The organism is Paracoccus sp. FO-3, from assembly GCF_006386455.1.
GTDB lineage: Bacteria > Pseudomonadota > Alphaproteobacteria > Rhodobacterales > Rhodobacteraceae > Paracoccus > Paracoccus versutus.
The window spans coordinates 1-51,632 of the sequence record NZ_VCBQ01000029.1 but is presented as its reverse complement, the minus strand read 5'-3'; the positions used below and the strand labels follow the sequence as shown (position 1 = coordinate 51,632).

Sequence of the window (51,632 nt, the reverse complement as noted above, 5' to 3'; positions counted from 1 at the left end):
CTTCACCATCCGCACCGCGAGCTTCGACGCGGCCCCCGAGGGCGGTTCGGCCAGCGTGGCCGAGACCGCCGCCGCCGCCGATCCCGGCCTGTCGGCCTGGGTTGCCGACGAGGTGGCCGAGAGCGACCGCCCCGAACTGACCTCGGCCAAGCGGGTGGTCTCGGGCGGCCGGGGCCTGGGCTCGAAGGAGAGCTTTGCCATCATCGAGGCGCTTGCCGACAAGCTCGGCGCCGCGGTGGGCGCCTCGCGCGCGGCGGTGGACAGTGGCTACGCCCCGAACGACTGGCAGGTCGGCCAGACCGGCAAGGTGGTGGCGCCCGAGCTTTACGTGGCGGTGGGCATCTCCGGCGCGATCCAGCACCTGGCGGGGATGAAGGACAGCAAGGTGATCGTTGCGATCAACAAGGACGAGGAGGCGCCGATCTTCCAGATCGCCGACTACGGCCTGGTCGGAGACCTGTTCACCACCGTCCCGGAACTCACAGGGAAGTTCTGAGCCGGACGAATTCCGTCCTGCGCAGCCCTCGCCCGAGGATCGCAGGACAAGATGCCTGTTCATGATGTGCATGTGAACGATAGTCGTGACAAGCAAGCGCAACCGCAGCCTTGCGTAACTGGAGGAAGAGACCATGGCAAACATACCCGCTTTCGAGGACATCATCTACGAGGTCCGCGGTCGCGCGGCCTGGATCATCATCAACCGTCCGAAAGTCTATAACGCCTTCCGCGGCCAGACGCTGGAGGAAATGATCCAGGCGCTGCAGCTTGCGGGAAACAACAAGGACGTGGCGTCGATCGTCATTACCGGCGCCGGCGACAAGGCGTTCTGCACCGGCGGCGACCAGTCGGCGCATGAGGGCAATTATGACGGCCGCGGCGTCGTCGGCCTGCCCATCGACGAGCTGCAAAGCCTGATCCGCGACGTGCCGAAGCCGGTGATCGCCCGGGTGAACGGCTTTGCCATCGGCGGCGGCAACGTCCTGGCGACGCTGTGCGACCTGACCATCGCCTCGGAAAACGCCATGTTCGGCCAGGTGGGTCCGAAGGTCGGCTCGTTCGACGCCGGCTGGGGCACCTGCATGCTGGCCCGCATCGTCGGCGACAAGAAGGCGCGCGAGATCTGGTATCTCAACGACCGCATCTCGGCCCGCGACGCCATGGGCTACGGCCTGGTGAACAAGGTCGTGCCGCTCGAGGAGCTGGATGCCGCCGTCACGCAATGGACCGATACGCTGGCGGAACGCTCGCCTACCGCGCTGGCCTTCCTGAAGCGGTCGTTCAACGCCGACAGCGACTCGATCCGGGGCATCTCGAACCTCGCCCTGCATGCGGTCAAGCTGTATTACGCGACGCCGGAATCGCAGGAAGGCGTCAATGCCTTCAACGAAAAGCGCAAGCCCGATTTCTACAAGTTCGTGGAATAAGGCGGGAACGGTCATGGCACCCTTGCTGATCGGTTCGCGCGACCTGGCCGGCCATCTCCCTGCCGGCGCCCGGATCTGGCTTCATGCCTGTTCGGGGGAAAGCGCCCTGATCCGCGACGGGTTGGAGGCCGCGGACCTGCGCGGCCTGACCTTCACCGGCATCTTCGTGCCCGGCCTGAACCGGCTGGCCGGGCTGCTGGCGGCGGGCGCGCGGGTTGAAAGCTATTTCATGATGCCCGAGTTCTCGGGCCATGAGGCGCAGGTGGATTTCCTGCCGTTCTGCTATCGCGAGATCCGGCTGCATCTGGCGGCGAACCCGCCCGATGCGGCCCTGGTCATGGTCTCGCCCCCGGACGAACAGGGCATGTGCAGCCTTGGCCCGGTCAATGACTTCATTGCCGACATATGGCCGCGGATTCCGCGGATCATCGCCCATATCAACCCGCTGGTGCCGCGGACCAACGGCTGGTCCATCCCCTTCGACCGCTTCCATGCCGTGATCGAGGGCGAAGCGCCGCTGCCGGTCTCGGACCCCGGCATGGACGAGGTGTCGGCCCGCATCGCCACGCTTGCCGGCGAAATGGTGCCCGAGGGCGCGACAATCCAGGCGGGCCTGGGCCGCACGCCCGAGGCCGTCCTGCGCGGCCTGACCGACCACCGGAACCTGTCTGTCCATTCCGGACTGATCGGCAACTCGACGCTGGATCTGCTGGAAGCCGGCGCCCTGCGCCAGGATGCGCCGATCCGCGCCGGGGTCGCTATCGGCAACAGCCGGCTTTACGAGGCCGTGGGGCGGCCGGAGTTCCGCTTTGCCCCGCCCTCGATCACGCATGACGTCGCGCAGCTGGCGGCCATCGGACGCCTCGTGACCATCAATTCGGCCATCGAGGTGGATCTGGCCGGCAACAGCTATGCCGAAGCCACCCCCAGGGGCCTGGTTTCCGGCCCCGGCGGGGCTTCGGATTTCGCGGCCGGTGCCCGCGGATTGCAGGGGCTGCGCCTTGTCGTGCTGCCGGCGACCGCCGCCGGCGGCAGGGTCAGCCGCATCGTATCGGCCGGGCGGGCGACCGGACCGATCTCCCTGGGCCGGTTCGACACCGATATGGTCGTCACCGAATACGGCATTGCGGACCTGCGTGCGGCAAGCCAGGCGCAGCGCCGCGAAAGACTGACTGCCATTGCCGCCCCGCAACACCGGGCCAAGCTGGCGCAAAACTGATCCCGCCGTCCGGCACGACCTTGCGGCACTCGCCACCAGAGAGGAACCAACATGATCGAACGCAGCCTGTTCAACGAGGAACACGAGCTTTTCCGCGCCACCGTCAGGCGTTTCGTCGAGAAAGAGATCACGCCCCATCATGCGCAATGGGAAAGGGACGGCATCGTCCCGCGCGAACTTTGGCTGAAGGCCGGCGAACAGGGTCTGCTGTGCTGCACCGTGCCGGAAGAATACGGAGGGCTGGGCCTCGACTACCTGTTCGACGTTGTGGTGTTCGAGGAACTGTGGCGTGCCGGCGCCTCGGGGCCTGGCTTCCTGATCCACACCGACCTGGTGGCGACCTATATCCTGTCCTTCGGCACCGAAGAGCAGAAGCGCAGGTTCCTGCCTAAGATGGTCACGGGGGAATGGATCGGCGCGCTTGGCATGACCGAACCCCATGCGGGTTCTGACCTCAAGGCCATTCGCACCCGCGCCACCCGCGACGGCGACGATTTCGTCATCAACGGCCAGAAGGTCTTCATCTCGAATGGGCAGCATGCCGACGTGCTGGTCTGCGCCACCAAGACCGACCGCGACGCCGGGGCCAAGGGCGTCACCCTGTTCCTGATCGAAGGCGACCGCGAAGGCTTCCGCCGCGGCCGCAACCTGGAAAAGCTGGGGATGCACGCGCAGGACACGTCCGAGCTGTTCTTCGACAACGTGCGCGTTCCCGCCTCGAACATGCTGGGCGGCGAGGGCGACGGTTTTTCCCTGATGATGACCAAGCTGAGCCAGGAGCGGCTGGCGCAGGCCATCCGCTCGGCCACCGTGGCCGAGACGATCATCGAATGGACGCTGGACTATACCACGCAGCGCGAAGCCTTCGGCAAGACGATCTTCGACTTCCAGAACACCCAGTTCAAGCTGGCGGAGTTGAAGACCCAGGCCACGCTGGCCCGGGTGTTTACCGACAAGTGCATCGAGCTGTTCATGCAGGGCAAGCTGGACCCGGTCGATGCGGCGATGGCCAAGATGTATACGACCGAACTGCACTGCAAGGCGGCCGACGAATGCCTGCAACTGTTCGGCGGTTGGGGTTACATGTGGGAATATCCGATCTGTCGCGCCTATGCCGATGCACGGATCACCAAGATCGCCGGCGGCTCGATCGAGATCATGAAGACCATCATCGCCAAGGCCATGAAAGCCGAACACGACCGGCGCTGAAAGCATGGCTTCCGGCCCATGGCCTTGCGGATCGGCGCCTTGCCGCGCCGATCCCCGCGTCACGGTCACGGCCTTCTTGACCGAAATCACTGTGAACCGCGCTGCAAGAGACTGCGTCGCAAAGCACGGCCTCAGCCGTTAAGCCAAGCGGCGGCCCAGGCATCGCCTGAAGATGCGCCGGATCGCGCCTTTTGCCCTATTGTGCCGCTTTTCCCGCCACATATTCGGTTTCGAAAAAGCGGACCATCGCCTCGGGGTCTTCCAGCCCGGATTTCCGTGCCACGTCGAACCAGTCGGTGCGGATCGGCTCCAGCCGCTCTTTCAATGCCGCGACAAAGCTTTCTGGCAGAGTTTGCACCCGCACACCCTCGCCCGGCATCGCCGCCAGCGCATCGGAAAGCGATCGTGCATAGACCTCGCCCATCTTCGTGACCAGCGCCAATCCCGAGACCTCGCGGATCGCCGCCTGGTCCTGCGGCGAGATACGGTCCCAGGCCTCGTGGCTGAAGGCCAGCATGTTGACGGTATTCACCACCCCGCCCGGCACCAGCACATATTCCTTCATCGTGCCCGCCAGCTTGAAGCTCAGCAGGGTGTCAGGAGGAATGATACCACCGTCGATCGCGCCGCTGGAGGCAAGCTCATAGACTTCGGACATCGGCTTCGACACCGGCACCGCTTCCAAGAGGTCGATCGAGGCCGAGGCCGCCTGCTGCGGGCTGCGCAGCTTTTTCCCTGCTAGATCGGACAAGGCCGCCACCTCGCCCGAGCGCAGCGCGATATGGGCCGGATTGCCGGTGAACACGGCCAGCGGCACGATCTCCTTGAACAGCCCCGTTGGCTCCAGATAGGCTTCATAGGTGCGGTAGCTGACCGGCATCGAAACGCGCGGATCGTCGCCCAGGAATGGAAGTTCCAGCCCCTCGGACAGCGGAAAGCGCCCCGGCGTATAGCCGGGCACCACCAGCGCCACATCGGCAAGCCCGTCCGCCAGCACGTCATATTGCCCGGCCACGGCACCGACGACTTTCGGCGTCGGGACGATGATCACCCTGCCCTCGGTCACGCGCGAGATCTCCTCGAACCAGGGCGCGATGATCTCGGCATGCAGCGGATAGGACGCCGGCAGCCATTGCGAATAGCGCAAGGTTATCGATTCCGCTTGGGCCGGTCCGACCGCCGAGACCGTGGCCGCCAGCAGAATGCCCGGCAGCAGGTGTCTGGATATGAATGTCATGTGTCCCCTCCCATGGGTCACGAAGGCAAACGGCACTCTCCCACCGATTTGCAAGCATATGGTATATATTGCTTCAATAAGCGCCACTCTTAACTGCCCTCCGGAACACAAGGGCCCCGACAATTAGCGGGGCCCTGTTCCTGATGCTGCGGCCGGACTCAACCCCGGTTCTTGAGGATCTGCGGCTGCACGGCGCGGTGGAAGCCGTTGTATTCGGGGATATTGGTCGCCGGATAATCCTGAGTCCAGGTCTGCCGGCGGTTCGGCGCGCCGCCGTCGACGCGCAGGCAACTGCCGGTCACATAGGCCGCCGCGGGCGACAGCAGATAAGTGATCGCGGCCGAGATTTCCGATTCGGTGCCATAGCGCGGCAGCGGCACCTGCGCCGGATAGGCCAGGATCCGCTCGGTGATCTCGGGGGCGTATTGGTCGAAACCCGAGGACGCGATCCCGCCCGGCGCCACTGCATTCACCCGCACGCCGGAATGCGCCCATTCGCAGGCCGCGGTTTCGGTCAGGGTCCACATGCCCCCGCGCGAAGCGCCGGAATGCCCCATCTCGGGCCAGCCGTTCCAGATATCCGCGATGACATTGACGATGGCGCCGCCGTTTGCCTCCATCCAGCGGTTGTAGATTTCCCGCATGAAAATGAAGCCCCCGGTCAGGTTGTTGCGGACCACCGCCTCGAACCCCTTGGTCGAGATGGTCTTGAGTTCGGCCCGGTATTGCCCGCCGGCGTTGTTGACCAGCGCGTTGATGGCGCCAAAACGCTCCAGCGTCTGGTCGATCAGGCCGATCACCTGGGTTTCGTCGCGGATGTCGCAGGTCGCGGCATGGACCTTGCCGCCGTCCTCGATGATCTCTTGCCGGACGGTTTCCAGCTTTTCGGGATTGCGGCCAACGATCACCACCTGCGCACCCAGATGCGCCAGTTCATGCGCGGTGCAGCGGCCGATGCCGCTGCCGCCGCCGGTGACGATGATTGTCTGGTCCTTGAACAGGCCGGGTGCATATACGGAGTTGTAGGGCATTCGGATCTCTCTGGTGCTGCGGCGGGCCCAAGGCCGGCCTGGTGACATTTCCCCAAGAGGGACTGACGCATATAATGCGCATCTATACTAGATTCCCCGTCATGTGGCGCAACGATTATTTGCCGCGGTGGCGGGATCACAGTCCCGCACGGCGATAAAGCCGCTCGCTCTGGATCGAGACGACTACCGCCAGCCCCGCTATCGTGCCTCCGGCCAGACCCAGCCAGTCATAGCCCAGTCCCGCCACGACAAGTCCGCCCAGACCCGAACCCAACGCAAAGCCCAAATAATTCATCGTGGCGTTGAGACCAAGCACCAGTGCACCACGCTCGGCATTGCGCTGCATCAGCAGGATCTGCTGTGGGATCATCATGCCGCCGGCCAGCAGATGCCACAGCAACGCCTGCACGATCAACAGCCATCCCGGCAGCGGCGCGATGCCGATCAAGGGCAGCGAAAGCACCGGCAGGATCGCCACCTGCGAGGCCAGGGCGATCATCCGCGCCCGCCTTGCGCCAAGCGCCTGAGTGACACGGCCCATCGTCACCCCGGCGATTACCCCGCCGATACCGAAGGCGCCGATCGCCAGCCCGACATTGCCGCCATGCCGCATGACCAGCGGCGCGATCAGCCCGTAGCACAGGATCAATGCGCAGGCGTGCAGCGCCATGATCGACACGGCCAGCAGCGTCCTGAGGTCGCGCCCGGCGTCCAGCAGCGTGCGCAGCGACGTCACCGGCACCGCTACACCCCGTGGCAGCGCCCACCAGAGCCCTGCCGCCGACAGCGCGCCCAGACCGGCCACGGTCAGGAAGGCGGCGGGCCAGTCCAGTTGCTGCGCGATCATCACACCCAGAGGCAATCCGGCCGCCTGTGAAAGCTGGAGCCCGGCAAAGACGAAACCCAGCGCCCGGCCCCGCCGCGCCTCGGGCACCGTGGCGAAGACTACGGAAGCGGCGACCGGCGTATAAAGGCCGCCACCGAAAGCCGCCGCCGCCCGGGCCGCCAGCATCGCCCCGAACGAGCGCGTGAGCGCGCACACCAGCGCCGAAACTACCACCGTCGCAATGGCAATCAGCAGCAAGCGCCGCCGCCCGATCCGCCCCGTCGCCGAGATGAGCAGCGGCGAGCCGATGGCATAGGCTCCCGCATAGATGGTGAACAGCAGCGCCCCTTGGGCCAGGCTGATGCCCAGCCCGGCGGTGATTTCGGGCAGGATGCTGACGACCACAAAGCCGCTGGTGCCGACGACGAAATTCCCGGCCGCCAGATAGATGATGGCGGCAGGTGAGGCTGAGGTGGGCAGGACGCGGCCCCGGTCCGCCGCCATGGTCACGACGGCCTCTCGTTCGCCATCGGGCTACCCCGGCGCACGTTCAGCTTGCCGGTTTTGGTCAGCGGCCCCGCCTGGAACCATTGCCGGTTGATCGCCTGGTCTATTTTCTAGTGCCCTTCCGTCGCCGATTGTTGATCCAATGCCATTCTTAAGTTATGCATGATAAGCAAGCAAACCATATCGAGACAAGAAAAATGACGCCAGTCCTGGACCATATCGGAATCGCGGTGGCCGCGCTGGAGCCCGCTGTGGAATTCTACGGCAATATGCTGGGGCTGGGCGAACCGGTCATTCGCCTGATTCCCGAACTGGGGCTGCGGTTGGCATTCTTCGACAATCCGCATGGGCCGGTCATCGAACTGGTCGAAGCCTCGGGCAAGACCGAATTGCGGCACGGCGACGTCGTGGTGGCGCTGGAGGTCGAGGACCTCGACGCCGCCATCGCCGAATATCGCGCCCGCGGACTCAAGGTCTACGACCAGCCGCAGACCCCGAACCTGCCGCTACGCCGGGGCTGGATCACCAAGGGTGGGGGGCACGGCACCGTCATCGAGCTTTGCCAGCGGGGCGAGGTCGCGGCCTTTGTCCGGGGCGTACGCCCCTAGCTGGGCGTCAGCACCGCCCCGCCGCAGACCGAGATGACCTGTCCGGTCACATAGCCGGACAGGCCGCCGACCAGGAATTCCAGCACGTTCGCCATATCCTCGGGCGTGGCGAAACGGCGCAGCGCGATGGCCTCTAGCTGTTCGGGCGTGCCGACGCCGGTTTCGGAGTCCAGCTTCATCAGCCGCGCGGTCAGCGTGATGCCCGGCGCGATGGCGTTCACCCGGATGCCCTTGGGTCCCAGCTCGGCGGCCAGATTGCGCGTATAGGTATTCACCGCCGACTTGGCCGCGCCATAGATCGCCATCGCCCCGCCCTTCAGCGGCTCCAGCGCGGTCTGGGACGAGATGTTGACGATCACCCCCGCCCCCTTGGCCGCCATGATCGGCACGGCGGCCTGGCAGCACATCACGCAGGATCGCAGGTTCACATCCACCAGGAAGTCAAAGCCCTCCTGTGTGGTCTGGCTGGGCAGTGGGCCCTCGTGGCGATAGACGCCCGCCCCGGCATTGTTGACCAGAATGTCCACGCCGCCGAAAGCGTCGACGGTTTCCCGGAACAGCCGCTCGACGGTCTCGGGCTTCCTCAGGTCGCCCTCGACCCCCAGCGCACGGGAACCGCGCGCCTCGACTTCGGCCATCACGGTTTCGGCGGTCAGTTCCTCGCCGATCCTGGCCGCGCCCTGCATGTTCAGGTCGGCCACCACCACATTGGCGCCCAGCCGCGCCAGCCGCAGGGCATAGGCCCGGCCGATGCCGCGCGCCGCGCCGGTCACGATGGCCGTCTTGCCCAGCAAGGGTTTCGTCATTCGCTTCTCCATTCACTCGCGCAACGTCGCATGGCCGTTGCTCAGGACAACCGCCTGACGTTCCGCCACCAAGGCGCGGAAATGAACCGCCCGCCCCGCGCGCCACAACTCGACCCGCAGCGTCTCGCCCGGATAGACCGGGGCGCTGAACCGACAGCCGATCTCGGCGATGCGGTCGGGATCGTAGCCGCAGACCAGCCGCAGAATGGCATGGCAGGCGATGCCGAGGCTGCACAGCCCATGCAGGATCGGCCGCTCGAACCCGGCCGCGCGCGCCACGGCCGGATCGGCATGAAGCGGGATGCGGTCGCCGCTCAACCGATAGATCAGCGCCGATTGCTGCAGGGTGGGCAGATCGCAGAACAGGTCCGGCGCCCGGTCGGGGACGGCGGGCAAGGGCGCGGGACTTTCGCCATGCAGGCCGCCGAAGCCGCCGTCGGCGCGGGCAAAGGCGGTGCGCAGCGTGGTTGCGATCAACGCGCCGGTCCCGGCATCGCGCAGTTCCTTGCGGCTGTGGACCAGCGCGCCGCGGCCCGGGCCCTTGTCGGCCAGGCCGATCACCCGCGTTTGCCCGACGACTCGCCCCTGCGGCGCAAGCGGGCGGTGCAAGATCACCCGCTCCTCGCCGTGAAGAGACTGGTTCACGTCCATCCCCAGGCCGGGATCATGGACCCAATCCATGGTTTCGCCCAAGACCACCGCCATGGTGGGAACCGCCTTCAATCCCTGTTCGTAGACAAAGCCCAGTTGTCCCGGATCGGTGCTGTCATGTCCGATCCCGATGCCAAGCGCATAAAGGATGGCATCGCGCTCGGTATAGTTCTGCGCCAGTTCGGGAATCCGAAGCGCCAGCGCCCGGTCGGGGACGATCGCCATGCCGTCAGCCGGCCCCGACTGCGGACCGGAGCGTCCCCGCCTCGCGCTCCAGCCGCTCGCACAACGCCTGCGGCAGGCCCCAATCGGCGCAGATCTCGCGGCTGTTTTCCCCCGGCGCCGGCGTGGCGCGGCGCAGGCTGCCCGGCGTCCGCGACAACCGCGGCGCGGGTGCCGGATGCACCAGCCCGTCGAATTTGGCATGCACTCCGCGCGCCTGCATCTGCGGATGCGCCCAGGCCTCGGCGATGCTCAGCACCGGCGAGAAACAGGCGTCGCGGCCAGCCATCGCCGTCTCCCATTCGGCACGGGTCCGCTGCCGGAAGCGTTCGGCGAAAAGCTGCTTCAGCGCCGGCCAGTTGGCCCGGTCCGTGCGGTCCGGAATGGCCGCCGGGTCAAAGCCCAGCACGTCCAGGAGCGCGGCATAGAACTGCGGCTCGATCGCACCGACGGCGACATGCTTGCCATCCGCCGTCTCATAGCAGCCATAGTCGGGCGAGCCGCCGTCCACGATATTGTCGGCCCGGCGCTCGGTCCAGGTACCCTGCTGAGTGAAGGCCATGAAGGCGGACATCAGATGCGACACCCCGTCGATCATCGCCGCATCCACCCTTTGCCCCTGTCCCGAGCGCCGGGCTTCGTGCACCGCGGCAAGGATGCCGAAGGCAAGATACATCCCGCCGCCGCCCAGGTCCGCCACCAGGTTCAGCGGCGGTGCCGGCGGCCGGTCGGGATAGCCGATGGCATCAAGCGCCCCGGTCAGCGCCAGATAGTTGATGTCGTGCCCCGCCTCCCTTGCCATCGGGCCGTCCTGGCCCCAGCCGGTCATCGAGCCGTAGACGATGCGCGGGTTGGCCGCGGCGCAGGCGTCGTAGCCAAGGCCCAGCTTGTCCATCACGCCGGGGCGGTAACCTTCGATCAACACGTCGGCGGCCGCGATCAGCGCCAGCGCGGCCTGGTGCCCAGCGGGGGATTTCAGGTCCAGCGCGATGGACCGCTTGTTGCGGTTGTAGAAGTCGTATTTCGGCGGCAGCAGCGGCTCGGCCGGGCGGTCGATGCGAATCACATCGGCGCCGAAATCGGCCAGCAGCCCGCCGGCGAACGGCCCCGGTCCCTGGCCCGAAAACTCGACGATCCGCAGATCGGACAGCGGTCCTGTCATGGCAGTCTCCCTCCTCTTGCGAAGCAAACGCCACGGGCGCAGCGACCGGACGCTGGAATTGTCCCGCGGGCGCGCGTCCCAAAACGATGCTTGCGTTTTATATTCTCTATCATACAGTAATATTGCGAAACAAATTTGGCAAGCCGGCGCAATGATCGGTCCGCCGCTGGGGAACCGCGCCTTCTTGAGGAGGAAGACAGGTGCAGGCCCGGCCGGGATGCCGGCGCCGGAATGTCGATGAGTATGTCGTGAACGAGAGAGGGAGGAGGACGAGATGCAGGGAACGCTGCTGCTGAAACAGGCGGTGCATCGCAACCCGCAAGGCGTCGCCACGGTCTGCGGGACCCGCAAGCGCCACTGGCACGAGCTGGGTGACCGCATACCGCGCATGGCGGCGGCGTTGCGCAGGCTGGGTCTGGAAAACGGTGGCTTCGTCGCCACGCTGGCAATGAACTCGGACAACTACCTGGAGCTGTTCTACGCGGTGCCCTGGGCGGGCGGCTGCTTCGCACCGATGAATGTCCGCTGGTCGGCGCAGGAAAACCTCTATGCGCTGCAGGATTGCGGTGCGGCGATCCTCTGCGTGGACGACACCTTCGCCGAGCAGGGCCAGCAATTGCGCCGCGAGTTCCCCGGGCTCAAGGCCGTGATCCATATCGGCGACGCCCCCACGCCCGAGGGGATGCTGTCCTATGAGGACCTGATCGCCAGCCACGAGCCGGTGGCGGATGCCGACCGCAAGGGGGACGACCTCTATGCCGTGTTCTACACCGGCGGCACCACCGGCCAGCCCAAGGGCGTCGCACTCAGCCATGCCGCGCTTGGCCATGCCGCAACCGCCTGGCTGGCGATGATCCCGGATGTCGAGGATCTGAGCTTTGCCTATGTCGGCGGCTTCTTCCATTTCTCGGGCGCGAGCCCGGTGCATTACATCACCATGGCCGGCGGCACCCATGTCGTGTTGCCCAAGTTCGAGCCGCTGACGATGATGCAGGCCATCCACGCGCACAAGGTCTCGAACGCAGTGATGGTGCCCACCATCGTCAACATGCTCATCAGCCATCCCGATTTCGACAAGTATGACCTGTCGAGCCTGCGCACCTGCGTCTATGGCGGCTCGCCCATGCCCGAGGCGCTGATGGCCGCGGCGGCGGCGAAACTGCCGCACCTGCGCTTCTACCAGATCTACGGCATGACCGAAACCGGCGGCTTCGCCACCATGCTGCGCTGGCGCGACCACGTCTTCAGCGGCCCCAAGGCCGAGCGGATCCGCTCTTGCGGCCAGCCGGGGCCCGGGGTCGAGGTCAAGATCGTCTCGCCCGACGGCGAGACCCTGCCACCCCGCCAGCTGGGCGAGATCGCCATGCGTTCGGACTATCTGATGATGGGCTACCTGGGCAAGCCCGAGCAGACGGCCGAGGTGCTGCGCGACGGCTGGATGTATTCCGGCGATGCCGGCTATCTGGACGAGGACGGCTATCTCTATGTCGCCGACCGCGTGAAGGACATGATCGTCACCGGCGGCGAGAACGTCTATTCGATCGAAGTCGAGCGGGCGCTGTTCCAGCATCCCGCCATCCACGAGGCGGCGGTGATCGGCATCCCGTCCGAGGAATGGGGCGAGCAGGTTCATGCCGTCGTCGTCCTGAAACCCGGCGCGACCACCACCGAGGCGGAGCTGATCGCGCATTGCCGCAGCCTGATCGGCGGCTACAAATGCCCCAAATCGGTCGAGTTCCGCGCGGAGCCGCTGCCGCTGGCGCCCAAGAATACCGTGATGAAGAACCTGCTGCGCGATCCCTACTGGGTTGGGCACAAGCGCAAGATCTGACTCGACGGGTGGTCTGCCCGGACGAGGCAGACCTTATCATCCGCCCCCCGGGCGGCAATAAACAGGGAGTATCGAATGTCGTTTTTCAACCGCGCCGGCATTTTCGCCGGTCTCGTGCTGGCGGCCGGCGTCGCGGCGGCCCAGGCGCAGGAGGTCACCTTGCGCTATTCCAACTGGCTGCCCGCCGGCTATGCGCTGGACGTCGAGTTGATGGAGCCGTGGATCGCCGCCATCGAGCAGGCGACCGAGGGCCGGGTGAAGATCCAGAAAAGCCCCAAGGTCGTGGGCAGCGTCGCCTCGCAATACGACGTGGTGGCCGACGGGATGGCGGACATGTCGCTGATGGTGCTGAGCTATGCCCCGGGTCGCTTCCCGCTGGTCGAGGGGATGGAACTGCCCTTTGCCAGCGACGACGAAACGCGCACCTCGCCCGCCGTCTGGGCGACCTACGAGAAGTTCCTGGCCGACAGGGACGTGTTCCCCGATGTCGTCCCGCTGGCCATGTTCCAGACCGGCGTGTTCCACGTCTTCACCACCGGGCGCGACCTGTCGCTGGTGGACAACTGGGCCGGTGCCAAGATCCGCACCTCCAGCCCCTCGCTGACCCGCATCGTTGAACTGATGGACGGCACGCCGGTCAACAAGCCGGTGTCCGAGGTCTATGAGCTGGCGTCCGGCCGGGTGATTGACGGCGCGACCACGCCCCCCGACGCGCTGCTGGGCTTCAAGCTGGACGACGTGCTGAACACGATGACCTTCGTGCCGGGCAGCCTCGGCTCGACCACGGTGCTGGTCTCGGTCAACCCCGACGCCTGGGGCAGGATTTCCGAGGCAGACCAGCAGGCGATCCGCAAGGTCTCGGGCGCAGTGGTCGCCAGGATATCGGGCGACCTGCACCGCAAGGAAACCGAGGCCGCCATCGCCAAGATGCAGGCCAAGGGCATGACCGTGAATCGCATGGCCGACGCAGAGCTGGCCAGGATGCAGGAGCGGGTGGCGCCGCTGACCGCCGAATGGTTGGAAAAGGCCAAGACCGCCGGGCTGGAGAATCCGCAGGAGATGCTGGATTTCTTCCGTTCCGAACTGAACCGGGCCGCGCAGTAAGTTCCCTCTTGTCTCGCGCGGATCGGGGGCGAGCCTTTCGAGGCTCGCCCTACTTGCCGGAACGCGAACCGGGGGCATTTCGCGATGTGCCGCCCATCCTTGCGGCACCGCCCGGCCTGCGCCGCGCGATTTCGTTGTTGCAAGAGCGCGGCGCCCCGCGGATCAGATATGATCGGTGGGCCGGACCACCACCTCGGCCAGCGCGACGCGGCGGGGACGGGTGATGATATGGGCAATGGTTTCGGCCACGTCCTCGGGGTGCAGGTATTCCACGTCCGCCAGGATGCGCGACAGCCGGGCTTGCGCAACCGGCGCCTGATGGCCGAACAGCTCGGTCCGCACGGCGCCGGGCTCGACGACCGAAACGCGGACATTGCGCCGGGCGAACTCTTGCCGCAACGCCTCGCTGAAGCCGTTGACGCCGAACTTCGTGGCGTTGTAAACGCCCGCCGTCGCCGCCGCGACCCGGCCCGCGACAGAGCTGACGTTCACCACATCGGCCACGCCGCGGGGCCCCTTGGCCGCCTCGACCAGATGCGGCAGCGCCGCCTTGGTGATCGCCAGAAGCGCCATCAGGTTCACATCGACCATCTGCTCCCATTCGGACAGCGGGCGATCGATCGAATTGCCATTCAGCATCACGCCGGCGGCGTTGATGAGGATGTCCAGCCGCCCCTCGGCCGCGACGGCATCCGCCACCAGCTGTGCGGGGACGCCCCGCCGGGCAATGTCGGCCTCCAGCACGCGCACCCCGCCCCCCGCCGCGGCGATCCGGTCGGCGACTTCGGCCAACCGCCCGGCCCGCCGCGCGGCCAGAACCACCCTGCTGCCCTGCGCGGCAAGCTCGGCCGCCGCCGCCGCGCCAATCCCGCTCGAGGCGCCGGTCACCAGCGCCACACATCCTTCCAGCCGTGCCGTCATGCGCTTCTCCTCAGGCCATCGTCGCATCCGGTCGCCGGTCAGGCCGTATATCCGTCGCGGTGGAAAACAACCGCTTCATCCAGTCCGGCGCGACCGACGCGCGCCCGGTTGGCATACACCGCCGCATCCTCGTAGCCGAACGAGATGCCGAAGATCAGTCGATGCGTGTCGGGCAGGCCGAGGTGGTCGCGGACGATGGTGGGATACAGCCCCAGCGCCCCCTGCGCACAGGAGGAGATCCCTCGCGACGTCAGCAGAAGCATCAGCGTCTGCGCATAGATGCCCAGATCTACCGCCTCGCGCTCTTCGAACGTATGGTGCAGAAAGATCAGCGCCGCATGCGGCGCGCCGAAGAAATCGAGATTGCGGCGATAGGCCCAGTCCCGGCGCGGCCGGTCGTGCCGCTCGATCCCCATCGCTCCGTAAAGCTGCATGGCGGCATCGATCTGGCGCGCACGATAGACGCCCTCGAACTTGCGGTCTGCGGCGAAATCCGGGTCCGGCGGGATCTCGGCCTGGGCTGCCGCCACCATCTTCTGGCCAAGGCCGCGCAGGCTTGGTCCCGACAGGACATGGGTGATCCAAGGCTGGATATTGCAGTTCGAAGGCGCCTGCTGGGCCAGTCCCAGCACCTCGCGCAGGATATCCTGCGGCACCTCGTCCGGCAGGTAGCCGCGCACGGAGCGGCGCTTTGCCACGGCATCGTCAATGGTCATCATCATGGCGTTCCCTTCTACAGGCCGCTGCGGGCCGCGATCTCTAGCCCCCGGCGCGCATAGGCGGCGGCAAGCCTGCGGCCAACGCTTGCGGAATCGGGTAGCGTGCTGTTGCCCTGCTCGCCGCGCCAGGCGACCCCGGCGCTGCCGACCGCGGCGCGGAACATGGCGAAGACGCGATGGAAATCGGTCATCCGCTCGGTGGTCCCGGCTTCGGAATAATAGCCCTCCAGGTAATCCGCCTCGGTCGGGATGCCCTCAGCCGCCAGGTCGAGGCCCAGAAGGCCGCCATTTTCGTCGGGGGCCATGTGCCAGGCCTGCGTATTGAAGGCGACATCGACCAGCGGATGGCCCAGCGTCGAAAGCTCCCAGTCCAGCACGCCGATGACGCGCGGCTCGGTCGGGTGGAACATCAGGTTGCCGATCCGGCAATCGCCGTGGCACAGCGCCAGAAGCGCGCTGTCCGGGATGCGGCTGCCCAGCCAGCCCAGCATCCGGTCTAGGTCGGGATTGTCGTCATCACCCTTGCGGTATTGCTGCCAGAGCTGCGACCAGCGGCTGATCTGACGCTGGAAGTAATTGCCGGGGCGGCCGAAATCGCCAAGGCCCGCGGCCCGGAAGTCCAGGCTGTGGATCGCCGCCATCGTCCGGGCCATCGCGCCGTAGATCGCGCCGCGCTGTTCCGGCGCCATGCCAGGGAGCGAATATTCGGTGAAGATCCGGCCGTCGAGCCACTCCATCAGGTAGAAGGGCGTGCCCAGCAGGCCAGCGTCCTTCTCGTAGTGATAGAGCTGCGGCACCGGGACGGCGCTGTCGCCAAGCGCCCCCATCACCCGGAACTCGCGGTCGATGGCATGGGCGGACTTGGCAAGCTTCATGCCCGGCTGCTTGCGCAGCACCGCCCGCCAGCCGTCGGCGGTGACGAAATAGGTCGGGTTCGACATGCCCCCTGTGGTCGGCATGACGGTGAGATCGCGCACCGCCTGCCCCAGGAAACCGTTCAGGAACGCGCGCAGAGCCTCGATGTCGAAATCGGTGCCAGGGGTATGGGCTGCGGCTTGCGCGCTCATTCCGCCCCCCTGCCGCCAAAGCCGAACAGCTTCTGCGCGATGCGGCGCTTCTGCACCTCTTCCGAGCCCTCGGTGATCTTGTAGCGCCGATGGTGGCGGTAGATGTGCTCGAACGGCATGTGGCGGGAATAGCCCAGGCCGCCATGCACCTGCATGGCGAAGTCCGCCGCCCGGCAGACCAGGTTGTTGGCCATGTAGTTGCAGATCGAGACCTCGTCCGACATGGTCGCGGGATCCTGCCGGTCCATCTTCCAGGCGGTGCGGAAGACGTAGTTGCGCACCACCTCGCATTCGGCGTGCAGCTCGGCCAGCGGGAACTGGATCGCCTGGCGCGAGGCGAGGGCTTCGCCGAACAGCACCCGCTCTTTGGCGTATGTCACCGCCTGCTGGATGCAATAGCGCGCGGCGCCCACGCTGCCCGCCGCCTGGCGGATGCGGTTTTCGTGGATGAACATCATGGCGATCTTCAGCCCCTCTCCCTCGACATGCAGGATGGCGCTGTCGGGCACGCGGACATCCTTCAGCTCGACCTCGGAATGGTCGGTGGGCATGTTGAAAGTCCAATGGTTCATCACGATCCGGTGGCCGGGCGTATCGGTCGGCACGATGAAGGCGGTGATGCCGCGGGCCTCGCCGTCCTTGCCGCTGGTGCGGGCAAAGACCAGGTTCGCCTCGGCGCGGCCGACCTGGCTGTTCCAGCGCTTGCGGCCGTTGATGATCCAGTGGTCGCCGTCCCGCACCGCGCGGGTTTCCAGCCAGGTCGCGTCCGAGCCGTGGCGCGGCTCGGTCAGCGCGAAGCTCAGGTGGCGCTCACCGGTGATGATGCCCTCGATATAGACCTTCTGCGCCTCGGTGCCATATTTGGCGATGGCGGGCACGATGGGAAAATTGCCGACGATCGAGTTCTCGTCCTGGAGGTCGTTGTGCAGCCCCAGCCCCTTGGCCGCCAGATGTTCGCGGATCGCGGCGTTCATCAGGTTCCCCGCCGCCTTGCCGCCGCAGCTTTCCGGCAGGCACAGCCGCAGGTGCCCGGCCTTGTCGGCGCGGCGCTCCATTTCCGACAGCAGCGCGCGCCATTCCTTGCTGGGCGCACCGTCGTTTTCCCAATCGGTGCGGTAATATTCGCGCCGGTGGTCGAAGAACTGGATGTTCTCGCGCTCCAGCGGCTTGATCTCGGCCTCGATGAAGGCGTCCAGTTCGGCCAGCTTGTCGGTGACGGCCTGCGGCAGTGTGAAATCCATGTCACTTTCCCGGGTGATTGCAAGGGTGCGGGGTGGATCAGGGCGCCCCCGCCGCGCGCGTTTCAAATGGCGGCATATTTGGCCGCTTGTTCCTTCAGCAGGAATTTCTGGATCTTGCCGGCGGCATTGCGGGGCATCGTCTCGATGATCTCCACCGCTTCGGGCCAGTATTGCCTCGCCGCCCCGCTGCCTTCCATCCAGGCGCGCAAGTCTTCCATGGTAAAGGGCGCACGGTCGGCCAGCACAAGGAAGGCGCAGGCCCGCTCGCCCATGCGCCGGTCGGGATAGCCGACGATCGCGGCATCGGTGACGCGGGGGTGGCGATAGAGGATCGCCTCGATCTCGACCACCGGGATATTCTCGCCGCCGCGAATCACGATGTCCTTGGACCGGCCGTTGATGCGGATATAGCCCTCGGGGTCCATATAGGCGAGGTCGCCGGTATCGAACCAGCCTTCCGGCCCGCGGCCGTCCAGTCCCGGCCGCTTGTAATAGCCCAGGAACTGCTGCGCGCCGCGGAACCAGAGCCGCCCGGTCTCGCCCTGCGGCAGGGGGTTCAAGTCCGCGTCGGCGATCAGCAGTTCGACCCCCTCGACCGCGCGGCCGTCGGTGGTGGCGGATTTTTCCTGCGCGCGTTCCGGTTCGGTCAGGCTGCCCGCCAGGCTTTCGGACATGCCCCACAGCGAGGACACGCCCAGATTCATCATCTGCCGCGCGCGCTCGATGACCACGGGCGGGATCTGCGCGCCGCCGCACAGGAAGGTGCGCAGCCCCGGCACCGGCCCGCCCTTGGCGATCACGTTGCAGATGTCGGACAGGAAGGGCGTCGCGGCCGCCATATGGGTTGCGCCCTCTCGGGCCATGATCGCGACGCCGGCCTCGGGCTCCCAGACGTCCTGAAGCACCAGCGTGCCGCCGCAATGGATGCCCTGCAGCATCATCGCGGTATAGCCGGTCATGTGCCCGAAGGGCGCGACGGCGAAATGCACGTCCTCTGGCGTCAGACCGAGGCGGTTGCCCAGCGCGGTGACGCAGGCGACCTGGGTGTTGAAGCAATGCATCACGCCCTTGGGCTCGCCGGTGGTGCCCGAGGTATACATCAGCAACGCCATCTCGCCCGGGTCGGCGGGCGTGCCCGCGGCCGCCGGAACCGGCGCGGCGCCGGAGTTCATGACGATCCGGTCGAAGGACTGCGGACCGTCGCCATCAACGACGATCACATGCTGCAACGCGGAAAGCTCGGGCCTCAGCCGCTCGATCATCTGCGGAAAGTCGTGGCCGCGAAAGCTTTTCGGGATCAGGATCGCCCTCGTCTCGGCAAAGCCCAGCATGAAGCGCAATTCGCGTTCGCGAAAGATGGGCATCAGCGGATTGGGCACCGCGCCGATCCGGCAGGCGGCAAAGGCGGCGACCACGAATTCCCACCAGTTCGGCAGCATGAGCCCGATCACGTCGCCCCGGCCGATGCCCAGCGCCCGCAGCGATCCCGCCGCCTGCGCCACCGCATCGCCCAGTTCGGCATAGGTCATCACCTTGGCGGGAATGTCGAAGCCCCGGTCCTTGCGATAGGCGACCACGGCCTTTTTCAGCGGCGCTGCGGCGATCGCCGATTCCAGCAGATCGTCGAAGGTCCTGTCCTGCCACCAGCCAGCCGTCCGCATGGCCCGGGCATGCGCCGCGAGATCGAATCCGTCGGACATGGTTTCCTCCTCTTGCCGGGGAATCGGCGCGGATGTCGGTTTGGCGATTCCCGCAAATGATACGCTCGACTACTATATCCAAGCATAGCAAATTCGGCCGCGTCAAGCGTTCTGTGCCGCGCTGAAGACCGGGTTGCGCCCGGCTTGCGTGGGGCGCAGCGCCGGGGCGGTTTCAGTAAACGAACTTTCCGGCCGGATGGGTGGCGGAAATTCCCCCGTCCACCGGCAGCAGCTGGCCGTCCATATAGGACGAATCGTCCGAGGCCAGGAAAGCTGCGACGGCGGCCATGTCATCGACATGACCCGGCCGCTGCAGCGGGGTAAGCTTGCCCAGCCGGTCCTCCTTGCCCGCATTGCGCGCCCAGTCGAACATGGGCTTGGTCAGGCCCGTCTCGGTCAGGCCGGGCAGGATCGCGTTCACCCGCACCTTCTGGCCGGCAAAGGCGCAGGCTGCCGTCATCGTCAGGTGGTTCACCGCAGCCTTGGCCGCGCCATAGGCCTCGGTCCCGCCCCGCGCCCGCAGCGAGCCGGTCGAGGAGTTCAGGATGATCGACCCGCCGCCATGCGCGGCCATGTAACGGCCCGCGAGCTTGCAGGCGATGAAGGCCGGGATCACGTTGTCGCGGAACATGCCTTGCCATTGTTCCACGGTCTGTTCGGTGAAAAGCGTGACGGAATCGGTGTTGCCGGCATTGGCGAAGAAGATCTCCAGCCCGCCCAGATCCTGGACGCAGCGGTCGATGGCGGCCTGGACGGCAGCCTCGTCGCCGGCGTCCGCGACATGGGCGATGCAGGTGCCGCCTGCGGCGCGCACCAGGTCCGCGGTTTCCTGCAACGGAGCCTCGCGCCGGCCCGCGGCGAGCACGAGCGCGCCCTCGGCCGCGAACCGCAGCGCGCTGGCCCGGCCGATCCCGCTGCCCGCGCCGGTGATGATTGCCCTTCGGCCTTCAAGACGTTTCACGTTTCCCCCTCCCGGACCTCTCTCCCCAGTCCGCCATGGCTTATTCTAAGCTATAATATTATTATGAAGCTTCCCATATTCAGCGCCGAAAGCAAGAACTTTTCCTGGTCACGATCCGCAATCCGCGATTTCCCAGCGGGCCGGCCCGAACGGCTGATCGCGCGCAGCGGATGCAAGCCGGGCTGATGCTTAACGGCCTGCGCGCGGGCTTCGCGCGTCACCGCACAAGGGTCAGCAGGCTCCGGCCGTGCTCTTCGACGATGGCGAGCTGGCCGCGGCGGATCAGCCGGTTGGCATGGGCGAGAGTCTCGGTGAAGGCGAAGCCCATCTGGTGGGGGTCGAGCTGGCGATGGAACAGCATGGGGATCAGCTCGGCCGCCGAATGCGGGCGGTCGGCGCAAGCAGCAAGGATGATATCGCAGCGGTTTTCATGGTGCCGAATCAATTCGCGGCAGCGGGCATGCAGCCCCCGGAACGGGCGGCGATGCCCGGGCAGCACCAGGACGTCGTCCGGAATCTCGGTCTCGATCAGCCGCAGGCTGCGCAGGAAATGCCCCAGCGGATCGCTGGTCGGTTCGATCGCCTCGACACTGATGTTCGGGCTGATCTTTTCCAGCACCTGGTCGGCGGCCAGGAACAGCCTTTCCTCGGCGCAATACAGCATGACCTGTTCCGGCGCATGCCCGTCCCCGGTCAGGACGCGAAAGTTGCGGCCGCCGATGGCCAGGCTGTCGCCATGGACCAGTCGCTGGAAGGTCATGGGCAGGGGCGCAACCCGCAGAAGGTATTCCTTGCCTTGGATCGCGACCAGACCAGCGGTTTCCGCGGTCATTCCATGCCGCAGGAAGAAATCGAAGTTCTGCCGCACCGCCTGCTCGCTGCGCCCATGCGAGATCAGCTGAGCCAGCGCATAGCTGCTGAGGCTGGTCAGAAGCTGGGCGCCATGCTGTTCATGGAACCAGCCGGCCAGACCGATATGGTCGGGATGGTAATGCGTGATGACCACCCGGCTGATCCGCAGCCCCGACAGCGGACCGGCGAGCAGGGACCGCCAGACGGCAAGTGCTTCCGGCGTGCGGATGCCCGTGTCCACCACCGCCCATCCGTCATGATCCTGAAGCAGGAACACGTTCACATGGTCCAGCAGATAGGGAAGCGGGATCCGGACCCACAACAGCCCCTCCGCAATCGGCTGCACCTCGCCATAGGCGGGCGGCTCGGCAAACGGAAATTCCAGGCCAGAAAAGTCGGTCACAGGGAAGCTCCTCGCAGCGGGTTGATCCCAGACCAACCTGTTCCATCACACCGGCGCCCCCGATCCAGGAATTCGCATCCATCGAGCCGGCCACGCGCCGCCTTGCCATCAATAGCGCAGTTCATTCGGAATAGACCATGGCCGCGACGGTACGGTTCGGGACATTGAGCTTGATGAAAATGTTCTTGAGATGCCATTTGACGGTGTTCCGGCTAAGATTCATGATCTCGCAGATCTCGGGGTTGCTCAGTCCCGACTGGACCAGCCGCATCAATTCCCGCTCGCGTCCCGTCAGCGGCACGCCAGCATCCGCAGGCCGCGGAGATTCCGTGCTGCTGCCGGGCTCTTCAATGCCCAGGTGCGCCAGCAAGCGCGACAGAAAGGCGCGGTCGTCGGGGTTCGGAAAATGCTCGGCCCCGAAAGCCCGGCTGGCCAACAAGGCGTCGATGTCCGGCCTGTGCCGCCGGAACGCCTCGACCATCTGGCGGCGGCGCGCCAGCAGCAGCGCCGTCCGCAGCCGGTTCGCCGCCTCGGCGTCGTCGCCGCGCTGCCGCGCCAGCGCCATCAGCACCAGTTCAAGCCGGGCTTGGCGCAGGGCGCGGCCGTCATGCTCGGCCGCCTCCCGCTCGCGCTCGGCCAGCTTGCGGGCGGTGCCGGAATCGCCGATGCCCAGCAACAATTCGATCGCGGTCATGGCGATGATGTCGCGGGTGCGGGGCAGCAGTTCCCCTCCCGCGAGCCTGACACGACCCTCGGCCAGATCCAGGCCGATCGCCGCCGCCTCGGCCTGCGCGTCAGCCACCCGCCCGAGCGAAACCAGCCGGCGGATCAGATAACAGGAGAACATCAGCCGAAGCCGGAACGAATAGCGCGGCACCACGGATTTCAGCCGGAGAAAGACCGGATCGTGCTCGTCCCCGTCCCAAAGCTGCAACGCGGCATCGACGGCGCACATGCTGGTTCCGACATTCCCGTGCTTGTGCATGCTGCGCAAGGCCCGGGCCAGCAGATCGCGCGCCTTCTCATGATCGCCCGCTTCGACGGCGCATTTCGACGCCACCGAGCTGATGAGGTCACACAGGTCGGCATCCGCCCCCAGTGCCCGCTCGGCCCGCGCCAGTGCCTGGTCTATGATCTCGCGCGCGCGAAAGACATTGCCTTCGTAAAGATAGCTGGCGCCCAGGATCAGGTCGCACCAGCCGGTCAGATAGGGTGAGCGCACCTCATGCGCCAAGCCCCGGGCCCGCCACAGGCAATCCCGTGTCTCGGCAAAGCGATAGGCCGTCAGGTGATAGGCCGCCATGACCGACAGGACCCAGGCGTGATCGAACGGATCCTTGTCATGGCCGGATTCAAGCCATTGCCGCGCGTGCCGCCCGGCCAGCGGCAGATCGTCACGCAGGAAGGCCAGCGCCACCGAAAGATGCTCGATCCGGTGCACAAGGCTGCAGCCGCCTGCGTCGCCGCCGCAGGCGACGCTGCGCAGCTGCTCCAGATGGCGGCCGGCCGAAGCATGGCGCAGATAGAAGGTCAGGGCGAAGACATGCCAATAACGGGTCTCGAAGCCCAGCGGCACCCCGGCCGCGATCAACTCGTCCACCACCTCGACGAAATAGCGCATCCGGCACATGTCGCGCACCAGGCTGGGCGCCGCCCGTTCCAGAACCTGTGCGATCAGGCCGTCGCTGCGGGAGCTGCGGGCCGCGGAGATCGCCTCGTCCCACAGCCGGTCCTCCGCTGCCAGCTGAGCCATCTCCCGGCAGAAGGCCGTCCGCTCGGGCTCGGGAACGGTCTGTTCGGCCTCGGCCCGCAGCCTGTCGCGCAGCAGCTGATGCATGCGGAAGCGATTGCACCGGCCCGCCACCGGCACGATGAACATGCCCTGCGCAAGCATGCTGTCCATATGCTTCTGGACATCGCCCGCGCCGATCACCTTGCCGACCTGCCCCGGTTCGAAACTGGGCAGAAGCGAGGCGAACAGGAGGAAGCGGTGCATCTGCGGCGGCATCGCCGCCAGGACCTTGCGATCGAACCAGTCGCGCAGGCCCGGTGCCGCGCCGGAAAACCGGCTGAGCATCCCCGCCCCGCCCGCGGGCGCGTCCAGCAGCATGGCGACCAGCCGCAGCCCGGCGGCCCAGCCCTCGGCGCGTTCCAGAAGCGCGGGCAATACCTCGGGCCCCAGCGCCTGCACCGTCCTGCCCAGCATCTCGCATGCCTCGGCATCGGCAAAGGCCAGCTCGGTCGTGCCATGTTCGCGCAAGGCGCCGCGCATCATCGCCTCCACCCGATCATAGCCCAGGCTGCGGTTCGAGGTCAGCAGGAAGTGGACGCCCGGCGGCGCGGTGTCGAACAGCGCATCCAGCGCACCGGGGGCCAGCGATTCGGTGCAATTGTCGATATTGTCGATGCAGATCAGGAAGGGCAGCGGCACGTTTTCCAGCAGTGGCCGCAGGATCTGATCCTGCACGCCGTAGATTGGGCCGTGTTCCGCGGTCAGGCCCGGCGCCATACCGGGCACCCATGCCGCGATCTGCCGCGACAGCTGCAGGATGACCGTGTCCAGGTCGTCGTCCAGATAGCCCAATCCCAGCCAGACCCCCGGCAGGCCCGCGTCCCGGCGCCATGCCCGGAAGACCTCGGCCAGGATCACCGTCTTTCCCCAGCCGTGCGGCGACAGCAGCGTCTCGACCGTGGCCAGCCCGCAGGGCCTTTGCAGGGCGCGGCCGGCCAGATCGGCCATCAGCCGGGTTCTGACGACGGGGAACCGGAAATCGGGCGGCGCATCGACAAAGTTGTCGTGATCCGTCCGGGCGGCGGCGGGCTCCCCGGCCGCCGGCCCTTGCACCGTGCCTTGATGCTGCTTCATCGGCCTGCTCCTCCTGCCCGAAAGCATAGAACACGAAATTTATCTTTTCCCCACCCACGTGGGTGGCGGTCGCAACCCGGCTCGGAACTAGCTTCCGGTCAGGGACAGAGGAGGAACCTGCATGCGCGATTCCGGATTGACGACAGGGGAGCGGATCGACCGGGCCGATGCCGGCCCGGCGATCCACCGCATGCGGCTGCGCACCGTCGAGGACCGGCTGAAGCTGGAAGCGATGGACCCGGCCAGCATGCTGCCCGACGACAGCATCCACGGCTGCATCGCCGCGGCGGCGGCTGTCGAGCCGAAGAAGCCCGCGATCATCTTCATGCCGGGTGCCGAGACCGCAGAGGCCATTCCCGTCAGCTATGCCGAGCATCTGGACCAGATCGAAAGGGCGGCGGTGCTGTTTCACCAGTCGGCCAATCCGGATGGCGGCAGCCGCCCGCCAGTGGTCTCGGTGATCGCCCCGCTGCACCCCCTGGCCATGGCCGCGACCTGGGGCGCGCAGTCGGTCGGCTTGGTCAATCCGGTAAATCCCTTCCTTGCCCCCGTGGGCGTCGCGGCCCTGTTGAAGGCGGCGGGAACCGATATTCTCGTCTGCGCGACATCCGCCCTGGGACAGGGCGTCTGGGATCAGCTTGACGAACTGCTGGCGGCGGCGCCGGACCTGCGGGCAGTGTTCCTGATCGGCGATCCGAACGACCCCCGGTCGCTGGAACGCGCCCTTGCGGACGTGGACCGCACCCGCTTCGCCAGACTGCCCCGGCGCGGCGGCAATGACGAATGCACGCTGATGCCGACCGGCGGCACCACGGGTGCGCCCAAGCTGGTCCGGCACACCCATATCAAGACCCTGCTGAACGCCTGGATGATGGGCGCGCTGATGGGCAGCGCGCGCGAGGACGTCGTGGGCCAGGGGATGCCGCATTTCCACGTCGGCGGGCTAGTCTGTGCAGCGCTGCGGGCGCTGATCTATGGGCAGACGTTGGTCCTGATGTCGCCCGACGGCTATCGCAACAGCCAGATCGTCGCGCGCTTCTGGCAGATCGCCAAGACATTCGGCCTGACCAACGTCATCGCCACTCCGACCAGCGCCGCGGCCTTCATGAACCTGCCGGATGCCGAAAAAGGCCACGGCAGCATCCAGACCTTCGCCTGCGGCGGCGCCACTATCCCGGTCGAACTGCTCCACGGCTTCCACGCCAAGTTCGGCATCTATCTGCGCGAGGTCTGGGGCATGACCGAATTCCACGGCGTGGTCTGCGGCCATCCCGACGACGGCAAGATGCCCCGGCTGGGCTCGACCGGGCGGGCGCACCCCTGGCATGAGGTCAAGGCGTTCAAGCTGGACGGAAGTCGCTTTCGTGGCGAATGCGCGCCGGGCGAGCAGGGCGTGCTTGTCGTCCGGGGCGCCTGCGTCGGCGAAGGCTACCACGGCGACGGCGCGGATGAACTTTTCGTCACGGACGCCCCCGGACAACAGGTCTGGGGCATTACCGGCGACCTCGGGACCGTCGATGAGGACGGCTATGTGTGGATCCACGGCCGCGAAAAGGATCTCATCATCCGGGGCGGGGCCAATATCGACCCTAAGGTGATCGAGGAGGCGCTGCAAAAACACCCCGCCGTGCTGATTCCGGTGGGCATCGGCTATCCCGATCCCCGGCTTGGGGAAAAGCCCATGGCCTTCGTGCAGTTGCGGAAAGGATGCAGCGCAACCGAGGACGAGTTGATGGCCGTCGCCGCCGCCCATATCACCGAGCGCGCAGCCGTGCCCTGCCGGATCTCGATCCTCGACCGCCTGCCGATCACCGGGGCGGGCAAGCTGGACAAGCCCGCCCTGCGCCACCGCGCGATCAAGGACGCAGTTGCGGATGAGTTGCAGCACCTCTTTCCCGGCGTTTCGCCGCAAATCAGGATCGACGCGCTCAACAAGCGGCCCGTTGCGCTGGTCAGCGGCCTGGCCGCGGTGCTTCGCGACGACGGACAACGCCGGGCCTTCAAGCATGCTTTCGCCCCCTATGCGTTCGCAGTCGAGGCACGGGACTAACGCCGGATCAGTCGCGCCCCCTGCCCCATCACCACAGGAAGAAATGGATCAAGAATGGCATATCTGCAGCCCCGCACCGAATTGCGGACCCACAGCGTCGAAAACCAGTCCGGGCCGCTGGAAGGGCTCAACGCGTTTGAAAACGACATCGCCCTGAAGGAAGCAGTCCGGCGCGGCCGCGCCAGCTGGGCCGAGGCCAACCTGACCAGCCTCGGGGCCAAGATCTATGACCCCGCCTGGATGGAGCGCGCCGAGTTGGCGAACCGGGTGACGCCCGAGCTAAAGCGTTTCGACCGGTTCGGCAGGCGCGTCGATACGGTCGAGTTCCACCCGGCCTATCACGACATCATCGGCATGGCCTTCCAGCACGACCTGCACGCCCTTGCGGCGCGGGAAACCCGGCCCGGCGCCCATGTCGCGCGCAGCGCGGCCGAGCTGATGTTCGCCCAGCTTGAATGCGGGGTGCTGTGCCCCATCGACATCACTTATGGCGTCATTCCGATGCTGCGCATGCATCAGCCGGACTTGGCCGAGCAATGGGTGCCGCTGATGCTGTCCCAGGACTATGATCCGCGGCCGATCCCGCATTGGGAAAAGACCGGCGTGACCATCGCCTTTACCTCGACCGAAAAGCAGGGCGGCTCGGACATCCGCCGCAACTCGACCTTTGCCACCCCTGTCGGGGAGCCGGGGCCGGGCCGGGAATACCTGATCCGCGGGCACAAGTGGTTCTGTTCGGCCGCAGGGGCCGACGTGATCTTCGTCGTAGCGCAGGCCGAAAAGGGGCCGTCCTGCTTTCTCGTCCCCCGCTGGTTGCCCGACGGCAGCCGCAACCCGATCCAGCTGGAACGGCTGAAGGAGAAGATGGGCAACCGCTCGAACGCCTCGACCGAGCTTGAGTTCGAAAACACCCATGGCTGGATGGTCGGAGAGGAGGGCCGCGGCATTCCCACGGTGATGGAGTTCATGCGCCACACCCGACTGGGCTGCGGCTTCATTCCCGCTGGCATCATGCGCATGGCGTTGACGCAGTCGATCCACCACACCCGCCACCGCTCGGCCTTCCAGCGCCGTCTCGTGGACCAGCCCCTGATGCGCAACGTGCTGGCCGACCTGGCCATCGAATCCGAAGCGGCGACCACCCTGATGATGCGGGTGGCCGAATCCTTCGACGGTCACGCGCACGATCCGCACGAACGCGCGTTCGGCCGGATTTCGGTGGCGGTCGGCAAATACTGGATCAACAAGCGCGTCGTGCCCTTTGTCCATGAATGCATGGATACACATGGGGGCGCAGGCTACATCGAGGAATCGCCGATCGCCCGCTATTTCCGGGAAAGCCCGCTGAACGGCATCTGGGAAGGCCCCGGCAATGTCATCAGCTTGGACATCTTGCGCGCCTTCCGGCGCGAGCCCGAGTCGGGCGAGGCGTTCTTTGCCGAGCTGAACCGGGTCAAGGGCGAGAGCGCACCGCTTGACGCGGAAATCCGCGACCTGGCCGAGCGGGTGCGGGATTCCGAACTGTCGGACCTGACGGCGCGCCATCTGGCGGAAAGGATGGCGATCGCCTTGCAGGCCAGCCTGCTGCTGCGCCACGCCCCCGAGGCGGTGTCCGAGGCCTTCCTGCGCACCAGGCTTTGCCGCGAGGGCGGCACCTGCTTCGGCGCCTTGCCCGCCGACATCAAGTTCGACGCCATTCTTGAACGCGCATTGCCAGAATGACGGCACAGGCAGCATGGGAGAACAAGCGATGCGCATGACATCGGTATTGCATAACTGCGAAAAACTGCACTCTGCCGCGCCCGCGGCGATCCACGGCGACAGGATCACCACCTGGAAGGAGCTGGTCCGCCGCGTCCGCCTCCAGGCGGGCATGTTCACCGCGCTCGGCGTCAGGCCGGGCGACCGGGTGGCGGTGCTGGCGCTGAACAACGACCGCTATTTCGAACTGCTCTATTCGGTTCCTTGGATGGGCGGTGCCATCGTGCCGCTGAACACCCGCTGGTCGCTGGACGAGCTTGACCGCGCCATCAAGGATTGCGGCCCGCCGATCCTGGTGGTGGACGACGCCTTCCTGGACATGGCGCGCCGGCTGATCGCGAACAATCCTGGGCTGCGGGGCATCTTCATCGGCGAGGCCCCCTGCCCCGAGGGTTTCCTTGAACTGGAATCCGAGCTTCAGCTCCATCCCCCGGTCGATGAGCATCACGGGTCCGGCGACGACGTCTGGGGGGTCATGTACACCGGCGGAACGACCGGCCACCCCAAGGGGGTCACGCTGACCCATACCAACGTGTTCCTTGCCGGGCTGTTTCTGCTTTCGTCCTGCGGCTATACCGATGCGACGCGCTATCTGCATATCTGCGGGTTCTTCCACATCATTTCTACCATGCCGCTGGTCGCCATCTCGGTCGCCGGAGGCTGCCATGTGATCGAGCCCAAATTCGATCCCGTTCCCACCATGGCCGTGATCGAAAGGCACAAGGTCAATGCATCGACCTTCGTGCCGACCATGATCAACATGATGCTGCATCACCCGGAATTCGACCGCTATGACCTGACCAGCATGGGGAAGTGCATCTATGGCGGATCGCCCATCCCCGACGTGCTGATCGAACTGATGATCCAAAAGCTGCCGACCTGGGAATTCATCCAGGGCTATGGCCAGACCGAGGTGGCCGGGATCCTGACAAGCCTGCCCTGGGCGGCGCACTTCGGCGAAGGCTCCGCCAACAAGCGCCGGGCCACCGGGCGCAGCGTCTATGGCGCGCATTTCAAGCTGGTCGACCCCGATGGCAACGAAGTCCCGGCCGGGGTGTCGGGCGAGGTGGTGGTGCGCGGCCTCAACGTGATGAAAGGTTATTGGAACAACCCCAAGGCCACCGGCGAGGCGATCCGCGACGGCTGGCTTCATACCGGCGACGTCGCCGTGATGGACGAGGACGGCTATATCACCGTCGTAGATCGCCTGAAGGACATGATCGTCTCGGGCGGCGAGAATGTCTATTCGGTCGAGGTCGAGAACGCCATCCGCTCGCATCCCGCCGTGCAGGAATGCGCCGTCATCGGCCGCCCCGATCCACGCTGGGGCGAGGCTGTCCATGCGGTCGTCGTGCTGAAGCCCGGCCAGACCGCCGGCGAAAGCGAGCTGATCGCCCACAGCCACAGCCGCATCGCCAATTACAAATGCCCCCGCTCGGTCGAGATTCTGGAGGAAATGCCCATGTCGGCGGCGGGCAAGATCCAGAAGGGGCATCTGCGCGAACGCTTCTGGGCAGAGCAAAAACGAAGCGTTCACTAGCCTCTCGACAGCCTGCGGAAAGCTCATCAAAACTGGGAGGATATAATGAGCAAACGTTTTTTGGCCGCGCTGGCCCTGGCCGGAACGGCAATTCTGGCGCCGCCCGAGGTGCGCGCCGAAGAGGTGCTGAAGATCGGCGCCCTGCTGATCGACACCGGCCCGCTTGCCGGATTCTACGAAGGCCATGTCAGGGCGCTGGAACTTGCCGAAACCGACCTGAATGAAAACCGCGCCCCGGGCGCGCCCCGGATCGAGATCCGCCGCGCGACCTATGCGGGCACGCCGGAAACGGCATTGCAAGCCGCGTCCCGGCTGGCCAAAGAGGACAGGGTGCAGGTCATCACCGGCATGATGCCTTCGTCCACCTCGATCATCCTTGCTGCGCGGGCCGAGGCCCTGAACGTCGCCGTGCTGGACGGCTTTGCGCAAGCCGCATCCCTGACCGGCGAGCATTGCCGCAAGAACTACTTCCATATCGCCACCACCGACCATCTGGTGCTGAGCGCCTATGACCAGATGATCGCCGAGCAGGGCCCGATCTCCTGGGACATCCTTGCCGCCGATTACACGACCGGCCGCAATGCCTCGGAATCCTTCCAGAAGATGGCGGCCGCACATGGCGCTTCGATCGGCCATGTCGCCTATGCACCGCTGGGAACGAGCGATTTCGGCACCTCGATCACCCAACTGGCGGCCTCGCCCTCCAAGGGGCTGTTCATCTCGACCTTCGGGTCGGATGCGATCAGTTTTGCCAAGCAACAGCGCCAATTCAAGCTGGACCAGAAATACGACATCATCCTGGGCCATAGCTATATCACCCGCACGACACTGGGCGGCCAGGCGGACAACGTGGTCGGGAACTACCAGACCTTCGGCTGGCTTGCCGACTTCCCGACCGAGGACAGCAGGACATTCGCGGACCGCTATGCGGACAAGTTCAACGCGATTCCCGATTATGTCGCGGCCGATCAATATATCGCGGTGCAGGCGGCCCAGGCGGCCGCACAAAAGGCCGGAAGCCTCCAGGCCGCGAACATCGCTTCCGCCCTTCCCGGCCTGACCTTCCGGTCGCTGCTGGGAGAACTGACGATCCGGGCCGAAGACCACCAACTGCTGCGTCCCGTGGTGATTTCCCAGGTCGTGATGACGGACGGAAAACCCGACCTCGCCGTTCAGACCATCGTTCCCTGGGAAAAGGTGGCCGGAAACCCGAACCCGGAGTGCAAGCTCGGCAGCGCTTCGTGATCCTGACCGGACCGATGCAAGGACAATTGTGCCGCATTCATGATGCGGCACATTCTGGTAAACGCTTGGCCAGAGCAGCGCGAACAACCCCTCTGGGGCGAATTGCCCCGGCCCAGGAATGCAGGCCCGCCCCTCGCCAAGCGGCCGGGAATGCGCCGGCTGGCCCGGCCTGCGGTTCTTCGTTGCAGAGGGTCGGCGCGGGCAGAAATCGGCCCATGCAGCGGCAGGGCTTGCTATTTGTTTGCACGATTATCATACTCTTCAAAACAAACCCCGAAGCCGGTGCAAGAGGCGAGCATGCTGCAAGACCCCGTCCTCGTGGACGATACCAATCCGCAGGTAGCCGTCATCCGGCTGAACCGTCCCGAGCGGCTGAATGCCTTCGACGACGCTGCGGTCGATGCGTTCTTCGCCGCGCTCGACCGGGTCGGCGCCTCGGAAGCCAGCGCCGTCATCGTCACCGGCGCGGGGCGCGGCTTCTGCGCGGGGTTCGATCTGGGGGCCGCGGATGAAACCCGCGGCGATGCGGTCGAAACCGCCGCGCATTGGACAGGCCGCCAGGAGCATTTCGCCGGGCTGGTCACGCGGCTGCGGGCGCTGCGCCAGCCGGTGATCGCCGCGGTCAATGGTCCGGCCTGCGGCGCCGGGCTGGGCTTGGCGCTGGGTTGCGACCTGCGCATCTGCTCGGACCGGGCGAAATTCAATGCGGCCTTCATCAAGGTCGGAATGACCAGCTGCGACATCGGCGTCAGCTACCTGCTGCCGCGCGCCATCGGCACCTCGCGCGCCTTCGAGATGATGCTGACCGGCCGCATGGTCGGTGCCGAGGAAGCCGGCCGCATCGGGCTGGTGCACCTGACCACCACCGCCGAGGGCCTGTTGCCGGCCGCCTTCGAGCTTGCCGAAACCATTGCCGAGAACGGCCGGTTGAATACCTGGCTGACCAAGCGCGGCATCTGGGCCAATCTGGAAGCCGGCAGCCTCGCCGCCGCGATCGAGCTGGAGAACCGCAGCCAGATCCTGATGCAGGGCACCGGCAATCTTGAGCGCGTGGCCCGACAACGCGGCTTCCTGTAGACATTCACCGGAGGAAAAGCAGCATGAAAACCAACCGCGGCTGGGTGCTGGACAGCCATCCCGAAGGGCCGGCGCGGGCCGAGAATTTCCGGCTGCTCGAAACTCCGGTTCCCGAGCCCGGCCCGGGCCAGATCCTGGTCCGCACGCGGTGGCTGTCCATGGACCCCTATATGCGCGGGCGCATCAGCCCGGCGACGAACTACGCCGCCGGCGTTCGTCCGGGCGAGATCATGCATGGCGGCGGGGTGGGCGAGGTCGTCGTCTCGAACCATCCCGGCTGGAAGGTGGGCGATCTGGTCGAGTCGATGAACTTCGGCTGGCAGGAATATGCGGTGATCGCACCCGACCAGGGCGGCACCGCCGCCGCCAACCGTGTGCTGCCCGGCACACCGCCGCAGGCCGCGCTCTCATGGTTGGGGATGCCGGGTTTGACCGCCTATATCGGCCTGTTCGAAATCGGCCGCCCCAAGCCGGGCGACACGGTGGTGGTCTCGGCCGCCTCGGGCGCGGTCGGGCAGATTGCGGGCCAGATCGCCCGGCTGATGGGCGCGCGGGTGGTCGCCATCGCCGGCAGCGACGACAAGCTGGATTATTGCCGCTCGATCGGCTTCGATGCCGGGATCAACTATCGCACCGCACCCGATCTGGCGGTCGCGGTCGCCGAGGCCTGCCCCGAGGGCGTCGATGTCTTCTTCGACAATACCGGCGGATCGATCCACGATGCGGTTCTGGCCAATCTCGCCAATTTCGCACGCGTCGCCATCGTCGGGCGCATCGCCGTCATCGACAAGCCCGCATCCGAAGATATCGGCCTGCGCTCCAGCGCCCGGCTGATCGTAACCCGCGCGACGGTTCAGGGGCTGGTCGTCTTTGACTGGTGGCATCGCCGTGACGAGGCCTTTGCCCATCTGTTGAAATGGCATCGCCAAGGGCATCTGCAATTCCGCGAGGACATCCTGGACGGCATCGGCGCGGCTCCCGAGGCGTTCCTGCGGATGATGTCGGGGCGCAACAACGGCAAGCAGCTCGTCCGGCTCTAGGCATTGTCCGGCAAACGGCCTGGCGGGCCGAGCTATCGCGCTCGGCCCGCCTCTTGCTCTTGCAACCTGCTGCTGGATCGTATCGCTCGCGCTCGGCCTCTCAAAACGGACCGATGACAAGTCGGCGGGCCGCGGTCAGGTGGATGTGTCGCCTTTGCCCGCGCCGCGTGGGCGGCCAATGCGATAAACCACGCTAGCGTTCACCGAAGGCACCCCATCCGCGGTCAGCACGCAGCGGCTGAACAGGATGTTGCGGGTGCGGCGCAGGATGTCGGGTTGCGCCTCGACCCATTGGCCCAGCACTACCGGTGCAAAGTAATCCAGCGTCATCGAGATCGTCGGATTGACTTCGCCAAGATCCTGGCTGCGGCTGATCGGCGTGATGTTCATGTCGGCCAGCGTCGCCAGAACCCCGCCATGGCACATGCCGGCGCGGTTGAGATGACGGCGCCGGACCCGAAAGCCGATCGCCGGCGCATCCTTGTCCAGGCGCACGTAATACGGCCCCGTCAGCCGCTCGGATTCGGAACTCTCCGCCAGCAGTATGAAACCTGGAGGCGGGTTGTCCGCCTCTTCGGCCTCGACCGGATTCGGCTCGTCAAGCATCGGGTGGCCGGTCAGATCATGTTCATGCCGCCCGAGACCGAAACGGTCTGGCCGGTGATGAAGGCCGCGTCATCGGACGCCAGGAAGGCGACAATGCCGGCATAATCCTCGGGCTCGCCCATGCGGCGCAGCGGAATGCCGCGCACCATGGCGTCCTTCCATTTCACCGCATCCTCGCCCGTGCCCAGCACCGAGGCCATCATCGGCGTGTTGGTCGGCCCTGGGCAAACCGCGTTTAGCAGCACGTTGCTGCGCGCCAGTTCCCGCGCCATGGATTTGGTGAAAGCGATCACGCCGCCCTTGCAGGCGGAATAGACCGCCTCGGTCGAGGTGCCGACGCGGGCCGCATCGGAGGCGATGTTGATGACCCGGCCGCCCTTGCGGCCGACCATATGCGGGCAAACCGCCTTGTGCGTGTTCAACGGGCCGCGCAGGTTGATGGCGATGATCTTGTCCCAGAGATCGCTGTCGGTTTGCAGGAACATCGCCGGCTTGTCCCAGCCGGCATTGTTCACCAGCACCCAGATCGGGCCGACATTCGCCTCGACATCGGCGACCGCGGCATTGACCGCAGCCTCGTCCGCCACGTCCAGGCCATAGATCTTGACCTCGACGCCATTGGCGCGGGCCTCGGTGGCGGTTTCCTCGGCCAGTTCGGGCTTCAGATCGAAGATGGCGACGTTATAACCTTCCTTGGCGAGGCGCAGGGTGATGGCACGCCCGATTCCCTGCCCGCCACCGGTGACGATGGCGGTCTTGGTTGTGCTGGACATTGGTTTCTCCTCCGATGGCCGTAATACAGGATGAGCCCGGCGGACAATCCTTTGCCCTGCCGTGAATTTAGCATGGATACGATATGCTAGCGTATATTTATTGGCAACAGATTTTTTTTGCGCCCGCGCCACGCACGCCGCTTTACAGATATTGTTCATTACAATATCATAATGAAGCAAACAATATGCGCCAAAGGCGGCGGCCATTGCCAGATGCGCCGGTGCCCGCGTGATCCTTGAGGAGGAGGAAGCCTTGCAACCATCCAGGAAGGTTATCGTGAGTTGCGCCATCACAGGCTCGATTCACACCCCGACGATGAGCCCCTACCTGCCGGTCAGCGCCGAGACCATCGGCACCCAGGCCATCGACGCCGCCCGCGCCGGCGCGGCGATCCTGCACCTGCACGCCCGCGTCGAAGGCACCGGCGCCCCCTCGCAAAAGCCCGAGGACTATGCCCGCTTCCTGCCGCGCATCCGCGACAATTGCGACGCGGTGGTCAACATCACCACCGGCGGCGGCCTTGGCATGTCGCTCGAGGACCGGCTGGCCCCGGCGCTGGCCTTCGCGCCCGAACTCGCCTCGATGAACATGGGCTCGCTGAACTTCAACATCTCGGGCGCTGCGGCCAAGATCAAGGAGTTCCAGCACGACTGGGAACGCCCCTATCTGGAGATGACGAAGGATTTCATCCTGTCGAACACCTTCACCCAGATCGAGCGCGGTATCCGCGCCCTGTCCGAACAGGGCACGCGCTTCGAATATGAATGCTACGATGTCGGCCATCTCTACAATCTGGCGCATTTCCTGGATCGCGGGCTGGTCGATGGGCCGCTGTTCGTGCAGGGCGTATTCGGCATCCTCGGCGGGATCGCCGCCGAAACCGAGCATCTGCTGCATATGCGCCGCACCGCCGACCGCCTGTTCGGCGACCAGTATGTGATGTCGGTATTGGCGGCGGGACGCCACCAGATGCCGATGGCCGTGACCAACGCCACGCTGGGCGGCCATGTGCGCGTCGGGCTGGAGGACAGCATCTATATCGCCAAGGGCGAGTTGGCCAAGTCGAACGCCGAACAGGTCGAGAAGATCACCCGTATCCTGAACGAACTGTCGATCGAAACCGCCACCCCGGACGAAGCTCGCGCGATGCTGGGTCTGAAAGGAGCCGCTCATGTCAAATTCTGAGATCCGCGCGCAAAGCCCCTACAAGCCCGACCTGCTGGCGGGCAAGCGCATCCTGGTCACGGGCGGCGGCACCGGCCTGGGGCTGGAAATGTCGCGCGGCTTTTCCGCACTCGGCGCCCATGTCTTCATCTGCGGCCGGCGCGAGGACGTGCTTGCCGAGGCATGCAGGACCATCGCGGCGGAAGGCGGCGCGGCGGACTATCTGATCACGAATGTCCGCGATCCGGAAAGCGTCGATGCGACCGTGGCGAAGATCTGGGAAAGCGGGCCGCTGACCGGGCTGGTCAACAATGCGGCGGCGAATTTCATCGCGCCCACCGAGTCGCTCAGCCCGCGCGGCTATCAGGCGATCACCCAGACGGTCATGGACGGTTCGTTCTACGCCACGCTGGCCTGCGGCAAGCGCTGGATCGCCGGTGGACTGCCGGGCACCGTGCTGTCGAACCTGGTGACCTGGGTCTGGACCGGCTCGGCCTTCGTCACGCCCTCGGCAATGTCCAAGGCGGCGATTCAGGCGATGACCATGTCGCTGGCGGTCGAATGGGGGCCGAAGAACATCCGCCTGAACGCCATCGCGCCGGGCCCGTTCCCGACCCCGAACGCCTGGGAAAAGCTGAACCCGATCCCCGGCTCGTCGGTCGGCGCGACGCAAAAGGAAAAGGTGCCGCTGCGCCGCTTCGGCGAGATGCACGAATTGCGCAACCTGACCGCCTTCCTGATGTCGGACGCCTGCACCTATATCAACGGCGCCACGGTCGCGGTGGATGGTGGCCACCATCTGGCGGCTCCCTCGACCTTCGCCGATCTCTCGGACATGAGCGCCGAGGACTGGGCGGCCGCGCGGGAGGCGCTGCGGGCCTCGGCCGAAAAGGAAAAGCAAGGCCGCAAAGCCTGATCCTTTCCTCTACCGACAGGAAGCCCGCCAGACGGCGGGCTTTTTCGATTCTCCCCTCGCGCCCGGCCTCCAGGGGCCGGACAGGTCATCCGCCCGCGGGCAGGTCAGGCGCCGGCGCGCTGGTTGTAATAATCCGCATAGGTCTGGCGCAGGTCCATCTTGCGGACCTTGCCCGTCGCGCTCAGCGGGAACTCGGCGATCTGCACCACGTCGTCGGGCACCCACCATTTCGCCACCTGGCTGCTGATCAGGTCCAGGATCGCGCGCGCGTCCAGCACTGCGCCGTCGCGCAATTGCACGATCAGCAACGGCCGCTCCTGCCATTTGGGATGGCTGGCCGCGATGGCGGCGGCCTGGACCACATCGGGATGGCTGGCCGCGATCTTTTCAAGATCGGAAGAGCTGATCCACTCGCCCCCGGACTTGATGAGATCCTTGTCGCGGTCCACGATCTTCAGATAGCCGTCGGGGTCGATCGTCGCTATGTCGCCGGTGATCAGCCAGCCGTCGCCGTCCAGCGTGCAGTTCTCGGCCTGGTTCAGATACCCCTTGGCCGCCCACTGGCCCTTGACGCGCAGATGGCCCCGCGCCTTGCCGTCGCGCGGCAGGACATTGCCCTCGTCATCGACGATCCGGATGCGGGTGAGCGCGGTCTGGCGGCCATCCTTCAGCAGATAGGGCATGCGCTCTTCCAGCGGCAGGTCCGCATGATGGCTCAGCAGCGCGCCCGAGGTGCCGAACATGCATTCGGTCATGCCCCAGGTGTGGGTGGTGGCGATGCCGTTGTCGTGCAGCCAGGCGATCAGCCGCGGCGCCGCGCCGGCGCCCGAGGTCACGACCGATTCCAGCCTGCCCAGATCCAGCCCGTTCGCCCGGACATGCTCGATGATATTGGTCAGGATCGAGGGCACCATGGCCGCGCAGGTCACGCCCTCTTGCGCGATGACCCTCTGAAGGTTTTCGGGCGACAGGTTGCGTCCCGGCAGCACCAGCGGAACCCCCGCGTAAAGCGCGCCAAAGGGAAAGTTCCAGGCGTTGGAATGAAACATCGGCGCGACCGCCAGCAGGACTGGCCGGCCGCGGCGCGTGGGCGGCAGCCACCCCATCGAGGTGAAGGTCATCGTCTGCAACACCGTCGCGCGATGCGAATAGACGACACCCTTGGGCAGCCCGGTCGTTCCCGAGGTAAAGCAGATGGTCGAGGCGGAGCGCTCATCGAATTCCGGCCATTGGAACTCTTGCGATTCCGCCGCCAGCCAGTCCTCGTAGGATTCAAGGGTCAGCGGCCCGCCGTCGGGCAGGTTCTCGCGCGGCTCAAGGACCACGAAATGGCGCAGATGCGGCAATTTCCCGGCAAGCTCGATCACGCGCGGGACAAGGTCTGCGTCAAGGAAAAGAACCTCGGCCGCCCCTTCGTTGATGACATATTCCAGATGCTCCGAGGTCAGGCGCGGGTTGACGGTGTGGATGGGGCAGCCCATCCCGGTCGCGCCATAGAATATCTCCATGTGCCGGTGCGTGTTCCAGGCCAGGGTGGCCACCCGCTTGCCAAGGGTCATGCCCCGCGCCGTCAGGGCATTGGCCAGCTGCTTGCTGCGCCGGTTCATGTCCAGAAAACTGTAGCAGTGGCGGCGGCCTGCCAGATCGTAGGAGACGATTTCCGTCCGCCCATGCGCCTCGGCGCCATGGTCGTTGATCGCCGAGATCAACAGCGGCAGGTCCATGCTCAGACCCAAGAGATGTGACATCGCTTTCCTCCTGCCCGCGGGGCTTTCTTCCACGGACCCAATTTCGATCAAGCCCCGACGGGGCCTGAACACCTACAGTTCGAACAGATGGGCGTATTCCTCGGCCGCCATGTTGGCGCTGTCCCCCCCGCCCCTGACCTGCCCCTTCGCCATCACCACGAAGCGGTCGGTGACCGCCCGGATCAGCGCATGGTGCTGCTCGACCACCAGGATGCCGGTGCCGCTGGCGCGCACCTTCAGCAGCGCCTCGGTCAGGACATCAACCAGGACGGGCGCCAGCCCCTCGGTCGGCTCGTCCAGGACCAGCACCTCGGGATTGGCCATCAGCGCCCGGCCGATGGCCAGCATCTGAAGCTGCCCGCCCGACAGCGCCACGCCCGGCTGGCGGGCGCGCTCGCGCAGGATCGGGAACAGGTCGAAGACCGCCTCGAGGTTCCAGTCGCCCTTGCGACCCGTCGCCAGGCTCATGCACAGGTTTTCCTGCACTGTCAGGTTCGGCAGGATCATCCGCCCCTGGGGCGAGAACGACACGCCGAGATGCGCAGCGCGATAGGCGGGCAGCCGGTCGATGCGGGTACCGGCGACATGGATCTCGCCGCCGAAGATGCGGGTCTGGCCAAAGATCGACAGAAGCAGCGTCGATTTCCCGGCGCCGTTGCGTCCCAGGATGCCGACGGCTTCCCCGCGATCCACCGAAAGCGACAGGTTGCGCAGGATCGTCGCCTTGCCATAGCCTGAAGAAAGGCCCGAAATTTCCAGAAAGCTCATGCTGCGGTTCCCAGATAAGCGGCCACAACCTGCGGATTCGCGCGGATCTCGGCTGGGGTGCCGGTCGCAAGATGGCGGCCAAGATCAAGGACGGTCACCACATCCGACAAGGCGAAGACTGCCTCCACATCATGCTCAACGACGACGGCGGCAATGTTGCGTTCGGAGGCGAGCTTGCGCAGGTGCCGGAACAGGTGGGCCGTCTCTTCGGCGGAAAGCCCGGCGCCCGGCTCGTCCAGCAGCAGGATGTCGGGCATGCCGATCAGGCCCAGGGCCACATCGACGCGGCGCTGGACGCCATAGGCGGCGCGGGTGGCTTCGACGTTCAGCACCTCGCGCAGGTCCATCGTGTCGATGATCGCATCAAGATCCGGTTCGTTCAGATGGCTGGCCACAAGGTCAAGCTGCTCGAAGATCGTCAGCCCCGGAAAGATCGAGGTCTTCTGAAAAGACCGCGCCATGCCATTCTTGCGACGCCACTGGATGGTTTCGCGACTGATGTCGCGGTCCTTGTAGAAGATGCGCCCGGCACTGGGTCGGCGCTTGCCGACGATGGCGTCCATGAAGGTCGATTTCCCGGCGCCGTTCGGCCCGATGATGGAATGGACCTGCCCGCGCTGGCCCAGATCGACAGATATGTCGGTCAGCGCCTTGAACGCGCCGTAGGCGACGGTCAGATTCTCGACACGGATCATGCCCGGCCTCCTTGCCGCAGCAGCAGCCGCAACGGATGCAGGACGCCGCGCGGGATGAACAGGATGACAAGGATCACGGCGATGCCGGTGAACAGCTGGGAATAGCCCATCGCGCCGAATTCGCTGATTGCCCAGGTATAGATCACCCCGCCCAGGACCGGCCCGACGACCGAGGATACCCCGCCAGTGATCGCGGCCAGCAAGGCATTGGTCGAGGTGATGATGCTGAACATCTCGGGCGAGGCGAAACCGCTCGCCAGCGCCTGAATTACCCCCGCGACGCCGGCAGCCAGCCCCACCCCGGCAAAGGCACAGACGCGCGGCCAATAGGTATTGAAGCCGGAAAAGCGCATGCGCTCCTCGTTTTCCTTGATCGCGCGCAGGCGGACCCCGAAATGCGACAGCGCCACGACCAGGAAGATTCCGGCGATCACCCAGGTCGCAGACCAAATCAGCGGCCAGACGCGCGAAGCATCCAGCAGGTCCATCGCGTCGATGCCGAACACCCGCCCCTCGGGCATGAACAGCAGGCCGTCGCTGCCGCCGGTCGTCCTGCGCAGGCTTGGAAGCGCGACAAGATGGCGCATCAGCTCAGCCAGCGACAGGCAGATCATCATGAAGGCAAGTGGCTTCACGCGGATAACGATCGCCCCGATGAGAAAGGCCGCGACAAGCGTAAGAAGCAGCGCCAGCACGGCCGCCGCCATCGCCGAGAACCCGAAGCTATTCACCAAAATGGCGCAGGCATAGGCCCCGAGCCCGTAGTAGGTGGCGATCCCGAACAGCACCAGCCCGCATTGATGCATGACGAAGGCCACGCAAAGCGCAAGGATGCCGGTAATAAAGCCATTGTTCAGCATCGACTGCAGGTAGCCCCCCTCAAGATAGCCCGGCAGCAGGAAGCCGGCGAGGAATATGAGCAGCGCAAGTCCGCCGAGGATGGGCAGGCGCGCCCGCGAAGCGGCGCGAAGGGTCAGGGTGGCGCTGCTCATTCGGCGCTTCCTCCGAAGTTGAGTCCCTGCGGACGCCAAACCAGAATGGCGATCAGCATCAGATAGGGGATGAGAACGGAAATCTCGTGCAGGTAGACGGTGCCGAAGGTCTGCACGAAACCGAAGATCAGCGCGGCAAGGATCGCCCCCCAGATCGAGCCGGTGCCGCCGATCACCACCACGATCATGCAGGTGATGATCATCGCGACATCCATGCCGGGGTCGATCGAGAGATAGGGTCCAACCAGCACCCCGGCCAGTCCCGCGAAAGCGGTCGAGAGAGTCGAGATCAGCAGGCTCAGCCGGTTGGCATTGATTCCCATCATAGAGGACACGTCGGGCGCATGGCTGACAGCGCGGACGAACATACCCGTCCGGGTCGTGTTCAGCCAGACCGCCAGCGCGATGACCGAGCAAAGGCCGATCACGGTGATGAACAGCCGATAGACCGGATAGTCGGCGCCGAAGATCTTGATCGAGGACGCCAGAAGCGGCGGCGCCGACACCGAAAGCGGCGTGCCGCCATAGATGCGAATCACGATCTGCGCGATGACGATGCCGATGCCGAAGGTGATCAGCGCCACCTCGATCTGCTGGCGCTTTTCCAGCGGCCGCAGCACCAGAAGCTCCAGCAGCACGCCAAAGACCGACATGATCAGCGGCACGAGGATCAGCGCAGCCCAGAAGTTCATCCCCGAGGCAATGGTGTAGCCAAGATAGGCGCCGACCATGTAGATGGCGCCATGGCCGAAGTTCATTACCCTCCGCAAACCGAAGATCAACGCCAGACCGCTTGCCATCATGATATACAGCGACGACACGGCCAGCGCGTTCAGTATCAATGTGGGTATCATTCCCGCCCCTCCCAAAGCGAAGAAGTCCCGGCAGACCCGTGGACTAAGGGCCCTTCCGGTCCCCGCTGTGGCGTATCGGCGACCGGCACAGTCAGGACTTTAAAACGCTAGCAAACTATATGCTAGCAGTCAACATCCCGCATCCGACTTGGCTTCCCTGTCTCGAACCGGCGCACCAGCAGCCTGCGGACCGTCTGCGGAAATGGCCCTTGTCCCGATCTGGATAATCCCCGCATCCCGCCTTTGCCGCCACCCTTAGGTGTGGTTGGAACGGCGGTCCGCGTTTCGGAAAGTCCGGGCTGTTCCGGCACTGGTGCAATTGCGCCCTGCCACGGATCGACAACAGCAAGACAAGGAGACTTCGATGATCACCGCAGACATGATCGACTTCCAGGCGCCGCCCGATGCCGATCACAACTGGGTCGAGACCATGGTCCTGCCCTTCGTGATTCCCGAAGAGGGGATTTCCGCACTGGTCTATGTCTGCATCCGCCCCGGACTGGGGGTCATGGCCAATCAGGTGATGATCAATGGGGCGCTGTCCGACAACCGCATGGACCTGCTGCACTACTGCGACCACCAGCACATGCCCGCCCCCGCCAGCCTGCGGCGTTTCAGCTCAGAGATCGGGCTTTCGGTCCATTTCCACAACGCCCCGCGCGATATCCGGCTGGATTACCAGGCGCCCGACGGGACCGAGTTCCACATCGAGTTCCAGGGCCTGATGGATCCCTTCGACACCCACGATCCCAACCACAGCCCGCAGGCACGCAAGGTCGAGGACATGCATGCCGACATCAATGTCGGCGAGAAGCACCGTGCGGGCCATTTCGACATGACCGGCCGGATCACCGGCACGCTGAAGGTCCGCGGCCGCAGCTTCACGGTCGATTGCATCGAACGCATGGATCATTCCTGGGGTCCGCGCAATCCCACCACGATCAAGAACATGTATATCGTTTCGGCGACTTTCGACGAGAACCTGTTCTATCACATGATTTGTCCGTGGAAGCCCGACGCCCCCCGCGCCCAGCGTTTCAGCCTGACACATGGCTATGTCTGCGAGAATGGCGAGGTCCTGGGCCTGACCGACCACCTGCGGATGGATGTCCAGCACCTGGGGCTGGTCGCCTGCGGCCTGCAAATGGAAGTGAAAGACATCCGTGGCAAGACGCATGAACTGAGCGCATCGCTGAACGTCGGTGCGCCCTGGATCCCCTATTCCAGCGCGATTTCCTACTTGGGGCTGATGAACTTTTACCGCGCCGGCCGTCCCGGCTACGGGATCATCATGGCCAATTACAGCCTGCCCTGGCTGCTGGAGCGGCAGGCGCGGTTCCACGATGCACTGTGCCCCAAGGTCATGGCCTGAGGAAAGCCTCGCCGCCAGGGCAACCGATACCATGAAAAAGGGAGGAAGAGATGAAACAGGGATTGCTGGCCCTTGCAGCGGCATGGATGCTGACCGGCCCGGCTTGGGCCGAAGAGTTCCGGATGGGCGCGCTGATGATCGATACCGGCCCGCTGGCGTCCTTCTATGAAAGCGGCCGCAACGCGCTGCTGCTGGCAGAGGAGGAGATCAACGCCGAAGGCGGCATCGACGGCAATACGGTCAAGGTGGTGATCGCCACCCATTCAGGCACGCCCGAGGCCGCGATGCAGGCGGCGTCACGGCTGGTCCAGCGGGACCACGTGAACGGGCTGACGGGAATGCTGAATTCCTCGATTGCGCGGCAGCTTCTCGCGCGTTCGGATGCGCTCGGGGTGGTGGTGCTGGACCCCTTCTCGACTGCGGTGATGGAATGCCGCCCGAACTTCTTCCGCTTCCGCGTCGATGACCCCAGTCTGATCAAGAGCTATGAGGCCTTCGTCAAGGAAAGCGGCATCACCGACTGGGACATCCTGGCGGCGGACTATACCGCGGGGCATGAATCCGCCGCCAACTTCCGCAAGATGATCGAGGGCCAGGGCGGAACCGTGCACCAGACGCTTTTCGCTACGATGGGCACCACCGACTTCGGCGCGCAAATCATCCAGCTGCTGAACTCGCCCTCCAAGGGGCTGTTCGTCAGCGTTTATGGCACCGACGCCGTGGTTTTTTCCAAGCAGCAGTCGCAATTCGGCGTCGATCAGAAGTTCAGCGCCCTGCTGGGGTCAAACTATGCGCTGCCGGGCGTATTGCAGGCGATGGGCAAGACGGCAACCGCGGTGACGCAGCCGGTCAGCTATGCGCCCAATGTCAACATCGCGACCAACGCCACCTTTGCCCAACGCTTCCGCGAGCGGTTTGGGAGCGACCCGGACGATGTGGCCTTCGACCACTATATCGTCATGCACGCCTTCGCCGACGGCTTGCGCAAGGCGGGCTCTGGCCGGACCGAGGACCTGCGCGCAGCACTGGCCGGGCTTGAACTGGATACGCCCTTGGGCCCGCTGTCGTTCCGCGCCGAAGACCACCAGATCCTGCGCCCGATCTTCTATGCCGACATCGCCGACGACCCCCAGCATCCGGGCCGGGTGAAATACGACATCACCCGCACGCTTGACCCCAAGGAATTCATGGTCGCCGCTGACGACAGCTGCGCAACGGAGGAGAAGCAATGACCGCAACGCGACTGCACGGCCACCTGTCATCGGATGCGGTCGGCCTGGCCGATACAGCCTGGATGCCCGGAACCGATCCGGCCGAACGGGACAACCCTTCGTCCGGGTTCATCCGGCGCATGCGCGATCTCTATCCCGTTGAGGAGGAGATCGACCGCGCCTTGACCCGCAAGATGGAACGCCGTGCTGGGCCAGCCTATCAGCGCGTGACGATCGGGATGATCGATGCCTGTCTGGGCGCGATGCTGCACGACAAGGGCGTGCGCGAGTTCCATATCCGTAACCACCGATGGATGACGGGTGGCGTCTCAAAGATCCAGTTGGCGTTCGATCTGTCCTGGCAGGATGAAAGCGGCCCGCGTGATGAGCGCATGGTGATCCGCATGGACCCCAGCGAGGGCAGCAACGCGACCAGCCGCCAGCGCGAATTCGACGTGCTGGCCCATGTGCGCGGTCACCTGCCAGTGCCTGAGGTATTCTGGGTCGACCCTGACGGACGTTGGTTCCCCGAACCGGCGCTGGTCTATGCCTTTGCCGAGGGTGTCGCCAAGCCCAGCCGCGGCAATGAGCTGAAGGTCAGTGGAATCGGCACCTATTTCCCGCCCGCTCTGCGGGCACCGCTGGCGGAACAGTTCATCGCCCATCTGGCGCGGCTGCACAGCATTACGGTCGTTCCGGCGCGGCTGGCCAGCTTTACCCTGCCGCCGCTGGGCACGGCGGAAAGCGCGTTGCTGCAACTGAACCGCGCCGCGCGCATCTGGGACGAGGACCGTTTCGAGGATTCCCCGGTGATCGAGGTCGCACTGTCCTGGCTGCGCGAGAACGCCCCGGCGCTGGATCATTGCAGCATCAATCACGGCGATTACAGATCGGGCAATTTCCTGTTCGACGAGAATGCCGCCCGGATCACCGCTTGGCTGGATTGGGAGCGGTGCTTCATCGGCGACCGCCACCGCGACCTGGCTTGGACCACACAATTGAGCGTGGGCAATTTCTCGGGCCGGGATGGCAGCTTCCTCGTCTGCGGGCTGGTGCCCTTCGATGAATTCGTGGACCGTTATTCCCACGCGTCCGGGCTGGAGGTCGATCGGCGCAGGCTAGACTATTACCGCATCCTGAATGCGGCCCAGGTCTATGCTTCGGTCAGCGCCAGCGCCGGGCGGGTGGTGCGGCTGGGCAAGACGCATCAGGATATTGTGTTGGTTCATGTGCAGGCCGTGGGCGCGATGGTCATGGACGAATTGCGTGAACTGCTGGAAAGGGCCGCCTGATGGACCGCATCGACACCGCCCTCCGGGGCATATCGAAATCCCTCCGCGATGCCGTCCTGCCCGCTGTTGATCCGGCCGATCCGCTGGCGCAGGACCAGCTTGGGCTGGTCGTCCGCTATGTGGACTTCCTGCGCGACCGGATCGATCTGCTGCATGGCCGCGAACGGGCGGAACTGCGCTATCAGGCCGGAATCGCCGCGATCCTGCTGGAGCTGGCGCCCGAGGCTTCCGCGGCTGGGTGCCTGGCGGTGCTGGCCGAGGCCGCACGCCAGGCGCTGGCCGATCCGGAGCGGGCCACCAGCGACATCCGCGACTGTCGTGACCAACTGGGTACGGCTACGACCAAGGCGTTGCGCGAACTTGGGCGGACAGGGAAAGCCCGCGCGATCCGCCACGCGGTTCTGGCAAGAAGCAGGACCCGGATCACGCGGGAACGGCTCTGGTTCCAACCGCTGGGCTTCGACCAGATGCAGGCCGATCCCGCGCAGCTGCGCCCCCTTCTGCAGCACGATCCGACGTACGCGACCCAAAACCCGTAAGGGCTTCCCCACAGGCACATAATTCGCTAGCATACGTTTATCGCTGGAACGCGAGGGGAGGCGCGGATGAAAGCCGAATCCATGATGGCCATGACCGGTGCAGAGCCTGTGCTGCCCCGGCATGAATCCCAGGACGGCCGGTTCTCGGCAGCGCCGCTGATGTTTCATTTCCGACCGGTCAGGACATGCCTGGTCTCGGCGATCCTGCAGCGACTGGTCACGGCCGACGCCAAGGCTGCGATGATCGACCTGATCGTTGCCCCCAATGGCTGGGGGAAGACGGTTGCCGCAAGTCAGGTCTATCATCATTGGGTCGAGGAGCTGAAGCGCCCGGGGCTATGGCTGGGACTCAACCGGGCGAATACCGGCTCCTGGGCGCTTTTCACACATCTGATCGCGCGTCTTGATCGCGTCGTCGCCGACGCAAGGGGTTCTCCGACCCCGGCTGGTGCCGGGATCGAGCAGTCCTGTCCCTCGCATCTGGCCTATCTGCTGGAACGGTTGCCCCGCCCGTTCCTGATCTGCATCGACAACGCCGATTATTGCGCCGGCAATCCGGAGTCCGGCGATTTGCCGGATTTCCTCGCGGAACTGGTCCAGACTGCACCCGCGGGCGTGCATCTGCTGGTCACTGCGAACCGTCCGACCGGCAGCGACCTGACGGCCGCGCGGCTGAACAACCGCCTTTGGCTGCATGGCACGGCCGACCTGGCGCTGACCGAGGGCGAGGCACGCCAGATCCTGGAGGAAGGGCTGCACCCGGTCGAAGACACGACGCTGAATACGCTGATCGCCAGGACCGAAGGCTGGGCTGCCGGGCTGCGGCTGGGCCGGCTGCTGCTTGACCACGCGCCGGACGGCGCCACCCTGGCCAACTGGCTTTCGGGTGACGCCCCGGATCTGCGGTCCTGGTTCGATCATCATGTGCTTGGGGCGATCCCGGTCGAGACGCAAGACTTTCTGCACCATGCCTCGCTGTTTCCCCATTTCAGCGCCGCGCAGATGGCCGAGGTCGCGGGCATCGCCGATGCCCCTCGGCACCTGTCCATGCTGCTGGACGCGGGAATGTTCATCATCCCCGTCTCGGCGCATGAGCAAACCTATCGGTTTCACACTCTGTTCCTGGCCCGGCTGCGGTCCGAGGCCGAGCAGCGGATACCCGCCGCACGGCGCCAGGAATGCCACCGCCGCATGGCCCAATGGTCAATGCGGCAAGGCGCTTGGCAGACCGCCATCGATTCGGCTATCCAGTCGCGGGACCATGGCTTCATCAGTACCGTTCTGGAGCAGGCGGCACCGCGGTTGGTCCAGGATCAGGGCCGCCTGCAAGCCTACATGCAGATCGTGGATGACCTGCTGGCGCAAGGCATATCGCTGGGGGTCGAAGCCCGATACTGGTATGCCTTTGCGCTGTCGTTCCAACTGCGCCACGCCTCGGCGGACACGCAGCGGCGGCGGCTGGCGGACTTGCTGGACGCGACAGACCCCGGCCATGCCGATTTCTCGCATCGGCTGGCGCATCTGTTGGTCGCCTTCGCCTTTTTGGCCGACGACATCCCGGCGGCGGGGCGCCATGCCCAGGCGTGGCTCGATGCCCCTACGGCGAAGGATCCCTTTGACCGCGGTTGGGTGCTGTCGATTCTGGCCGTCCACCACTTGATGTCCTATCGGTTTGCCGAGGCCCGCGAATGCCTGCGCAAGGCTGCGCCAATGATCCGCGAAGCCGGCTCTCCCTATCTGACGGCTTGGTGCGAGCTGATCCGCGGCACTGTCTCCATTTATGAAGGCAACTTGTCCAAGGCGCGCCAGATCATCGATGCCACGTTGGTCGCAGCCGAACAAAGCATGGGACCCGAAGCCGAGATTTGCGACACGATCTGTTCGATCGGCTCGAAATGCGCCTTCGAGCAGGGGGACCATCTGGTCGCGCGCGCCTGGCTGGAGCGCGGCCTGCGCAGCATGGACCGTCACGGTACTGTCGGATCCAGTGCCTATGCCGTGGAAACGGCAATCGCCTATTGGAACGGCGACGAAACGGCCTTGTCGTTCCAGCGACTTGAAACGCTGATCGGCACCCATGCTCCGCGCCTGGCGCTGACCTTCCGATGCCTGGTGGCCCGGAGGCTGGTCCAACTCGGGCGGGTGCAGGATGCGGAAGCGGTGGCCCGAGAAATCGACCTTGACGTGCGCAAGGCAGTTCTGCGCAACCATCGCGACGAACAGCCCGCCCGCTTCCGCGATCTGCTCGTCATGATCTCGATCGAGGTGCTGCACGGCCGGGGCGACCATGCAGGATCGCTGAAACTGGCCGAACGGGAACTGCGCCGGGCAAAGCACGAGGGCCGGATGCTGCGATGCGTCCGGCTAGAGCTGACGCTCATGTCGATCAGTTTCCAGACCGGCCGGCAACCGGGGGCTTTGCGCCATCTTCTGGCCGCGCTTCGGCAGGCCGAGCGGTGCGGCATCCTCCAGCCGTTCCAGAATCACCGTGCTGTCATTGCGGCGCTTGTCGGCAGTTTGGGACAGCGGCTGGAAAGCTGCTTTCCGACGCGCGGAGAAAGGGCCTTCGTCGGCGGGGTTCTGGATTTGCTTGGGCTGGACGAAGGTCTTTCGGTTCCGCAGCCCGAGCGTGGTTGCGTTGCGCTTGGCGCGCTCAGTGAACGCGAACACGAACTGATGCAACTGGTCAGCAGCGGCATGAGCAATGCGGTAATCGCAAGATTGCTTGGCCTTAGCGAGAACACGGTCAAATGGCACCTCAAGAATGTATTCCGCAAGCTGAACGTCGTGAACCGGACCTCGGCAGTGCGCCGTTTCATCCAGGATGCATAGTCCCGCAAAGGTTGGACTCGGGGCGACACAGGCCACGACGCCTCGGCCACACACACCGCAGCCACACATAAGTCTATCCAGCTTCCAGAAAGGGTGCCGCAATGCTGTTGAACTTCCGCGAAATCTCGGGTCTTCGGGGGCACGAAGGACGCACGATCCGGCCGGGACTGATCTTTCGCGGCGGCGCGGTCACCGATCCCGCAACAGCCGGAAACGTGGAGAACCGTCGCGTGACGACGGTCTACGATCTGCGCAACCGGCGCGAAGAGGCCGAGCGCCCCTCGGCCTTGCGCGGGCTGGAATTGCGGCATCCGCTCCGGCACCATGACATTGATGTTGCCGCACCTATTCGCATGGTGAGCGAGGGTACCGCCCAGGCCGAAGGCAACCGCGCCGCAATGCTGGCAATCTATGGCGAATTCCACAAGACGTTCCTGCCGACGTTCGAGGCTGTTTTCGCCGATCTGCTGACAAGCGAAGGTCCGATCTATATCCATTGCGCGGTAGGCAAGGATCGCACCGGAGCCATGGTGGCGCTGCTGCTGAGTGCGCTTGGCGTCGGACGCAAAGCGATCAAGGACGACTATCTGCTCAGCAACGATGCTTATCACGACATCGCCGCAAGCGTTCGCCTGCGCCACCCGCATCTGTCGGCGTTGGACAATCCGGCGCTGCGCCCGATACTTCACGTCGAAACGGCCTATCTGGACGCGTTCCTCGCCAGCATGGGATCGCCCGAAACCTATCTGCGGCAAAGCATTGGACTTGATGAAGCCGCGTTTGTCGCATTGCGCCGGCGCTTTCTGGATTGAACCTTTGGGCGCAAGGGGCTGGTCCGTTTATTTAATACCCTAGCAAATAGTATTCATATGCATGTAATTTATCCATACTGCTTTGCTGTCCCAACAAGGACGCGTCCGGCATCCGTTCCCACATGAGCCTGGCGATGACTGGCAAGAGGCTTGCACCTACGCATCCATCTTTGGCAGAAGGCAGGCCCAGATGAGCTTCCCCATGAAAGGGCCTGCAAGCCCGCCCTGCAGGCCCCAGCAACAAGTGCGCGGCTTCTATTGGGTGATGCTGACGTTCTTCCTGTTTTCACTTTGCGATGTGATGACCAAGCAGATCTCGACCAGCTATCATCCCGTGCAGGTGGCGTGGGCGCGGCAAGCGGGCCTTTTCGTCGGAGCTCTTGGCTTGCTGTGGGCGGGCGGGCTTTCGACATTGCATTCCCGCCGACCCGGATTGCAAATTCTGCGGGGTGCGACTTCGATCGTCTCGACCGTCTTTTTCGTTGCCGCCTTGCGCTATCTTCCTTTGGCAGATGCGACAGCCGTCACTTTCGTCGCTCCGCTGCTGATTACTGCACTTGCACCGTTCCTGCTGAAGGAACAGGTCAGCCCGGCGCGCTGGTGCGCTGTCGGGATCGGGCTGGTCGGGACGCTGATCGTGCTTCGCCCCGGTGTGGGTGACGATGTCGTTCGTCGCTTTGCCGAACATCGGTGTCGATGTCCTGGTGGGCGGCGATGGCTGCGTGTTTCACCAAAATATTCGCGCCGCGCCGGGCGGTTCGTTGTTTTCCTGCAAAGGAAAGGTGTCGCGCGACTACCCCGTCTCGTAGGGCCCGATCCGGCGGCGAAGTCTTGCAGCGCGTTGATGGGGTCCTGTCCATCTTCGGGCCCTCGTTCATCGGCGAGGGCAAAGGCAATCCAACCAAGGGCGCCGCAGCACGTGTCCGGAAGCTGCCTTTCCTGTCGAATCAGGTCTCGTGGCGGGCCGGATACGCGCCGCCCGCATAAGGTGCCCGTCAAAAATAATCTTGGCAAAAGGGCGTTTTGGGGGGTCTTTGCACCGGTTACCGATAGACATTGCGCAGATGCCATTTGACCGTCTTGTCCGAGATCCCCTCGAGCCGGGCAATCTGCGGATTGGACAAACCCTGTCCTCCTCCCTGACCTGCCGGTGCAGCATGCGGCTGGACACGGGGCGAAGCCTCTGGACTTTGCCGTGCCGGGCTGGGGCCCTTATGGACGCATGCGGAATGTCATCTAGCTGATGAAAGCTAGGAGGATTCGTCCGCGCGCGGCCCATCCTTTAGGAGGGGAGGAGGAGGGTATTTGGCATTTGACGGGGCATCCCGGAGGCGGGATGCTCAGCCGCGCACGGGGGGCTGTCGGGCGGGGCGATCACATATTCGGGTAATTCGGCCCGTCTCCGCCCTGGGGTGTGGTCCAGTTGATGTTCTGGGAGGGATCCTTGATGTCGCAGGTCTTGCAATGGACGCAGTTCTGGAAGTTGATCTGGAAGCGCGGGCCATCGTCGCCCTCCAGCACCTCGTAGACCCCGGCCGGGCAATAGCGCTGCGCCGGCTCGGCATAAAGCGGCAGGTTCACCGCGATGGGGATCGCAGGATCCTTCAGCTTCAGGTGGCAGGGCTGGCTTTCCTCGTGGTTGGTAAAGGAAAACGCCACGTTGGTGAGGCGGTCGAAGCTGAGCTTGCCGTCCGGCCTGGGATAGTCGATGGGCTTGAAATCCGCCGCCTTGCCGGTGGCCTGCGCATCGGTCTTGCCGTGCTTCCAGGTGCCCAAG

45 protein-coding genes are annotated in these 51,632 nt (G+C 65.3%); 22 read left to right on the top strand and 23 right to left on the bottom strand.

From position 1 onward, the window contains the following. The 4 genes from FE811_RS10385 to FE811_RS10370 form a co-directional block, all read left to right on the top strand. A partial coding sequence (locus FE811_RS10385) for an electron transfer flavoprotein subunit alpha/FixB family protein (protein ID WP_219848878.1) occupies positions 1–496 on the top strand: 496 nt, incomplete at its 5' end. Between the two features lie 133 nt (positions 497–629). Next, positions 630–1,424, top strand: coding sequence for an enoyl-CoA hydratase-related protein (locus FE811_RS10380; RefSeq protein ID WP_140847505.1), 795 nt, complete (start codon positions 630–632; stop codon positions 1,422–1,424). Between the two features lie 13 nt (positions 1,425–1,437). Continuing rightward, the gene (locus FE811_RS10375; protein ID WP_140847502.1) at positions 1,438–2,643 is read left to right on the top strand and encodes an acetyl-CoA hydrolase/transferase C-terminal domain-containing protein; all 1,206 of its coding nucleotides are present in this window, start codon (positions 1,438–1,440) and stop codon (positions 2,641–2,643) included. A 51-nt stretch (positions 2,644–2,694) separates the two neighbouring features. After that, positions 2,695–3,852, top strand: a complete 1,158-nt coding sequence (locus FE811_RS10370) for an acyl-CoA dehydrogenase family protein (RefSeq protein WP_140847499.1) — start codon at positions 2,695–2,697, stop codon at positions 3,850–3,852. 196 nt (positions 3,853–4,048) lie between these two features. Here the strand turns inward: FE811_RS10370 and FE811_RS10365 are convergent, their stop codons facing one another. From FE811_RS10365 to FE811_RS10355, 3 genes are all read right to left on the bottom strand, one after another. Beyond that, the gene (locus tag FE811_RS10365; protein ID WP_140847496.1) at positions 4,049–5,089 is read right to left on the bottom strand and encodes a TRAP transporter substrate-binding protein; all 1,041 of its coding nucleotides are present in this window, start codon (positions 5,087–5,089) and stop codon (positions 4,049–4,051) included. 158 nt (positions 5,090–5,247) lie between these two features. Beyond that, a complete protein-coding gene (locus FE811_RS10360; protein ID WP_140847494.1) occupies positions 5,248–6,120 on the bottom strand; it encodes an SDR family oxidoreductase in 873 nt (290 codons plus the stop codon). Positions 6,121–6,256: 136 nt separating this feature from the next. Continuing rightward, positions 6,257–7,450, bottom strand: a complete 1,194-nt coding sequence (locus FE811_RS10355) for an MFS transporter (RefSeq protein WP_255469708.1) — start codon at positions 7,448–7,450, stop codon at positions 6,257–6,259. A 200-nt stretch (positions 7,451–7,650) separates the two neighbouring features. Between FE811_RS10355 and FE811_RS10350 the strand changes: the two genes are divergently transcribed. Next, positions 7,651–8,061, top strand: a complete 411-nt coding sequence (locus FE811_RS10350; protein WP_181180851.1) for a VOC family protein — start codon at positions 7,651–7,653, stop codon at positions 8,059–8,061. Here FE811_RS10350 and FE811_RS10345 read toward each other — a convergent pair. From FE811_RS10345 to FE811_RS10335, 3 genes are read right to left on the bottom strand one after another with little or no spacing between them, the layout of a single operon-like run. After that, a complete protein-coding gene (locus tag FE811_RS10345) occupies positions 8,058–8,867 on the bottom strand; it encodes an SDR family NAD(P)-dependent oxidoreductase (protein WP_181180850.1) in 810 nt (269 codons plus the stop codon). The two genes, FE811_RS10350 and FE811_RS10345, sit on opposite strands and share 4 nt — an antisense overlap. Before the next feature lie 12 nt (positions 8,868–8,879). Then, a complete protein-coding gene (locus FE811_RS10340) occupies positions 8,880–9,743 on the bottom strand; it encodes a MaoC/PaaZ C-terminal domain-containing protein (RefSeq protein ID WP_181180849.1) in 864 nt (287 codons plus the stop codon). Positions 9,744–9,747: 4 nt separating this feature from the next. Next, a complete protein-coding gene (locus FE811_RS10335; protein WP_140847482.1) occupies positions 9,748–10,902 on the bottom strand; it encodes a CaiB/BaiF CoA-transferase family protein in 1,155 nt (384 codons plus the stop codon). Positions 10,903–11,176: 274 nt separating this feature from the next. On the opposite strand from FE811_RS10335, the gene FE811_RS10330 reads away from it, so the two are divergent. Together FE811_RS10330 and FE811_RS10325 are read left to right on the top strand one after the other, a co-directional pair. Continuing rightward, positions 11,177–12,733: an AMP-binding protein gene (locus FE811_RS10330; RefSeq protein ID WP_140847480.1), complete on the top strand. Its 1,557-nt coding sequence runs from the start codon at positions 11,177–11,179 to the stop codon at positions 12,731–12,733. 75 nt (positions 12,734–12,808) lie between these two features. Then, entirely contained in the window at positions 12,809–13,837 is a 1,029-nt protein-coding gene (locus tag FE811_RS10325) for a TRAP transporter substrate-binding protein (protein ID WP_140847477.1), read from the top strand. Positions 13,838–13,999: 162 nt separating this feature from the next. Here FE811_RS10325 and FE811_RS10320 read toward each other — a convergent pair whose 3' ends face one another. The 8 genes from FE811_RS10320 to FE811_RS10285 form a co-directional block, all read right to left on the bottom strand. After that, positions 14,000–14,758 (bottom strand): SDR family NAD(P)-dependent oxidoreductase, encoded by a 759-nt coding sequence (locus tag FE811_RS10320; RefSeq protein WP_181180848.1) that lies wholly within the window; start codon positions 14,756–14,758, stop codon positions 14,000–14,002. Positions 14,759–14,796: 38 nt separating this feature from the next. Then, positions 14,797–15,480, bottom strand: a complete 684-nt coding sequence (locus tag FE811_RS10315; RefSeq protein ID WP_219848877.1) for a nitroreductase — start codon at positions 15,478–15,480, stop codon at positions 14,797–14,799. An 11-nt stretch (positions 15,481–15,491) separates the two neighbouring features. Beyond that, on the bottom strand, positions 15,492–16,544 hold the full coding sequence (locus tag FE811_RS10310) for a phosphotransferase family protein (RefSeq protein WP_140847475.1): 1,053 nt from the start codon (positions 16,542–16,544) through the stop codon (positions 15,492–15,494). Further along, positions 16,541–17,785 carry an acyl-CoA dehydrogenase family protein gene (locus FE811_RS10305; RefSeq protein WP_140847472.1) on the bottom strand — a complete coding sequence of 415 codons (1,245 nt, stop codon included), beginning with the start codon at positions 17,783–17,785 and terminating at the stop codon, positions 16,541–16,543. The genes FE811_RS10310 and FE811_RS10305 overlap by 4 nt, the downstream gene beginning before the upstream one ends. Before the next feature lie 62 nt (positions 17,786–17,847). Continuing rightward, positions 17,848–19,485, bottom strand: a complete 1,638-nt coding sequence (locus tag FE811_RS10300) for an AMP-binding protein (protein ID WP_140847469.1) — start codon at positions 19,483–19,485, stop codon at positions 17,848–17,850. Between the two features lie 172 nt (positions 19,486–19,657). After that, positions 19,658–20,446, bottom strand: coding sequence for an SDR family NAD(P)-dependent oxidoreductase (locus FE811_RS10295; protein WP_140847466.1), 789 nt, complete (start codon positions 20,444–20,446; stop codon positions 19,658–19,660). A gap of 217 nt (positions 20,447–20,663) precedes the next feature. Continuing rightward, on the bottom strand, positions 20,664–21,701 hold the full coding sequence (locus FE811_RS10290) for an MBL fold metallo-hydrolase (protein WP_255469707.1): 1,038 nt from the start codon (positions 21,699–21,701) through the stop codon (positions 20,664–20,666). Positions 21,702–21,822: 121 nt separating this feature from the next. Then, the gene (locus FE811_RS10285) at positions 21,823–24,567 is read right to left on the bottom strand and encodes a LuxR C-terminal-related transcriptional regulator (RefSeq protein WP_140847462.1); all 2,745 of its coding nucleotides are present in this window, start codon (positions 24,565–24,567) and stop codon (positions 21,823–21,825) included. Positions 24,568–24,688: 121 nt separating this feature from the next. Here FE811_RS10285 and FE811_RS10280 point away from each other — a divergent pair, with 121 nt between their 5' ends. The 6 genes from FE811_RS10280 to FE811_RS10255 all read left to right on the top strand — a co-directional run bounded on the left by FE811_RS10280 (position 24,689) and on the right by FE811_RS10255 (position 33,280). Further along, positions 24,689–26,617, top strand: coding sequence for an AMP-binding protein (locus FE811_RS10280; RefSeq protein WP_140847459.1), 1,929 nt, complete (start codon positions 24,689–24,691; stop codon positions 26,615–26,617). A gap of 54 nt (positions 26,618–26,671) precedes the next feature. Next, positions 26,672–28,339, top strand: a complete 1,668-nt coding sequence (locus tag FE811_RS10275) for an acyl-CoA dehydrogenase family protein (protein WP_140847456.1) — start codon at positions 26,672–26,674, stop codon at positions 28,337–28,339. Positions 28,340–28,373: 34 nt separating this feature from the next. Beyond that, entirely contained in the window at positions 28,374–29,918 is a 1,545-nt protein-coding gene (locus FE811_RS10270; protein ID WP_255469706.1) for an AMP-binding protein, read from the top strand. A 45-nt stretch (positions 29,919–29,963) separates the two neighbouring features. Further along, entirely contained in the window at positions 29,964–31,163 is a 1,200-nt protein-coding gene (locus tag FE811_RS10265) for an ABC transporter substrate-binding protein (RefSeq protein WP_140847450.1), read from the top strand. A 297-nt stretch (positions 31,164–31,460) separates the two neighbouring features. Next, entirely contained in the window at positions 31,461–32,240 is a 780-nt protein-coding gene (locus FE811_RS10260; protein ID WP_181180847.1) for an enoyl-CoA hydratase-related protein, read from the top strand. Positions 32,241–32,263: 23 nt separating this feature from the next. Then, on the top strand, positions 32,264–33,280 hold the full coding sequence (locus FE811_RS10255; protein WP_140847444.1) for an NADP-dependent oxidoreductase: 1,017 nt from the start codon (positions 32,264–32,266) through the stop codon (positions 33,278–33,280). Between the two features lie 135 nt (positions 33,281–33,415). On the opposite strand, the gene FE811_RS10250 is transcribed toward FE811_RS10255, so the two are convergent. After that, entirely contained in the window at positions 33,416–33,886 is a 471-nt protein-coding gene (locus tag FE811_RS10250; RefSeq protein WP_140847441.1) for a PaaI family thioesterase, read from the bottom strand. Between the two features lie 11 nt (positions 33,887–33,897). Further along, positions 33,898–34,659, bottom strand: coding sequence for a glucose 1-dehydrogenase (locus tag FE811_RS10245; protein ID WP_140847438.1), 762 nt, complete (start codon positions 34,657–34,659; stop codon positions 33,898–33,900). A gap of 277 nt (positions 34,660–34,936) precedes the next feature. Here FE811_RS10245 and FE811_RS10240 point away from each other — a divergent pair, with 277 nt between their 5' ends. Both FE811_RS10240 and FE811_RS10235 read left to right on the top strand, forming a co-directional pair. Beyond that, positions 34,937–35,845: a 3-keto-5-aminohexanoate cleavage protein gene (locus tag FE811_RS10240; RefSeq protein ID WP_140847436.1), complete on the top strand. Its 909-nt coding sequence runs from the start codon at positions 34,937–34,939 to the stop codon at positions 35,843–35,845. After that, positions 35,832–36,740 (top strand): SDR family oxidoreductase, encoded by a 909-nt coding sequence (locus tag FE811_RS10235; protein ID WP_140847433.1) that lies wholly within the window; start codon positions 35,832–35,834, stop codon positions 36,738–36,740. The genes FE811_RS10240 and FE811_RS10235 overlap by 14 nt, the downstream gene beginning before the upstream one ends. A 104-nt stretch (positions 36,741–36,844) precedes the next feature. Here the strand turns inward: FE811_RS10235 and FE811_RS10230 are convergent, their stop codons facing one another. The 5 genes from FE811_RS10230 to FE811_RS10210 all read right to left on the bottom strand — a co-directional run bounded on the left by FE811_RS10230 (position 36,845) and on the right by FE811_RS10210 (position 41,797). Further along, positions 36,845–38,488, bottom strand: coding sequence for an AMP-binding protein (locus FE811_RS10230; RefSeq protein ID WP_140847430.1), 1,644 nt, complete (start codon positions 38,486–38,488; stop codon positions 36,845–36,847). Positions 38,489–38,560: 72 nt separating this feature from the next. Next, positions 38,561–39,256: an ABC transporter ATP-binding protein gene (locus tag FE811_RS10225; protein WP_140847427.1), complete on the bottom strand. Its 696-nt coding sequence runs from the start codon at positions 39,254–39,256 to the stop codon at positions 38,561–38,563. Next, positions 39,253–39,951 carry an ABC transporter ATP-binding protein gene (locus tag FE811_RS10220; RefSeq protein ID WP_140847424.1) on the bottom strand — a complete coding sequence of 233 codons (699 nt, stop codon included), beginning with the start codon at positions 39,949–39,951 and terminating at the stop codon, positions 39,253–39,255. The genes FE811_RS10225 and FE811_RS10220 overlap by 4 nt, the downstream gene beginning before the upstream one ends. Beyond that, entirely contained in the window at positions 39,948–40,943 is a 996-nt protein-coding gene (locus tag FE811_RS10215) for a branched-chain amino acid ABC transporter permease (protein ID WP_140847421.1), read from the bottom strand. Before FE811_RS10215 ends, FE811_RS10220 begins: the two co-directional genes overlap by 4 nt. Next, complete coding sequence (locus FE811_RS10210; protein ID WP_140847419.1) at positions 40,940–41,797, bottom strand: branched-chain amino acid ABC transporter permease; 858 nt, start codon at positions 41,795–41,797, stop codon at positions 40,940–40,942. The genes FE811_RS10215 and FE811_RS10210 overlap by 4 nt, the downstream gene beginning before the upstream one ends. Before the next feature lie 364 nt (positions 41,798–42,161). Here FE811_RS10210 and FE811_RS10205 point away from each other — a divergent pair, with 364 nt between their 5' ends. From FE811_RS10205 to FE811_RS10175, 7 genes are all read left to right on the top strand, one after another. Continuing rightward, the gene (locus tag FE811_RS10205; protein WP_140847416.1) at positions 42,162–43,169 is read left to right on the top strand and encodes a hypothetical protein; all 1,008 of its coding nucleotides are present in this window, start codon (positions 42,162–42,164) and stop codon (positions 43,167–43,169) included. Between the two features lie 50 nt (positions 43,170–43,219). Further along, a complete protein-coding gene (locus FE811_RS10200; protein ID WP_140847413.1) occupies positions 43,220–44,401 on the top strand; it encodes an ABC transporter substrate-binding protein in 1,182 nt (393 codons plus the stop codon). After that, positions 44,398–45,672 carry a phosphotransferase family protein gene (locus FE811_RS10195; RefSeq protein WP_219848876.1) on the top strand — a complete coding sequence of 425 codons (1,275 nt, stop codon included), beginning with the start codon at positions 44,398–44,400 and terminating at the stop codon, positions 45,670–45,672. The genes FE811_RS10200 and FE811_RS10195 overlap by 4 nt, the downstream gene beginning before the upstream one ends. Further along, the gene (locus FE811_RS10190; protein ID WP_140847410.1) at positions 45,672–46,211 is read left to right on the top strand and encodes a hypothetical protein; all 540 of its coding nucleotides are present in this window, start codon (positions 45,672–45,674) and stop codon (positions 46,209–46,211) included. Before FE811_RS10195 ends, FE811_RS10190 begins: the two co-directional genes overlap by 1 nt. 66 nt (positions 46,212–46,277) lie before the next feature. Further along, positions 46,278–49,043, top strand: coding sequence for a LuxR C-terminal-related transcriptional regulator (locus tag FE811_RS10185; protein ID WP_140847408.1), 2,766 nt, complete (start codon positions 46,278–46,280; stop codon positions 49,041–49,043). Between the two features lie 101 nt (positions 49,044–49,144). Next, entirely contained in the window at positions 49,145–49,855 is a 711-nt protein-coding gene (locus tag FE811_RS10180) for a tyrosine-protein phosphatase (RefSeq protein WP_140847405.1), read from the top strand. A gap of 190 nt (positions 49,856–50,045) precedes the next feature. After that, positions 50,046–50,930, top strand: coding sequence for a DMT family transporter (locus tag FE811_RS10175; protein WP_140847401.1), 885 nt, complete (start codon positions 50,046–50,048; stop codon positions 50,928–50,930). On the opposite strand, the gene FE811_RS28705 is transcribed toward FE811_RS10175, so the two are convergent. Both FE811_RS28705 and FE811_RS10165 read right to left on the bottom strand, forming a co-directional pair. Further along, positions 50,899–50,979 carry a LuxR C-terminal-related transcriptional regulator gene (locus FE811_RS28705; RefSeq protein WP_140847509.1) on the bottom strand — a complete coding sequence of 27 codons (81 nt, stop codon included), beginning with the start codon at positions 50,977–50,979 and terminating at the stop codon, positions 50,899–50,901. The genes FE811_RS10175 and FE811_RS28705 overlap by 32 nt on opposite strands. Before the next feature lie 250 nt (positions 50,980–51,229). Further along, the coding region (locus FE811_RS10165; RefSeq protein ID WP_181180845.1) for a 4Fe-4S dicluster domain-containing protein at positions 51,230–51,632 on the bottom strand (403 nt) is incomplete at its 5' end.

Excerpts from the sequence above, each read along its gene's own strand:
- FE811_RS10380 (WP_140847505.1), top strand. The coding sequence starts at position 630 with ATGGCAAACATACCCGCTTTCGAGGACATCATCTACGAGGTCCGCGGT.
- FE811_RS10375 (WP_140847502.1), top strand. The coding sequence starts at position 1,438 with ATGGCACCCTTGCTGATCGGTTCGCGCGACCTGGCCGGCCATCTCCCT.
- FE811_RS10370 (WP_140847499.1), top strand. The coding sequence starts at position 2,695 with ATGATCGAACGCAGCCTGTTCAACGAGGAACACGAGCTTTTCCGCGCC.
- FE811_RS10365 (WP_140847496.1), bottom strand. The coding sequence starts at position 5,089 with ATGACATTCATATCCAGACACCTGCTGCCGGGCATTCTGCTGGCGGCC.
- FE811_RS10360 (WP_140847494.1), bottom strand. The coding sequence starts at position 6,120 with ATGCCCTACAACTCCGTATATGCACCCGGCCTGTTCAAGGACCAGACA.
- FE811_RS10355 (WP_255469708.1), bottom strand. The coding sequence starts at position 7,450 with ATGGCGGCGGACCGGGGCCGCGTCCTGCCCACCTCAGCCTCACCTGCC.
- FE811_RS10350 (WP_181180851.1), top strand. The coding sequence starts at position 7,651 with ATGACGCCAGTCCTGGACCATATCGGAATCGCGGTGGCCGCGCTGGAG.
- FE811_RS10345 (WP_181180850.1), bottom strand. The coding sequence starts at position 8,867 with ATGACGAAACCCTTGCTGGGCAAGACGGCCATCGTGACCGGCGCGGCG.
- FE811_RS10340 (WP_181180849.1), bottom strand. The coding sequence starts at position 9,743 with ATGGCGATCGTCCCCGACCGGGCGCTGGCGCTTCGGATTCCCGAACTG.
- FE811_RS10335 (WP_140847482.1), bottom strand. The coding sequence starts at position 10,902 with ATGACAGGACCGCTGTCCGATCTGCGGATCGTCGAGTTTTCGGGCCAG.
- FE811_RS10330 (WP_140847480.1), top strand. The coding sequence starts at position 11,177 with ATGCAGGGAACGCTGCTGCTGAAACAGGCGGTGCATCGCAACCCGCAA.
- FE811_RS10325 (WP_140847477.1), top strand. The coding sequence starts at position 12,809 with ATGTCGTTTTTCAACCGCGCCGGCATTTTCGCCGGTCTCGTGCTGGCG.
- FE811_RS10320 (WP_181180848.1), bottom strand. The coding sequence starts at position 14,758 with ATGACGGCACGGCTGGAAGGATGTGTGGCGCTGGTGACCGGCGCCTCG.
- FE811_RS10315 (WP_219848877.1), bottom strand. The coding sequence starts at position 15,480 with ATGATGATGACCATTGACGATGCCGTGGCAAAGCGCCGCTCCGTGCGC.
- FE811_RS10310 (WP_140847475.1), bottom strand. The coding sequence starts at position 16,544 with ATGAGCGCGCAAGCCGCAGCCCATACCCCTGGCACCGATTTCGACATC.
- FE811_RS10305 (WP_140847472.1), bottom strand. The coding sequence starts at position 17,785 with ATGGATTTCACACTGCCGCAGGCCGTCACCGACAAGCTGGCCGAACTG.
- FE811_RS10300 (WP_140847469.1), bottom strand. The coding sequence starts at position 19,485 with ATGTCCGACGGATTCGATCTCGCGGCGCATGCCCGGGCCATGCGGACG.
- FE811_RS10285 (WP_140847462.1), bottom strand. The coding sequence starts at position 24,567 with ATGAAGCAGCATCAAGGCACGGTGCAAGGGCCGGCGGCCGGGGAGCCC.
- FE811_RS10280 (WP_140847459.1), top strand. The coding sequence starts at position 24,689 with ATGCGCGATTCCGGATTGACGACAGGGGAGCGGATCGACCGGGCCGAT.
- FE811_RS10275 (WP_140847456.1), top strand. The coding sequence starts at position 26,672 with ATGGCATATCTGCAGCCCCGCACCGAATTGCGGACCCACAGCGTCGAA.
- FE811_RS10270 (WP_255469706.1), top strand. The coding sequence starts at position 28,374 with ATGACATCGGTATTGCATAACTGCGAAAAACTGCACTCTGCCGCGCCC.
- FE811_RS10265 (WP_140847450.1), top strand. The coding sequence starts at position 29,964 with ATGAGCAAACGTTTTTTGGCCGCGCTGGCCCTGGCCGGAACGGCAATT.
- FE811_RS10260 (WP_181180847.1), top strand. The coding sequence starts at position 31,461 with ATGCTGCAAGACCCCGTCCTCGTGGACGATACCAATCCGCAGGTAGCC.
- FE811_RS10255 (WP_140847444.1), top strand. The coding sequence starts at position 32,264 with ATGAAAACCAACCGCGGCTGGGTGCTGGACAGCCATCCCGAAGGGCCG.
- FE811_RS10250 (WP_140847441.1), bottom strand. The coding sequence starts at position 33,886 with ATGCTTGACGAGCCGAATCCGGTCGAGGCCGAAGAGGCGGACAACCCG.
- FE811_RS10245 (WP_140847438.1), bottom strand. The coding sequence starts at position 34,659 with ATGTCCAGCACAACCAAGACCGCCATCGTCACCGGTGGCGGGCAGGGA.
- FE811_RS10235 (WP_140847433.1), top strand. The coding sequence starts at position 35,832 with ATGTCAAATTCTGAGATCCGCGCGCAAAGCCCCTACAAGCCCGACCTG.
- FE811_RS10230 (WP_140847430.1), bottom strand. The coding sequence starts at position 38,488 with ATGTCACATCTCTTGGGTCTGAGCATGGACCTGCCGCTGTTGATCTCG.
- FE811_RS10225 (WP_140847427.1), bottom strand. The coding sequence starts at position 39,256 with ATGAGCTTTCTGGAAATTTCGGGCCTTTCTTCAGGCTATGGCAAGGCG.
- FE811_RS10220 (WP_140847424.1), bottom strand. The coding sequence starts at position 39,951 with ATGATCCGTGTCGAGAATCTGACCGTCGCCTACGGCGCGTTCAAGGCG.
- FE811_RS10215 (WP_140847421.1), bottom strand. The coding sequence starts at position 40,943 with ATGAGCAGCGCCACCCTGACCCTTCGCGCCGCTTCGCGGGCGCGCCTG.
- FE811_RS10210 (WP_140847419.1), bottom strand. The coding sequence starts at position 41,797 with ATGATACCCACATTGATACTGAACGCGCTGGCCGTGTCGTCGCTGTAT.
- FE811_RS10205 (WP_140847416.1), top strand. The coding sequence starts at position 42,162 with ATGATCACCGCAGACATGATCGACTTCCAGGCGCCGCCCGATGCCGAT.
- FE811_RS10200 (WP_140847413.1), top strand. The coding sequence starts at position 43,220 with ATGAAACAGGGATTGCTGGCCCTTGCAGCGGCATGGATGCTGACCGGC.
- FE811_RS10195 (WP_219848876.1), top strand. The coding sequence starts at position 44,398 with ATGACCGCAACGCGACTGCACGGCCACCTGTCATCGGATGCGGTCGGC.
- FE811_RS10190 (WP_140847410.1), top strand. The coding sequence starts at position 45,672 with ATGGACCGCATCGACACCGCCCTCCGGGGCATATCGAAATCCCTCCGC.
- FE811_RS10185 (WP_140847408.1), top strand. The coding sequence starts at position 46,278 with ATGAAAGCCGAATCCATGATGGCCATGACCGGTGCAGAGCCTGTGCTG.
- FE811_RS10180 (WP_140847405.1), top strand. The coding sequence starts at position 49,145 with ATGCTGTTGAACTTCCGCGAAATCTCGGGTCTTCGGGGGCACGAAGGA.
- FE811_RS10175 (WP_140847401.1), top strand. The coding sequence starts at position 50,046 with ATGAGCTTCCCCATGAAAGGGCCTGCAAGCCCGCCCTGCAGGCCCCAG.